Origin of the sequence: Akkermansia sp. N21116 (assembly GCF_029854705.2) — a bacterium.
GTDB lineage: Bacteria > Verrucomicrobiota > Verrucomicrobiia > Verrucomicrobiales > Akkermansiaceae > Akkermansia.
The window spans coordinates 1,095,756-1,153,426 of the sequence record NZ_CP139035.1 but is presented as its reverse complement, the minus strand read 5'-3'; the positions used below and the strand labels follow the sequence as shown (position 1 = coordinate 1,153,426).

Annotated in this window: 55 protein-coding genes and 1 tRNA gene (2 of these 56 cut by a window edge); 30 read left to right on the top strand and 26 right to left on the bottom strand. The window is 52.1% G+C overall.

Translation table 11 applies throughout. From position 1 onward, the window contains the following. The 8 genes from QET93_RS04275 to QET93_RS04240 all read right to left on the bottom strand — a co-directional run. On the bottom strand, nucleotides 1–318 hold the 5' portion of the coding sequence (locus QET93_RS04275; RefSeq protein WP_280131986.1) for a virulence RhuM family protein. 747 nt of this gene lie to the left of the window's left edge; the window shows 318 of its 1,065 coding nt (coding positions 1–318); the start codon lies at nucleotides 316–318; its stop codon lies off the left edge, out of view. 429 nt (nucleotides 319–747) lie between these two features. Beyond that, nucleotides 748–1,542 (bottom strand): VWA domain-containing protein, encoded by a 795-nt coding sequence (locus QET93_RS04270; protein ID WP_280131987.1) that lies wholly within the window; start codon nucleotides 1,540–1,542, stop codon nucleotides 748–750. 11 nt (nucleotides 1,543–1,553) lie between these two features. Further along, nucleotides 1,554–2,780, bottom strand: coding sequence for a hypothetical protein (locus QET93_RS04265; protein ID WP_280131988.1), 1,227 nt, complete (start codon nucleotides 2,778–2,780; stop codon nucleotides 1,554–1,556). A gap of 81 nt (nucleotides 2,781–2,861) precedes the next feature. After that, a complete protein-coding gene (locus tag QET93_RS04260; protein ID WP_280131989.1) occupies nucleotides 2,862–3,986 on the bottom strand; it encodes a hypothetical protein in 1,125 nt (374 codons plus the stop codon). Between the two features lie 164 nt (nucleotides 3,987–4,150). Beyond that, a tRNA-Met gene (locus tag QET93_RS04255) sits at nucleotides 4,151–4,227 on the bottom strand. Nucleotides 4,228–4,319: 92 nt separating this feature from the next. Then, nucleotides 4,320–5,513 carry an SUMF1/EgtB/PvdO family nonheme iron enzyme gene (locus tag QET93_RS04250; RefSeq protein WP_280131990.1) on the bottom strand — a complete coding sequence of 398 codons (1,194 nt, stop codon included), beginning with the start codon at nucleotides 5,511–5,513 and terminating at the stop codon, nucleotides 4,320–4,322. Nucleotides 5,514–5,612: 99 nt separating this feature from the next. Beyond that, nucleotides 5,613–6,359 (bottom strand): 3-oxoacyl-[acyl-carrier-protein] reductase, encoded by a 747-nt coding sequence (fabG, locus tag QET93_RS04245; protein WP_280131991.1) that lies wholly within the window; start codon nucleotides 6,357–6,359, stop codon nucleotides 5,613–5,615. Between the two features lie 119 nt (nucleotides 6,360–6,478). Next, nucleotides 6,479–8,203 (bottom strand): hypothetical protein, encoded by a 1,725-nt coding sequence (locus QET93_RS04240; RefSeq protein ID WP_280131992.1) that lies wholly within the window; start codon nucleotides 8,201–8,203, stop codon nucleotides 6,479–6,481. Nucleotides 8,204–8,476: 273 nt separating this feature from the next. Here QET93_RS04240 and QET93_RS04235 point away from each other — a divergent pair, with 273 nt between their 5' ends. From QET93_RS04235 to QET93_RS04210, 6 genes are all read left to right on the top strand, one after another. Further along, nucleotides 8,477–9,100 carry a peroxiredoxin gene (locus tag QET93_RS04235; protein ID WP_280127026.1) on the top strand — a complete coding sequence of 208 codons (624 nt, stop codon included), beginning with the start codon at nucleotides 8,477–8,479 and terminating at the stop codon, nucleotides 9,098–9,100. 123 nt (nucleotides 9,101–9,223) lie between these two features. Then, nucleotides 9,224–10,171, top strand: coding sequence for a mechanosensitive ion channel family protein (locus QET93_RS04230; protein WP_280131993.1), 948 nt, complete (start codon nucleotides 9,224–9,226; stop codon nucleotides 10,169–10,171). Between the two features lie 106 nt (nucleotides 10,172–10,277). After that, nucleotides 10,278–11,006 carry a UMP kinase gene (gene pyrH / locus QET93_RS04225; protein ID WP_280127024.1) on the top strand — a complete coding sequence of 243 codons (729 nt, stop codon included), beginning with the start codon at nucleotides 10,278–10,280 and terminating at the stop codon, nucleotides 11,004–11,006. A 27-nt stretch (nucleotides 11,007–11,033) separates the two neighbouring features. Beyond that, entirely contained in the window at nucleotides 11,034–11,600 is a 567-nt protein-coding gene (gene frr, locus QET93_RS04220) for a ribosome recycling factor (RefSeq protein ID WP_280127023.1), read from the top strand. Between the two features lie 44 nt (nucleotides 11,601–11,644). Beyond that, nucleotides 11,645–11,965, top strand: a complete 321-nt coding sequence (locus QET93_RS04215) for a polymer-forming cytoskeletal protein (protein ID WP_280127022.1) — start codon at nucleotides 11,645–11,647, stop codon at nucleotides 11,963–11,965. A 123-nt stretch (nucleotides 11,966–12,088) separates the two neighbouring features. Next, the gene (locus QET93_RS04210; RefSeq protein ID WP_280131994.1) at nucleotides 12,089–12,376 is read left to right on the top strand and encodes a hypothetical protein; all 288 of its coding nucleotides are present in this window, start codon (nucleotides 12,089–12,091) and stop codon (nucleotides 12,374–12,376) included. 85 nt (nucleotides 12,377–12,461) lie between these two features. Here the strand turns inward: QET93_RS04210 and QET93_RS04205 are convergent, their stop codons facing one another. Together QET93_RS04205 and QET93_RS04200 are read right to left on the bottom strand one after the other, a co-directional pair. After that, nucleotides 12,462–13,052 carry a MarC family protein gene (locus tag QET93_RS04205; protein WP_280127020.1) on the bottom strand — a complete coding sequence of 197 codons (591 nt, stop codon included), beginning with the start codon at nucleotides 13,050–13,052 and terminating at the stop codon, nucleotides 12,462–12,464. Nucleotides 13,053–13,153: 101 nt separating this feature from the next. Beyond that, the gene (locus QET93_RS04200; RefSeq protein ID WP_322190117.1) at nucleotides 13,154–13,906 is read right to left on the bottom strand and encodes an SDR family NAD(P)-dependent oxidoreductase; all 753 of its coding nucleotides are present in this window, start codon (nucleotides 13,904–13,906) and stop codon (nucleotides 13,154–13,156) included. Nucleotides 13,907–14,148: 242 nt separating this feature from the next. Between QET93_RS04200 and QET93_RS04195 the strand changes: the two genes are divergently transcribed. From QET93_RS04195 to QET93_RS04175, 5 genes are all read left to right on the top strand, one after another. Further along, nucleotides 14,149–15,273 (top strand): efflux RND transporter periplasmic adaptor subunit, encoded by a 1,125-nt coding sequence (locus QET93_RS04195; RefSeq protein ID WP_280131996.1) that lies wholly within the window; start codon nucleotides 14,149–14,151, stop codon nucleotides 15,271–15,273. Nucleotides 15,274–15,283: 10 nt separating this feature from the next. Continuing rightward, nucleotides 15,284–18,457, top strand: coding sequence for an efflux RND transporter permease subunit (locus QET93_RS04190; RefSeq protein WP_280131997.1), 3,174 nt, complete (start codon nucleotides 15,284–15,286; stop codon nucleotides 18,455–18,457). Nucleotides 18,458–18,607: 150 nt separating this feature from the next. Beyond that, complete coding sequence (gene gyrB, locus QET93_RS04185) at nucleotides 18,608–21,166, top strand: DNA topoisomerase (ATP-hydrolyzing) subunit B (RefSeq protein WP_280127016.1); 2,559 nt, start codon at nucleotides 18,608–18,610, stop codon at nucleotides 21,164–21,166. Nucleotides 21,167–21,198: 32 nt separating this feature from the next. Beyond that, complete coding sequence (gene gyrA / locus QET93_RS04180; RefSeq protein WP_280131998.1) at nucleotides 21,199–23,829, top strand: DNA gyrase subunit A; 2,631 nt, start codon at nucleotides 21,199–21,201, stop codon at nucleotides 23,827–23,829. An 83-nt stretch (nucleotides 23,830–23,912) separates the two neighbouring features. After that, on the top strand, nucleotides 23,913–24,551 hold the full coding sequence (locus QET93_RS04175; RefSeq protein WP_280131999.1) for a lactate utilization protein: 639 nt from the start codon (nucleotides 23,913–23,915) through the stop codon (nucleotides 24,549–24,551). Between the two features lie 90 nt (nucleotides 24,552–24,641). Here the strand turns inward: QET93_RS04175 and QET93_RS04170 are convergent, their stop codons facing one another. Continuing rightward, on the bottom strand, nucleotides 24,642–24,830 hold the full coding sequence (locus QET93_RS04170; RefSeq protein ID WP_280132000.1) for a hypothetical protein: 189 nt from the start codon (nucleotides 24,828–24,830) through the stop codon (nucleotides 24,642–24,644). Between the two features lie 407 nt (nucleotides 24,831–25,237). On the opposite strand from QET93_RS04170, the gene QET93_RS04165 reads away from it, so the two are divergent. After that, nucleotides 25,238–26,503: a peptidase U32 family protein gene (locus tag QET93_RS04165; RefSeq protein WP_322190116.1), complete on the top strand. Its 1,266-nt coding sequence runs from the start codon at nucleotides 25,238–25,240 to the stop codon at nucleotides 26,501–26,503. A gap of 225 nt (nucleotides 26,504–26,728) precedes the next feature. Beyond that, nucleotides 26,729–27,355 (top strand): DUF3313 family protein, encoded by a 627-nt coding sequence (locus QET93_RS04160; protein WP_280127012.1) that lies wholly within the window; start codon nucleotides 26,729–26,731, stop codon nucleotides 27,353–27,355. 22 nt (nucleotides 27,356–27,377) lie between these two features. On the opposite strand, the gene QET93_RS04155 is transcribed toward QET93_RS04160, so the two are convergent. From QET93_RS04155 to obgE, 7 genes are all read right to left on the bottom strand, one after another. Beyond that, a complete protein-coding gene (locus QET93_RS04155; RefSeq protein WP_322190115.1) occupies nucleotides 27,378–28,511 on the bottom strand; it encodes a hypothetical protein in 1,134 nt (377 codons plus the stop codon). A gap of 81 nt (nucleotides 28,512–28,592) precedes the next feature. Beyond that, nucleotides 28,593–29,519, bottom strand: coding sequence for an NAD-dependent epimerase/dehydratase family protein (locus QET93_RS04150; RefSeq protein ID WP_280132004.1), 927 nt, complete (start codon nucleotides 29,517–29,519; stop codon nucleotides 28,593–28,595). A gap of 66 nt (nucleotides 29,520–29,585) precedes the next feature. After that, nucleotides 29,586–30,104, bottom strand: a complete 519-nt coding sequence (locus QET93_RS04145; protein ID WP_280127009.1) for a MarR family transcriptional regulator — start codon at nucleotides 30,102–30,104, stop codon at nucleotides 29,586–29,588. Between the two features lie 93 nt (nucleotides 30,105–30,197). Then, nucleotides 30,198–31,004 carry a hypothetical protein gene (locus tag QET93_RS04140; protein ID WP_280132005.1) on the bottom strand — a complete coding sequence of 269 codons (807 nt, stop codon included), beginning with the start codon at nucleotides 31,002–31,004 and terminating at the stop codon, nucleotides 30,198–30,200. A gap of 109 nt (nucleotides 31,005–31,113) precedes the next feature. Next, nucleotides 31,114–31,818, bottom strand: coding sequence for an ElyC/SanA/YdcF family protein (locus tag QET93_RS04135; RefSeq protein WP_280132006.1), 705 nt, complete (start codon nucleotides 31,816–31,818; stop codon nucleotides 31,114–31,116). A 30-nt stretch (nucleotides 31,819–31,848) separates the two neighbouring features. Beyond that, entirely contained in the window at nucleotides 31,849–33,003 is a 1,155-nt protein-coding gene (locus QET93_RS04130) for an aminoglycoside phosphotransferase family protein (RefSeq protein ID WP_280132007.1), read from the bottom strand. Nucleotides 33,004–33,037: 34 nt separating this feature from the next. Continuing rightward, complete coding sequence (gene obgE / locus QET93_RS04125) at nucleotides 33,038–34,093, bottom strand: GTPase ObgE (RefSeq protein ID WP_280127005.1); 1,056 nt, start codon at nucleotides 34,091–34,093, stop codon at nucleotides 33,038–33,040. 120 nt (nucleotides 34,094–34,213) lie between these two features. On the opposite strand from obgE, the gene QET93_RS04120 reads away from it, so the two are divergent. Continuing rightward, nucleotides 34,214–35,083, top strand: a complete 870-nt coding sequence (locus QET93_RS04120; protein WP_280132008.1) for an FHA domain-containing protein — start codon at nucleotides 34,214–34,216, stop codon at nucleotides 35,081–35,083. 86 nt (nucleotides 35,084–35,169) lie between these two features. On the opposite strand, the gene QET93_RS04115 is transcribed toward QET93_RS04120, so the two are convergent. The 6 genes from QET93_RS04115 to ilvE form a co-directional block, all read right to left on the bottom strand. Beyond that, complete coding sequence (locus QET93_RS04115) at nucleotides 35,170–35,520, bottom strand: NTF2 fold immunity protein (RefSeq protein ID WP_280132009.1); 351 nt, start codon at nucleotides 35,518–35,520, stop codon at nucleotides 35,170–35,172. 478 nt (nucleotides 35,521–35,998) lie between these two features. Beyond that, nucleotides 35,999–36,637: a hypothetical protein gene (locus QET93_RS04110; protein ID WP_280132010.1), complete on the bottom strand. Its 639-nt coding sequence runs from the start codon at nucleotides 36,635–36,637 to the stop codon at nucleotides 35,999–36,001. Nucleotides 36,638–36,642: 5 nt separating this feature from the next. Continuing rightward, the gene (locus tag QET93_RS04105) at nucleotides 36,643–37,164 is read right to left on the bottom strand and encodes a hypothetical protein (RefSeq protein ID WP_280132011.1); all 522 of its coding nucleotides are present in this window, start codon (nucleotides 37,162–37,164) and stop codon (nucleotides 36,643–36,645) included. A gap of 50 nt (nucleotides 37,165–37,214) precedes the next feature. Continuing rightward, on the bottom strand, nucleotides 37,215–37,460 hold the full coding sequence (locus tag QET93_RS04100) for a hypothetical protein (RefSeq protein WP_280132012.1): 246 nt from the start codon (nucleotides 37,458–37,460) through the stop codon (nucleotides 37,215–37,217). Between the two features lie 207 nt (nucleotides 37,461–37,667). Continuing rightward, nucleotides 37,668–39,800, bottom strand: coding sequence for a glycoside hydrolase family 2 TIM barrel-domain containing protein (locus QET93_RS04095; protein WP_280127000.1), 2,133 nt, complete (start codon nucleotides 39,798–39,800; stop codon nucleotides 37,668–37,670). A gap of 125 nt (nucleotides 39,801–39,925) precedes the next feature. Next, a complete protein-coding gene (ilvE, locus tag QET93_RS04090; protein WP_280132013.1) occupies nucleotides 39,926–40,795 on the bottom strand; it encodes a branched-chain-amino-acid transaminase in 870 nt (289 codons plus the stop codon). Nucleotides 40,796–40,983: 188 nt separating this feature from the next. On the opposite strand from ilvE, the gene QET93_RS04085 reads away from it, so the two are divergent. The 12 genes from QET93_RS04085 (at nucleotide 40,984) to QET93_RS04030 (ending at nucleotide 49,657) form a co-directional block, all read left to right on the top strand. Then, nucleotides 40,984–41,856 (top strand): NAD(+)/NADH kinase, encoded by an 873-nt coding sequence (locus tag QET93_RS04085; protein WP_280132014.1) that lies wholly within the window; start codon nucleotides 40,984–40,986, stop codon nucleotides 41,854–41,856. Nucleotides 41,857–42,075: 219 nt separating this feature from the next. Next, nucleotides 42,076–42,303, top strand: a complete 228-nt coding sequence (rplX, locus tag QET93_RS04080; RefSeq protein ID WP_280126997.1) for a 50S ribosomal protein L24 — start codon at nucleotides 42,076–42,078, stop codon at nucleotides 42,301–42,303. A 63-nt stretch (nucleotides 42,304–42,366) separates the two neighbouring features. After that, nucleotides 42,367–42,924, top strand: coding sequence for a 50S ribosomal protein L5 (gene rplE / locus QET93_RS04075; RefSeq protein ID WP_280126996.1), 558 nt, complete (start codon nucleotides 42,367–42,369; stop codon nucleotides 42,922–42,924). A gap of 35 nt (nucleotides 42,925–42,959) precedes the next feature. Beyond that, the gene (gene rpsH / locus QET93_RS04070; RefSeq protein WP_280126995.1) at nucleotides 42,960–43,361 is read left to right on the top strand and encodes a 30S ribosomal protein S8; all 402 of its coding nucleotides are present in this window, start codon (nucleotides 42,960–42,962) and stop codon (nucleotides 43,359–43,361) included. Between the two features lie 22 nt (nucleotides 43,362–43,383). Continuing rightward, complete coding sequence (gene rplF / locus QET93_RS04065; protein WP_280126994.1) at nucleotides 43,384–43,923, top strand: 50S ribosomal protein L6; 540 nt, start codon at nucleotides 43,384–43,386, stop codon at nucleotides 43,921–43,923. A 32-nt stretch (nucleotides 43,924–43,955) separates the two neighbouring features. Further along, nucleotides 43,956–44,318, top strand: a complete 363-nt coding sequence (gene rplR, locus QET93_RS04060) for a 50S ribosomal protein L18 (RefSeq protein ID WP_280126993.1) — start codon at nucleotides 43,956–43,958, stop codon at nucleotides 44,316–44,318. 22 nt (nucleotides 44,319–44,340) lie between these two features. Beyond that, on the top strand, nucleotides 44,341–45,027 hold the full coding sequence (gene rpsE, locus QET93_RS04055; RefSeq protein WP_345786060.1) for a 30S ribosomal protein S5: 687 nt from the start codon (nucleotides 44,341–44,343) through the stop codon (nucleotides 45,025–45,027). Nucleotides 45,028–45,088: 61 nt separating this feature from the next. Next, nucleotides 45,089–45,547, top strand: a complete 459-nt coding sequence (gene rplO / locus QET93_RS04050; RefSeq protein ID WP_280126992.1) for a 50S ribosomal protein L15 — start codon at nucleotides 45,089–45,091, stop codon at nucleotides 45,545–45,547. A 183-nt stretch (nucleotides 45,548–45,730) separates the two neighbouring features. After that, nucleotides 45,731–47,233, top strand: a complete 1,503-nt coding sequence (gene secY / locus QET93_RS04045; protein WP_322190114.1) for a preprotein translocase subunit SecY — start codon at nucleotides 45,731–45,733, stop codon at nucleotides 47,231–47,233. 51 nt (nucleotides 47,234–47,284) lie between these two features. Further along, nucleotides 47,285–47,947: a nucleoside monophosphate kinase gene (locus QET93_RS04040; protein ID WP_280132015.1), complete on the top strand. Its 663-nt coding sequence runs from the start codon at nucleotides 47,285–47,287 to the stop codon at nucleotides 47,945–47,947. A 51-nt stretch (nucleotides 47,948–47,998) separates the two neighbouring features. Then, nucleotides 47,999–48,796 carry a type I methionyl aminopeptidase gene (gene map, locus QET93_RS04035; RefSeq protein WP_280126989.1) on the top strand — a complete coding sequence of 266 codons (798 nt, stop codon included), beginning with the start codon at nucleotides 47,999–48,001 and terminating at the stop codon, nucleotides 48,794–48,796. Nucleotides 48,797–48,814: 18 nt separating this feature from the next. Then, complete coding sequence (locus tag QET93_RS04030; RefSeq protein ID WP_280132016.1) at nucleotides 48,815–49,657, top strand: phosphotransferase; 843 nt, start codon at nucleotides 48,815–48,817, stop codon at nucleotides 49,655–49,657. Nucleotides 49,658–49,661: 4 nt separating this feature from the next. On the opposite strand, the gene QET93_RS04025 is transcribed toward QET93_RS04030, so the two are convergent. Continuing rightward, entirely contained in the window at nucleotides 49,662–50,237 is a 576-nt protein-coding gene (locus QET93_RS04025; protein WP_280132017.1) for a class I SAM-dependent methyltransferase, read from the bottom strand. A gap of 219 nt (nucleotides 50,238–50,456) precedes the next feature. Here QET93_RS04025 and QET93_RS04020 point away from each other — a divergent pair, with 219 nt between their 5' ends. From QET93_RS04020 to QET93_RS04010, 3 genes are all read left to right on the top strand, one after another. After that, nucleotides 50,457–51,380, top strand: coding sequence for a hypothetical protein (locus QET93_RS04020; RefSeq protein ID WP_280126986.1), 924 nt, complete (start codon nucleotides 50,457–50,459; stop codon nucleotides 51,378–51,380). 108 nt (nucleotides 51,381–51,488) lie between these two features. Further along, complete coding sequence (locus QET93_RS04015; protein WP_280132019.1) at nucleotides 51,489–52,502, top strand: hypothetical protein; 1,014 nt, start codon at nucleotides 51,489–51,491, stop codon at nucleotides 52,500–52,502. Between the two features lie 203 nt (nucleotides 52,503–52,705). Continuing rightward, nucleotides 52,706–53,656 carry a hypothetical protein gene (locus tag QET93_RS04010; RefSeq protein ID WP_280132020.1) on the top strand — a complete coding sequence of 317 codons (951 nt, stop codon included), beginning with the start codon at nucleotides 52,706–52,708 and terminating at the stop codon, nucleotides 53,654–53,656. A 10-nt stretch (nucleotides 53,657–53,666) separates the two neighbouring features. On the opposite strand, the gene QET93_RS04005 is transcribed toward QET93_RS04010, so the two are convergent. Next, nucleotides 53,667–55,994, bottom strand: a complete 2,328-nt coding sequence (locus QET93_RS04005; RefSeq protein WP_280126984.1) for a glycoside hydrolase family 95-like protein — start codon at nucleotides 55,992–55,994, stop codon at nucleotides 53,667–53,669. Nucleotides 55,995–56,188: 194 nt separating this feature from the next. Here QET93_RS04005 and QET93_RS04000 point away from each other — a divergent pair, with 194 nt between their 5' ends. Next, nucleotides 56,189–57,671 carry the 5' portion of a sugar-binding domain-containing protein gene (locus QET93_RS04000; protein ID WP_280132021.1) on the top strand. 1,286 nt of this gene lie beyond the right edge of the window, so the window shows 1,483 of its 2,769 coding nt (coding positions 1–1,483); its start codon is at nucleotides 56,189–56,191; its stop codon lies off the right edge, out of view.

The following is a 57,671-nucleotide window of genomic DNA, read 5'->3' as shown; positions in this document are numbered from 1 at the left end:
CCGGTAACCGACGGAAATGATCATATCGAGGTTGTAGAAGATAACAGAACGTTTCACCTGTCGTTCTCCCTCCAATCGAACTGTAAAGAATTTCTTTACAGTTCCCTCCTCTTGAAGCTCACCTTCTTGCAGGATATTCGCAATATGTTGTCCGATGTTCTGTTTACTTGTCTGAAACAGTTCGGCCATCATCTGCTGGGTCATCCACAAGGTCTCATCATGGATGCGAAGATCCAGACGGATGTTGCCATCCGGAGAAGTATACAATAACAACTCTCCGGGAACCGGGGTTTCATCTTCTGTCGGCAGATGGGTCATACCTTGTCTTCTTTTCGATCAATCCATGTTGTAAGCCGAATAATGGCAGTCATTCTGGAACAACAAGCCCAATGGAGCATAGCAAAACCGGCATGTATGCAAAGCCCAAAGCTCGTATCATCTGACGACTCTCATCAAAAGGCATCGCTCCCATGGGAACATTTCTTGAAATAACTCCAACCGTTATTTTAGGAAAACACCTAAACTTAAAATAAGAAGCCTGGCTATTTTAGGTTAATCATAACCATAGAAACAAGAAGCATACGGGAGATGATGAGATCGTAACGAAAAGAAAGGGACAAGATTTACAACTATGCCCAATGTGGAAGTTTTGAACTGTCGCAAATTTTGCGACAATTGATTTTCAGACGATTCTGCCGTAACTAAAAGAAAGCCCCTCATGAGAGAGACTTTCTGATTTTACCTACTCTATACCTGCCACACATCTTCGGGGGGAGGAGTCAACGATACCCCGTCGCCCGGCATGGACATGCTGACCATATGGACGCTACGGCTCAGCCATGCGAACAGTTCCGGGAACTTCTGATCATTGACCTGCATGGGAGGACGCCCCGGGCTGATGCAGGAAAGCTCCGACAGATCAGCGCGGCCGATACCGAAGACGAACACGCTGAGCTTGCGGGCAGCCGTCAGTTCCTTCAATCGTTCCTCCAGCTCCCGGTGCCGGGCGCTGGTCGGTACTCCGTCTGTCATCACGACGAGCCACGGTTGGTAGTATTCCACTCCGTGTTTCCGGTAGGTACGTTTGCGCCTATCGAGTTCAGTCAGAGCCAGCTCGACAGCTTCGCCCAGGAGCGTTTCATTCTCCTGTGACGTGGAGATCTTCAGGCCTGTGTCTGATTCCCGGATCGGACCGAATTCTTTCACCGTCGTCGTTGTCCGGGCGAATGTGATCACCGCTACATCGGCGGCCAGCTTCGCCAGAGGATCGGCGAGGATATCGCTGACGAACCGCTGGAACCCGGTATTGAGTTCGTCCATCCGGGTGACGATATTGTCTCCCGTGACGATATTCCAGTTGATCCCGTCAGAATGCTCCTGGCGGAGGATGTGTTGGTTGTCGCCCCGGACAATGCCGTTCATACTGCTGCTGGCATCCAGCAGGAAGAGAACGGGAAGCCGGGCGTTGGTGTTGTTGCTGAACTCGCGCATGGCGGCGAGCTGTTCCTGTTTGTTTGGTTGTGTCGATGATGATATAGACATGGTTATTCAAATTAATGGTTGATGGTTGTATTCAGGAATGCCTGATTCAACGCACTGCGACGTCTGATGCAGAGCCTGCACAGGGGACGGGCATGAGATTGCCGTAAACGCCGTGCGATGTCGTCAGGAGCTTCCCGGAACAGAATACCGCAGTCCGTGCAGATGTTCGGTGTCATCTGCGCCAACAGACTGTGGGGCGGACAGGGCCGGTCATGCAGAAGATCCCGGTACATGGGATGATCCCTTCTGCCTCCCGGCTCCATATCCCTGAGGTATTGCTGCAAACAACGCGCCAGATACCCCGGCATGGCGCGTGGACGCAAATCGCGACGCTGGACACAGGTGAGGTTATGACCGAGGGCATCGCGGAGCTTGCGGAGGAGATACGACCAGACATAGCGTCCGGGCGTATCGGGCGGGTAAATTCCCGGCGGCGGTTTGTACGAAGCAAACGGATACGGCAGTACTCCCTTCCTGACGGCTTCCTGCATGTCTTCTCCACTACCTTGCCGGGCAAAGGGAGACAGGCCGAAAGTCAATGTCATGGATAGCAGGACGGACAGGGCGTAGGTATCGTGGCTCCGGGTACGGAGGAAGTTTCCGTAATTATCGCGAAGCTCCGGTGCTCGGAACCGTTCTGTGCCAACCGAACAGGGATAATCTTCGATCTGGAAACTGTCGGCATCAACCCAACAGACGGTGCCATCGGGAGAAACCATCACATTACCGGGATGCAGATCGCCCAGAACGATACCGTAACGGTGCAGCGTATGGACTGATTCCGACAAGTTCAGACATAGCCTGGTCAGATCGTAACGGTTCCATGAAGGGAACTGCTTCTTCAGCAGCTCTGCATGAAACGCAAAAGCCCCGAGCGGAACACCGTCCTCCCGGGGCATCAGTACGCCGACAAAACGCCGCAGCTCGTCGTACAAAATCTCACGCGGCCATGCGACGCACGGAGACCGTATCGGGCGGGAACACATCCGCTGAAGCTTCTGCTCGCGCCAACGTGTCCGTTGGTTCGGATGATAGAGTTTGGCAACGAGTGGCGATGCCGATGCTGCATGGGCAGCAAAGACGGAACCTTCGCCGCCTTCCGCAATAGATTCTCCCAGAACGATTCGCTTCCTTCTGTCTGAGAACAGAATGTCCCCGGTCGAATACTTCCTGTCATTGCCGCAGAGTGTTCCATCCAGTCGCCTTACCTGATGGTGGAGTGTGTATCGTGGAGTCATGAGAACATGACGGCAGATAATGAAGCCGTCACATATAGATGACGTTCAAACTAAGTATATTTCATCTCTTTCCTCAAGGCTTCATTTCCTTCTGTCCCTTTTGCTAGCAGGATCAGTTGATCGGCGATTTGCTTCACGCTTGCTCAACGGCTTTTGTTCTACGAACTTATTTGTTTTAGGTCTTCCCCGCTCATTTCCATAGTTGGAAAAAATCCAATAAAACCCTAGCCGTTCTAAATAACGTTTGAATCCTTGGGTTTGTAATTCTTCGAAAAAGTCATTCTCTGCTTCCCGTGCTATTTCCCGGCAATCTTTTAATGAAACAGTTTGTTCCAAATTTGTATAGGATAGACCTTTTCCGTGGCATCTTCTACATAGTTCGACAAGAATTGGATATCCTTTTTTGAACTGATCATCATCTTCCAGCTGAGTTTGTAATTCCGGAGACCAGACATATTCATGATGAAAAAAGTACTTCCCAAGATCGTTCTCCACAATCCAGTTGCCTGCTTTAAAGACTAAAGCCTTCTTCTCTTGAATAGCTCGAAGAAATATCTCTCCGCTTTTTTTCAATGTCTCGTTCAGCATAGCTTCTTCAATAGATATCTCTCGCCGTGATGCTTCTGCCCATTCTCGGGCACAGTTACGATTTTTGAGAAGCGACTTTATAAAGCAGGCTTCTTCTGAATCAATGTCTATATCCTCTAAATATTTATCCTCTTCTTCAGATCTTAGTCGATCTATATCAGCTTGTAGAAGCTCTGGATTATCCCCTTGGCCTATTGACCGCATACAATCCTGAATTTCCTCGGATTCTTCTCGATTAAGTAAGTTATCCACCTCGTCTACAAGCTTATATTCTTTCTTGAGTTGTTCTTTGAGCTGATTACTGTGAGAAGCGGTCAATAAACACCTTCCCTCATGCGCTAAGAAGGAAAGTATCTCATCCTCTTCTTTCTTTTTCTTTTTCTTCTTTTTCTTACTTTCTATAACTGTTTTCATTACAGAATTCAGCCGCATGATCAGTTTTGGAATACAGACAATCCTGTGCTCTCCCGCTGTACATTCAATTCTGAAATATCCATCCTCAGGAGGTAGCCCTGAATCCCTGTCCTTATCGGACATCATATGAATGATCATTCCTCCTTCTCGATCGTATTTACCGTCGGGAGGCAAACAATAGGATATATCAGGATTAGAAGACATGGCTGAAGAGGTTTCCGGTGCAGAAATGACTTACTTTTGACTTACGTTTTCAGGTGCTAAATCGGCCATTTCAGGTACATTTTACACCATTTTCGGCTTGTTTCAAGCAAGCTAGTTTAAACACGAAAAAGCCCTGCAAGCTTTTGACTTGCAGGGCTTTCAAATGGTTACGGGAGCAGGATTTGAACCTGCGACCTTCAGGTTATGAGCCTGACGAGCTACCTGGCTGCTCCATCCCGCGATTTAGTAGCCATCTCCAATTAAGGAGCGCAGGGCTTTTATACGCCGATCTTGCCCTGCGTCAAGAAGAAATAGATATTATTTGAATTTTTCTTACGGTATCCCTTTGGAAGAGTTCCAGTACCGGTGAACGGTGATGGCATCAGGCAAAGTCACAGGGCGAACAATCCTGAATCCGATCATCCCTCCGTCAGTAAGATACCAAAGGCTTTTAGGATTTTGCGGATCCTGCATGTTCCACTCAGGACGGCTTTTAACGCGGGCCGCGCTCCGAAGTTGATCGGGGTCATCATCCCAGGAACCGCCTTTGACGACATGCCCTTGTTGTCCCGGAACCATCACCAAGGGATTGCGAAGGGTCTCTCCGTCACGGGCACGCGGACGATCGGGAAGGTAGGTATCCAGCGTCCACTCCGCCACATTGCCGTGCATGTCATACAAACCCCAGGCATTGGGCTTTTTGGAAGCAACTTTCTGATAACGGTCATCGGCATTGTTCCAATACCAGGCATAGTCATCCAGTTTATCCTCGCCATTACCGTAGCAATAGGCTCCCGAGGAACCGGCACGGCAGGCATATTCCCACTCTGCTTCCGTCGGCAGACGATAATAGTGTCCCGTCTGCGCGCTGAGCCATTCGCAAAACTTGGAAGCAGCATAATGCGACATAGCAATGGCAGGCATTCCCTTTTCATACCCATGCCCCATACCCAGGTTCATTGCGGTGTAGGGAGCAGTCGGCTGGGTGACGGCATCCCAAAGTTCATCATCCGGACGTTCTTCCAACAAAACGCCAGCCTTGGAGCGAGGACGCCCATTCTCCATGAATGCGGTATAAATTTCCCAGGGGATTTCAATGGAGGACATCCAGAATCCATCAAGATGGACACGCCGCAAAGGTCCTTCATCCGCTTTGCGGAGAGGTTCATCATCGGGGCTCCCCATGAGGAAAGAGCCAGCAGGAACGGGCACCATGGAGAGAGAAGAACCATCCGCCGCAGGCACCACTTCCGAATACGGTTGCATCCGGCTCTCCTGACCCTGGCCTCCCGTTTCCAGATGATCTGAGGCATTTTCTTGCAATCGGGCATAGATGGCACGTGTTGTCGGCAACAATTCCGGAGACGGCAGTCCGGCAGGTACGGCAATCTCGGCAGGAGCATTCCTTCGACTTTCCGCCTCCTGGCGAGCCGCTTCCTCCTCTCCCCAGTTCTGGGAGTCCATAATCCTCCGGGCGTCATCCGTCATTTCGGAAACGCCGGAACCGGGCTTGCAGGACAACAACATATGAATTCCTGCAAGCCCTAGAATCAGAGGATATAAAGATCGGACCGGGAGTTGCATGAGGAACAAGGAAGGCTCCGTATCCGTTTCCCGAAAGTGGGATTACATGGTCATCCCGCCATCGCAGGCAATGACCTGTCCCGTAATGTAACGGGCATCGTCAGAAGCCAAAAAGGCAGTAAGAGCCGCAATGTCTTCGACCGATCCCTGTTCCCTGAGGGGGATTTTCTTGAGAATTTCCTCCTTGAGATTCTCCGGAATGGCATTGGACATTTCCGTGGAAATGAATCCAGGAGCAATGACATTGCACGTCACCTTGCGCGGAGCAAATTCCTGAGCGATGGATTTGGTAAATCCGAGCAATCCTGCCTTGGAGGCGGCATAGTTGGCCTGTCCTACGTTACCGACGAGACCAATGACAGAGCTCATATTGATAATGCGGCCGGCAGAAGACTTCATCAAAATGCGCTGGAAGGCTTTGACAAGATTGAAGGCACTTTTCAAGTTGGTATCCATCACCTGGTCCCAGTCCTCTTCTTTCATACGGAGCATCAGTGTATCACGCGTAATTCCCGCATTGTTGACGAGAATGTCGATCTGTGGGAACTCCTTGAGGATAGCGGAGGCTGTTTCCTGGACGGCATTGTAATCGGAAACATCACAAGGGAAGGCCTTGCAGGAGCCGGGAAATTCCTTATTGATTTCGTTGGCGGCTCCTCCGCAACTGGAGGGACTTCTGCTGATCAGGACGACTTTGGCTCCTTCGGAGGCGAGGCGGCGGGCAATGGCGTTGCCGATTCCCCGGCCAGCACCCGTAACAACGGCTATTTTTCCTGCAAGTTTCTGCATAGCCTGATAATAAAGCCATTTTCATCGCCACGGGCAAGCCGAAAGAGACAAGCATGGCGCATCCCCTCACAATTCCTCCCCTGTCCGCCTCTCTTCACGGAAAGCCAGCATGCACAAAGTCACATCTCATCCGGATCCTTCATGGAAACCCACTTCTTATGACGAGAAGAAGCAGCCGTCACGCACAACAGAAATGCCAGATAACACAGCAGGAAAACGACTGGAACAACGGCGCCTTTTTCTCCCTGCAGCAATGCCTCCAGAGCAGGAGCCCTCTTCACCCATATATTTTGTACCAGCCACCCAACAAAGAGAGTAACCAGCATAGTAGGAGTCACATACTTCATGATCCACATATAGAAGCGAGGAATCCGTATCTGGGAGTAGCTATTCAAGTCTGCAAAACCCCGTTTGATATTCATCTTCCAGGCAAACAGGATCATCACCACCATCGCACTGAGAAAGAAACACATCGTCCCGATCCAGAAATCGCATGTATCCAATGCCAGAAGATCACGACTGAACCACGTCACGACACCTGCTCCGCAACAGGTGAAAAAGCCCAACACGACAACAGCCATTTTCCGGCTCAATCCCATGAATTCCTCAAAATAAGCCAACCCCACCTGCATCATGGAAATGGAACTCGTCACCGCCGCCATAAACAACAGCATGAAGAACAATACGCCGAAGACCCCTCCCATATGCATCTTGGCAAATACCTGAGGCAGAGTCATGAAACCCAAGGCAAACGTCCCCTGCCCGGCCGCACCGGCTACTCCGAAAAATGCGACTGCCGCCGGAATGGTCATCATACCGGCAATCGTAACCTCGCAGACCTCATTGGAAGCCACTGCGGTCAGAGAACTCAGAGCAATATCATCTTTCCTCTTCAAGTAGCTGGAATATGTCAATATCAACCCTGTGCCTACCGACAGACTCAAGAACACCTGCCCGGCTGCGGCAATCCACAATTCCACATTCTTCAAGCCCTCCCACACGGTCATTTCCGTCAATCGCAGGCTTCCTTCCGAAGCACTTACTTTTTCATGCAATTGTTTCATGGCCTGTGGATTAGTCACCGGAGCCATGGAAACAACCTTCCAGGACTCGACACCGTCCGTTTCCACACGTTCCTCCAGCAGAGTCTTGTTAGGGTTCCACATATATCCCAGGCCTTCTTCGACATTCCTGTCCGGATAGGCTGGATCGGGAGTCCCGATCGTCAACACTCTCGCAAGCAGAATCAGGGAAATAACGAGCAGTATAGGCACCGACCATCGGCAGAACATTTCCACCCCCTTGGAAATCCCGCGATACACAATGCCGAGATTCAAAACAACACTTACCAGCAAGGCGATGACAAGCAGGCTTCCTCCCGTCAGTGCCGCCCCGTCGCCAGCAATTCCGACGAAATCGCCAAATACCTGTCTCGTCTCGCCGATCGTTGAAAAAGCCTCCGTTCCGTCAAGCAGTTTGCACATATAGCCAAAGCACCATGCCTCAATCGGAATATAGTAGAAAGCTACGGCCGTAGGTCCCAGAATGGTAATGACTCCCAGAAATTTCCACAGACTCGACCCCTGGGTCAGCTTCCACAGAATGCCGGGACCGCAATTACTTCCCATCAGTCCTCCGCGGCGGCCGAGAGACCATTCCGCCCATCCCACCGGCACCCCAAGCAAAATCAGAGAAATCACATACGCGACCATGAACGCTCCTCCTCCGTACTGAGCGGCAAGCCCCGGAAAACGAAGAAAGTTTCCCAACCCGACAGCACTTCCGGCAACGGCAAAAATCACGCCCAGTTTGCTGGACCATTGCTCCTGTTTCCGCTTGGACATGGGCAATACAATGTGATAAAATCGTTAACTTGTTCAAGAGAAAAGGAACAAGACAAAGCATCCGGTACGGGTATTGAAATGCCGACGCACCCTGTAAAAACAGAGAAAACTTCCGAAAGAGTGTACGTCCTCCGGACTTTTTGAACAACCTCATCCGTCGAGAAGTCCAATCCGTCAACAATGTCATGTTTTAGGCAGCCCTAATTAAAAATCTTGACTGAAAGATAAAAATTGGAATTATTCCAATACACATTCAACCAACCCATAAAAAATATGCTCCTCGTAGGAAAACAAGCCCCTGATTTCAGTGCCAACGCAGTCGTCAACGGAACGATCGTCGAAAACTTCTCCCTGTCCCAGTACAAGGGTAAGAAATACGTTGTCCTGTTCTTTTATCCGAAGGATTTCACCTTCGTCTGCCCGACCGAACTCCTCGGTTTCCAGAATGCACTGGCTGAATTTGAAAAACGCGACGTTGCTGTCATCGGTTGTTCGACGGACAGTGAATTCTCCCACTGGGCCTGGGTTAACACCCCGACCAGCCAAGGCGGTATCCAAGGCGTCACATACCCGATCGTCTCCGACATCAACAAAACGATTGCCGGCAACTACGACGTTCTCGCCGGGGAACAGCTCATCGACGAAGAAGGCAACGTAGACGTGGAAGGTGAAATGGTCGCCTACCGCGGCCTTTTCCTGATCGACAAGCAAGGCATCGTCCGCCACCAGTTGATCAACGACATGCCCCTTGGACGTTCCATTGAAGAAACCCTCCGTATGGTCGATGCTCTCAAACACTTCGAGCAATACGGTGAAGTCTGCCCTCTCGGCTGGCATGAAGGTCAACGTGCCATGACACCCTCCCACGAAGGTGTCGCTTCCTATCTCAGCGAATAACATCCTGACTGGAATCCGGTTCCCGCCATGGGAAACGGTTCATGCTTCGAGGCGGAATCCACAAGGATTCCGCCTTTTCATATTGATCGATCCAGGTTATTTTTTACATAAAGTCAATTAACAATGCCAACTCCATCCCCCCTTTCATTCGCCGCAGCCGCCGAAACGCCGGAGCCACCTCCCACTAAACCCGTCGATCCCGTCAAGGACATTGAAAATTTCATGAACATGCCGGATTGGATGAAAGCCAAGGAAGTAGACTCCCTCGTGAGCAACCTGGCTCATGCAGCTATCTGGCTGATTGTCGCCTCAGTAGCATTAATCATCCTCTGCAAGGTTCTTGCCCCACTGTTCCGAAGGCACATGTCACCGCAGGCCTCGGCCTTGCTCCTCAAAATCATCCGTCACGGAGGATTCATCCTCATCATCGTCGAAGCGTTCGCCCTGCTGGGATTTGATATTGTGACTCTGCTCGGTGCCGCAAGCATTATCGGCGTAGCCGTCGGCTTTGCGTCACAAACTTCGCTATCCAACATCATCAGCGGACTTTTCCTCGTCGGCGAGCGACAAATCAACCTCGGCGACATCGTAGAAATCATCGGCATCCGCGGTACAGTGGATGCCATTAACCTCATGTCCGTCCAAATACGCCTGCCGGACAACACCATGGTACGGGTTCCCAATGAAATGATCATTAAAAACCCGGTCAGCAACATCACCCGCTTCGAAACCCGGCGATGCGACATCGATTTCTCCGTCGATTACAGCAGCGACCTGGATAAAGTCCTCGCCCTGCTCAACAAGATCCTTGCCGATCAACCCCTCTGCCTGAATACCCCGCAACCAAGTATCCTGTTTTCCGGATTTCAGGATTCCGGCATCGCCTTCACCGTCGGCGCCTGGTGCGAGCGGGACAACTACGCTCAGCTCCGCATGGATCTGGCCAAACAAATCAAAAAAGAGTTCGACAAGGAAGGCATTTCCATCCCCTTCCCGATCATCAGCATCGACGCCCGCAACAACTCCATTCCCGTTACGCTAGTCTCCTCCGAAGCGGCTTCCCGTGATTAAAAGAGAGTCCTCTGTCCGAAAATCGAACGAAATCGCCACATCAGCGTTCTTTTAGCTTTTCATTTGCTCCGCAAAATTTCAAGCTGGAGCCGTAAGCAGTACACTGATGACAGACGCCCACCATCCTCCCTTCAAAAGGATCCTGCTCAAACTGAGCGGAGAAGCCCTACGCAGCCCAGGCAGCATGGATAATATTTCCCCGGAAATCGTTGCCCGCATCGCCCAGGAAATCGCCGATGCCCACCAGGCTTCCGGCATTGAACTCGGGCTCGTCGTTGGAGGCGGCAATTTCTGGCGAGGGGCCAAAGCCAGCGTCCGCGGCATGGAACGCGCCACGGCAGACTATGTGGGCATGCTTGCTACGGTCATGAACGCCTTGGCTTTGCAAAGTGCCATCCAGCGTTGCGGCGTTCCCTGCATTGTCCAGTCCGCCATCGAAATGAAGAATGTGGCCGAACCGTTCATCCGCCTCAAGGCCAAGGAAGACCTCTCCCAAGGTAAAATCGTGATCTTTGCCGCCGGTACCGGCAATCCGTTTTTCTCTACGGATACGACGGCAGCTCTGCGCGCCAGCGAAATCAACGCTGAAGTCGTTATGAAAGCCACTTCCGTCGACGGTGTCTATGATGCCGACCCGAAAAAGGTGGATAATGCCAAACGTTTTGATACAATCGCCTATCAGGAATGTATTTCCCGCCAATTGAAAGTCATGGACTCCACTGCTTTCACTCTCTGCATGGACAACAAGAAACCGATCATCGTCTTCGATATGCACACGGAAGGCAACATTACCCGGGCTCTCATGGGAGAACCCATTGGCACAGTCATTTCCTAACCCACCAACCCATACCTTACTTTAATCATGGACGCTAACACAGTACTTTCCAATGTCGAAGCCGGCATGCAAAAAGCCATCGAATACCTCCACGGTGAATTCGCAGGCATCCGTACCGGCAAAGCTTCTCCCTCACTGGTAGAAAACCTGGACGTCATGGTCGCCAGCTACGGTTCCAGCATGAAGCTTAAAAGCATGGCCGTCATCAGCACTCCCGATGCCCGCAGCATTCTCATCCAGCCGTTCGACCCGGGCACGCTCAATGACATTCAACGCGCTATCAACGAAAGCCGCCTGAACCTCAATCCCGTCATCGATGCCCGCTCCGTGCGCGTACCCATCCCGGCACTTTCCGAAGAACGCCGCAAAGACCTTGTCAAATACGCCAAAAGCGTAGCGGAAGAAGCCCGGGTTCGCGCCCGTGGCAGTCGGCGCGAAGGCATGGACAGCCTCAAGAAGCTCAAAGCCGATAACACCATTACGGAAGATGATCAGCGCACCTTGGAGGACAAAGTCCAGAAGCTGACGGATAAAACCGTCAAATCCATTGATGAAATCCTTGCCGCCAAGGAAAAGGACATCATGACCGTTTGATCCTCTTCTCTCATCCAATCTCACCGTCAACCAATCATTTTCCCATGACTGATTCCATCACCAATTTCCTTGCAGCCGGCATTGAAATCAACGGTACCATCCGCTTCACCAACGACATGCACATCGATGGCAAAATCGAAGGCGAAATCTCATCCGAGCGCGGAACGGTAACCATTGGCGAATCCGCCGAAATCAAAGGCGATATCACCGCCGGAGACGTCCGCATTTACGGCAATGTCGAAGGCAAGGTCAATGCCCAGCGTTGCGAACTCAAGCGCCAGTCCCGCCTCCGCGGAGATGTCCACACCAAGACTCTCTCCATGGAAGAGGGAGCCCAGCTTTCCGGTCGCACGGAAATCGGTTAATCCATTTTTCCAATCCCCTGATCTTTTCAGCGGAGGGAAATTCCCCTCCGCTTTTTTATGAACATGCAGGCCCATCCCTAAGTCAAACACAACATAAGATTCATCTTAACAATCACCACATCCATGAAAATTGTTACCTACCTGCTCACTGTAGCCATGCTTCTTGCCCCCGGTCTTGCAACAGCTCAAAGCCTTAAAATCGTCGACAAAGACGGCAAGGAAATTCCTACATCCAAGGAAGATCTGAAAAAGAGCCTCAAACAGAAAAAAGAGGAAGCCGCCAAGAAACGAGCCGAACAGAAAAAGGCTCAGGAAGAAAAAGCCGAAAAAGCTCGCCAGGAACGCGAGCAAAAGCGTCTTGACTCTGCCAATAAGCACTTGAACAAAATCGGACTTGAAGTAAAGAAATAAACTTTTCTAATCTTTGAAAGCCAATCAAAAAGACAGCCATTCCGGATAACGGAATGGCTGTTTCGTTGGAACGAAAACCGGGACCTTACACTTGATGCAACCCATTCAAGAACATCTGAATGGAAATCATCGTCAAAATCATTCCCATCAGACGTTCCAGAGCAACCATCCCACGGTCTCCCAAAAACTTAATGAGATATTGGGACAAGTACAGAACAACAGCCGCCGCCAGCCACGCCAGGAACACAGCCCCTCCCAGCAAAGACATCTCCACGGCATCCTGGGCAGCCGAAGATTGCAGCAGGATAATAGCTATTGCAGACGGACCGGCCATCAGAGGCACGGCAATCGGAACAATGAACGGTTCGATCACTTCATCATTTCCAGAAGAAGATGTTACGGACTTATTGGGAAATACCATGCCAATGGATACCATGAAAAGGAGGATCCCTCCCGTAATGTTCAGGGCGGATTGCTCCAACTCCAAAAATTGCATCAAAGCATTGCCGGCAAACAAGAATAGAAGAAGAATCGCCAATGCAAACAGAGATTCACGAACCAGGATTCGCTTCCTTCTCTTGGGCGAATACCCGGCAATCATGCTGTGCACGACAGGCACTAATCCCAGTGGATCCAGCACGATAAAGAGGAGTACAGCCGTTTTGATCAAATCCATGTCGCCCAACATAGCGTCAAATCCATTGCTGGCAAGCCTCATCAGCCTGCATTGAACATGCAAATCCCGTCTTCAACCCAATTCTCATGGATTCTCTCTCTTTATTGAACAGCCAAGTAATCGACATCTGCTTCCGCAGATTGCACATTGACCAAGCCGCGACCATAGTATTCGAATGCATACGGCAAGGAAGCATCCACCACGATCGTCTCGCGTACCTCTGAGGAGCGATGAGGCGACAGGCAGAGAGCCATTATCGTCTGAGCCGTCTTTTCATCCAATACACCTCCACAGTCCGGCCTACCGACTGGGATCACATGGCTGATCCTCACAGATAGAGAGAGGCCAGATTTTTGGGAAAACACATAGGGATTTTCGCGGTAGTTTCCTTTGTGAGGCGTCTCCCAACAAGAAACAGCCGATCGTACCTCACCCAGATTGATAATGGAAGCACCGTTGGTAAACTGTTCTTTCAACATGCGGGCCAAAAAACTCCGGGCAGCTTCTTGAGGTACCTTCAGAACATCATCTCCCCCCTCATCCACCTCTACCAGTTCGCGCCCAGAAGCCGCACTATTGACCATATAGTCTACCCGGCCGTATTGAAGTTGGATAAAGTGAGCAAAGGATGCTAGATCGTTCCTGGATTTCATTTCTCCCATGAAAAGGAGGTGTCCGCAACCCTGGAGGAAACTAATCAGCTCTTCACCTGCAGCTCCATCCTTGTCAAAAATTGCCAAACTGATTCCCTTTGATGCCATCAAGATACCTACCTGACGGAGCATACCGCGAGAGGTTCCCATCATGACGGCAACTTTTCTATTGAACTTGTAAGCATTCATTGCCTGAATCATTCAGGGGACAGAGGACAGATTCAATGATTATCAACTCCTTCCGCGCTAATTGAAAAGTATCCTCCGTTAAGAAAACATTGAATTCCCCCTCAACCAGCCTCCTCCTGCCCTCGACATCCAAAACCAGACAAAGGCAGAACTCGTGTCAGTATTCCCAAAAAATGCTCAACTCATGAAACTATTTGCATTTGACAATAGTTTAATAAATCAACTATCTAACATCACGACCAACAACCAGCCCCATGAAATTTTTTCCTTTTCTTCTGTCCCCCGGCGTTACCAGCCTCCTTGCCATCTTCCTTTTCATGGGAACGCCAAGCCCGGCGGCAGACACTCCCGCCCCAACCCATTCGCCTGCCAGTACCGTATTAACAGAAAAGGCTTCGCTCATGAGAAATGCCATCAATAAGCCCTACACCGGCCAGATTGAAGCCATTGATACGGTTGCCATCCAACCCCGAGTATCGGGTAACATCCTTTCCCAGCACTTCACGGAAGGTGACATTGTCAAGGAGGGTCAGCTTCTCTTCGAAATTGAAGACACCCAGTATAAGGCCAACGTCATGAACGCCGAAGCGCAAATCGCCCAAACTCAGGCTAAACTCAGCTACGCCAAGGCCAATTTGGAACGCTACGAAAAACTGGTTAAAAACGCCTCCGTCTCCAAGGATACCGTTGAAAATGCCCGCAGCTCCATGGCAGCCCTGGAAGCCCAGAAGAAAGCCGAGGAAGCTCAACTCATTATCGCTTACGACAATCTCAACTACACCAAAATAACCACGCCCATCTCCGGAAAAATCGGGCGAACCACCTTTTCACGAGGTAATTATATCACTCCGCAATCCGGTACGCTGGCTACCGTCACCAACATGGATCAAGTGTACGTCCGCTTCCCCATGAGCGAACGAGACCTTCTTTCTCTCTTCGGCAATACGGACGAAATGAAGAAAAACGCCGTCATCCACCTGAAACTTGCCGATGGCAAACCTTTCCCGACATCCGGCTCTATCGCCATGATCGACAACAAGATCAAACCCACGACGGATACCATCACTATCTGGGCCAAATTCAACAACCCGGAAGGCAACCTTACCCCTGGCGGCATCGTCACTGTCGATCTCTCCAAGAAGGAAGTGGAATCCCTCCCCTCCGTCAATATCTCCGCCATCATGTATGACGATACCAAATGCTATGTGTACATTGTCAACAGCGACAATATCGTCGAACAGAGAGATGTCCTTCTCGGCAATATGATGAACAACCGCCAGTGTATTCGTTCCGGCATCAAGGAAGGCGACATCGTCATCGTAGACGGTCAGCACAAGACCCGCCCCGGCGCCACGGTCATTCCCGTAGAATCCAACTGAGCTATTAGCCATGATTTCGGAACTTTTCATCCACCGGCCTAAATTCGCTATCGTCATCGCCATTCTCATGGTGTTGGCCGGCGTCATCTGCGTATCGCGCATCCCCATTGCAGAATACCCGGAAATCGCCCCTCCGACCATCAACGTCCGCACCACATACGAAGGAGCCAGCGCCCAAACGGTTATGGAAACCGTGGGCATCCCGCTGGAACAGGAACTCAACGGGCTGGAAAACCTGCTCTACTTTTCGTCCACTTCAGACAACAGCGGCGGCTATTCCGTCAATATCACCTTCAAAAGCGGATCGGACTCGGACATCAACATGGTCAATGTCCAAAACGCTCTAAAACGCGTCGAACACAGCTTGCCAACAGAAGTCGTCAACCAGGGTATTACCATCAAAAAGCGTACCTCTGACATTCTCGGATTCTTCTCCTTCCGGGCAGATCCGAAAAAAATGAGCAACCTCCAGCTCAACAACTATGTCAAAACGCGCGTCAAAGACGTCATTGCCCGCATCGACGGCATCGCCAGTTCAGACATCATGGGAGCCAAGGATTACAGCATGCGCATCTGGCTGGACTCCGTCCGCATGTCCGCACTGAATATCACCCCTGGCGATGTTGCCGCCGCCATCCGCGAACAGAACATCCAAGCTGCAGCCGGTTCCATAGGAGACCAGTCCAACGACTCCTTCGTCCAATACAAAGTCAACGTCACAGGACGTCTAAAAACCGTCGAAGAATTCAGCAACATCATCGTACGTACCAGCGATGACGGCGATATCGTTAAGATCAGGGACATCGCCCGCATCGAACTGGGCGCGGAAAGCTACACCGGCAGCTCCCGGGCCAACGGCAAGACATCCGTCAACATGGCCGTTTACCGCAATGACGACTCCAATGCCCTGGAGACGATGAAAACCGTCAAAAAAACGCTGGAAGAGCTTAAGGTATCCTTTCCCGACGGCGTCTCTTACGAGGTCAGTTACGACCCGACGGAATACATCATAGCGACCATGTACGAGATCATCGAAACACTCGTCATCGCTTTGCTTCTCGTCGTCGGCATCACCTACCTCTTCCTGCAAGACTGGCGAGCTACACTTATTCCCGCACTGGCTATTCCGGTCTCCCTTCTGGGCACCTTCGTAATCCTCCTGCCGCTGGGTTTCAGCATCAACGTACTGACCATGTTCGGGCTAATCCTCGTCATCGGTTCTCTCGTGGATGACGGCATCATCGTCGTGGAAAACACGATCCGTCTCATGGATACGGAAGGGCTCTCCCCGTTGGAAGCTACTAAAAAGAGTATGCATCAAATCACGGGAGCAATCATTGCCACAACCCTGGTTACTGTCGCTATTTACATCCCGATCGCGTTCATCGGCGGCATGGTCGGCAATATCTACCTGCAGTTTTCCGTGACTATGTGCGTGGCGCTCTGCCTGTCTGCCGTCAATGCACTGACACTCAGTCCGGCTCTTTGCGTCATGCTCTTGAAGAAGAGGAAAAAGCAAAGAAGATTCAATATCTTCCGCCCCTTCAATGCTACTCTGGAGTTCTCCCGCCGTTCCTATCTGAAAATCTCCGGCGTATTCGTCCGTCGCGCCTGGTTGACTCTGTTGGCCCTGGCTGCCGTCCTTTTTGCCGACTGGAAGTTATTCGAAATCCTTCCCTCGTCCTTTTTGCCTCAGGAAGACAAAGGCACGCTCTTCGTCGACATCCAGCTTCCTCCGGGGGCCGCTCTGTCCCGTACGGAAGAGGCCCGCACCCAGGCGGAAGTCATGCTGATGGCAATGCCGGGTGTCCGCCAAGTCTCTTCCGTTACCGGGTTCAGCTTCACTGGAGGCAGCGGTGAAAACGTCGGAATGTGCATTGTCCAACTCCAGCCTTGGAACAAACGCACAACCCCGGATCTTCAAATTGACGCCCTTCTCGGCAAGGCCCAAGGCATGCTGGCCACAATTCCCTCGGCAAACATCAAAGTCTTCAGCCCGCCCGCCATCATGGGTCTCGGTGTCACAGGCGGCATTTCCTTCATGCTGCAGGCAGCCGGCGATGAAACACCCAAGCAGCTGGAACAGCACATGAACGACATGCTGGATCAAATCCGGAAGATTCCCGGCGTCGTCACGGCTTTCTCGTCCTATGAAGCCAATACACCGCAACTCTTCATGCACCTGGACCGCCAGAAAGCCCAAACCATGCACGTGCCGGTCAATCGCATCTTTTCCACCCTTCAGGGCAAACTGGCCTCCCTGTACGTCAATGACTTCAACATGGACGGCTATGCCTTTAAGGTAAAGATCCAGTCCGACACCAAGGAACGCGTCGGCATCAGGGATATCATGAGTACCTACATTCAGAACAATGAAGGCGAAATGGTACCCCTCAGCTCCGTAGCCACACTTTCCTATATCACCGGACCTCGACAAATCACCCGTTACAACCAGCTCATGTGCGCCAACATCCAGTGCATCATCAAAGCCGGTTCCAGCAGCGGCGAAATCATGAAGCAGATCGAAAGCCTGAAGCTTCCGGCCAATTACTCCATTGCCTGGACAGACATGAGCTACCAGGAACGCGAAAATGACGGACAGATTCTCTTCCTGATGATGCTTGCCTTCATCTTCGGCTACCTGTTCCTTGTGGCGCAGTATGAAAGTTGGACAACGCCCATGTCGGTGATCGTCTCCGTTTCCGTCGCCATCATGGGAGCGCTGGCCGGCCTGCTCATCTGCGGTTCATCACTGAGTATCTACGCCCAGTTGGGCTTGGTCATGCTCGTGGGGCTGGCAAGTAAAAACGCCATTCTGATGGTCGAATTCTCCAAAGAAGACCATGAACGAGGAGCCACGATCCAGCAGGCTGCTCTGAACGGGGCAAGCCAGCGTTTCCGCGCCGTCTTAATGACAGCCATTTCGTTTATCATCGGTGTATTCCCGATGGTTATCGCCACAGGAGCCGGTGCCGCAAGCCGCCAGGCCATCGGCATCACAACCTTCTATGGCATGATCTGCGCCACTTGCGTCGGCATCCTCCTCATTCCGGGCCTCTATTCCATGTTCCAGCGCATGCGGGAATTTACGCGCAACAAGGTTAAAAGGTCCGGTAGAATACACCCTCAAAAAAATCAGGAAAAACTTCCGGACGAAACTGCGACCGACCCGTCTGTCCAGTAAAAATCCACCCTTTTATCCCCCCCCCTGTAACCGGTCCCCTCGCACAAACGCGGACGAGGGGGCCGGCTGTAGTTTTTTTGTCCTTTTCCCTTCGTACTGACTGCCTTCTTGCTTGCATTGAACCCGCTCTTCCCCTAGCCTTTCTCTGATATGTCAGACGAGTCCAACGAGCCTATTCATACGTCCGTAAACACAACAGCACAACAGGAATACGGAGCAGCGCAGATTGACAAGCTGGAAGGGCTTGAAGCCGTTCGAAAACGTCCCGGGATGTACATCGGCGACCCCGATCTCAGGGGGCTTCACCACTGTGTCTTTGAAGTTCTGGACAACTCCATCGACGAACACCTTGCCGGTTACTGTTCAAAAATCGAAATCATCATCCATGTAGACGGTTCTCTGTCCGTAGCCGACAACGGCCGCGGCATCCCCGTCGACATCCATCCCAAATTTGGAATCCCGGCGGTAGAGCTGGTACTGACCAACCTGCACGCGGGCGGTAAATTCGGGCAGGGAGCCTACAAATACTCCGGCGGCCTGCACGGTGTAGGGGCCAAATGCGTCAACGCTCTGGCCGACTGGTTCAAAGCTGAAGTCCGCCGCGACGGCAAACGCTACATGATCAAGTTCGAACGCGGTCGTACAACGGAACCGCTCAAGGTCATCGGCACGGCGCCTGCCGGCGTCACCGGTACGACGATTACATTCTTCCCCGATGCTACGATCTTCACGGACTCCATTGAGTTCAAGTTCGAAATGCTTACAACGCGCCTCCGCGAACTCGCCTTCCTCAACCCCGGACTCATCATCGAACTCCGGGACGAACGCCAGACGCCGGAACGCAAGGAACAATTCTACTACAAAGACGGCATCGTCGAATTCGTACGTCAACTCGGCGAAAACAAAGAACTCATCACTGAACAACCCATCGCCATCTCCGGCGTCCGTGAGGTGGAAGTCGAATACGATGGCAAGAAAATGAACGACGATGTACTCGTCGACGTCGTTTTCCAGTACAACAACACTTACGTCGATCAAATCCTCTGCTTTGCCAACTCCATTTACAATGGAGATGGCGGCACGCACCTGTCCGGCTTCCGAAGCGCCCTGACACGCGTCATCAACACCTATGCCAAAGCCAACGGCCTCCTTAAAGACAAAGACCCCTCGCTCAGCGGCGATGACGTGCGGGAAGGCCTTGTAGCCGTCATATCGGTCAAGATGCCCAACCCGCGCTTCAGTTCGCAAACCAAGGACAAACTCGTCAATACGGAAATCGAAGGAGTCGTCAGTAACGTCGTGTACGAAGAAATCAAAACATTCTTCGAAGAAAACCCCGCCATCGCACGCAAGATCATCGATAAAAGCATCAATGCCGCCCGTGCCCGCGAAGCCGCACGCAAGGCCCGGGAAACCGTCCGCAAGAGCGCTTTAACAGTCGGTGGACTCCCCGGCAAACTGGCCGACTGCTCCGACCGAGACCCGAAGAAGTGCGAACTCTTCATCGTCGAAGGTGACTCCGCAGGCGGCTCCGCCAAACTGGGACGAGACCGTCGTACACAAGCAATTCTTCCATTGCGAGGCAAAGTGCTCAACGTAGAAAAGGCCCGGCTGGACAAGGCCCTGTCCAACAAGGAAATCCAGAACATGATCACGGCCATCGGCGCCGGTATCGGAGAAGGTGACGACGAAGGTTCCTTCAATCTGGAAAAGGTGCGTTACCACAAGATCATCATCATGACCGATGCCGACGTCGACGGCGCCCACATCCGGACCCTCCTGCTAACCTTCTTCTGCCGCCACATGCCGCAACTCGTCAAGGCTGGGCTCCTCTACATCGCTCAAGCTCCGCTCTACCGCGTTATCCGCAAGAAAAAAGAAGAATACGTCCAGGACGAAATCGCCCTGAACCGCAAGCTCATCGAGTTGGCCGTCAATGACGTCACCCTCAGGATGGCCGACGGTTCCCGCACTTTCACGCCCGATGAGCATTTCTCCATCCTCGAAACTCTCATCAACCTGCAGCGTTACGCGGAATCCGTCCAAATGCAGGGAGGATCCTTCGAAGACCTCATCAAACACCGGGAAATCAATGGAGACTTCCCGGAATACCTCGTCAAAATCCGCTGTGGAAACGACGAATCCATTCAGTACTTCCACAACACGGAAGCGCTCGTTGCTTTCTCCGATGCCAACCGGGACCTATGCATCTTCGGAGAACCAACCGAGGAAGAGCTTCTCGCCAATCCTCTCCCGGAACGAGAAGGCCCCAGCCGCCGGGCCTTGACACACGAACTCCACGAAGCCAAAGCCATCACCCGCACGCTTGCACGCCTGGAAGAACTGGGTATCCCTGCCAACATGCTGATGTCCGAAGACAACCCGATCTTCGAACTCATAGAAGGCGAGGGAGAAAAACAGAAAATCCAGCCGCTCTTCTCCGTCATGGATATCCTCCAGAGCGTCATCAACATCGGCAAGAGAGGCGTTGAAATCACACGATTCAAAGGTCTCGGCGAAATGGACGCCAAAGACCTTTTCAAAACGACGATGGATCCGGAAAAACGCGAACTTCTCCGCGTCATCCTGAACGAAGACAACGCTGTCCAAGCCGACGAAATGTTCACCATTCTCATGGGAGATGTCGTCGAACCCCGTAAGAACTACATCGTGGATCACGCTCTCAACGTGCGCAATCTGGACATCTGATTCCCACCACATCACCTACCCCTTTTTGATCAATGGACACCAATCGCATCAAACCCGTGGATGTAGCCAGCGAGCTTTCCACCTCGTTCCTGGACTACTCCATGTCCGTCATCATTTCCCGCGCTCTGCCGGACGTTCGTGACGGACTGAAACCTTCCCAGCGGCGTATCCTTTACGCTATGAAGGAACTCAACCTTGCACCCGGCGGGAAAACGCGTAAATGCTCCAAAATCGTCGGTGACACCATGGGTAGTTACCATCCCCACGGCGACGCGGCTATTTACGGAACACTCGTCAACATGGCCCAGAACTGGTCCATGCGAGACATCCTCGTCATCGGACAGGGCAACTTCGGAACACCCGATGGAGACCCCGCCGCCGCATCCCGATACACGGAAGCCAAACTCTCCGGCATGGGAATGGCCATGATGACCGACCTCGACAAAGATACTGTCGACTTCATGCCCAACTACGACGGAACGACAACCGAACCGACAGTCTTCCCATCCGCCTTCCCGAACCTTCTCGTCAACGGAGGCACCGGTATCGCCGTCGGCATGGCCACCAATATGGCTCCCCACAACCTGGGAGAAGTCGTCGACGGCATTTGCGCGACGATCGACAATCCCCACATCAGCGTCGAAGAACTCCGACAGCACATCAAAGGGCCTGATTTCCCGACCGGAGGGGATTTGCTCGGCTTCTCCGGCATCGACAGCTACTTCCGCACGGGTCGCGGCTCCGTCCGTATTCGCGGCAAAATCGATATCGAGCAATCCGACACCGGCAAAGACCTTCTGATTATCCGGGAAGTCCCTTACGGAGTCAACCGAGCTGTCCTTCAGGAACGTATCGCCGAACTCTGCAAGGAGAAAATACTTACCGATATCTCCGGACTCCGTGACCTTTCCGATGAGCAGACCTGCATCGAAATCGAACTAAAACGCGATGCCCGTCCCCAAGTCGTCGTCAACCAGCTCTACAAGCTCACCTCCATGGAGACATCCTTCTCCGTGAACATGCTGGCTATTCACGACAACCGGCCAAAGACGCTCACGATGCTTGATGCCATCAACTTCTACATCGAGCACCGGCGCGAAGTCATCGTCCGCCGTACGCGCCACCTCCTCAACGAGGCGGAAAAAGATGCCGAACGCCTGGAAGCATTCCTCCTCGCCCTTGGCCACATGGATGACTTCATCCATATCATCCGCGATTCCAAAAACCGCGATGAAGCCCGCCAGCGCCTGCAGGCCTATACATTCCCCATTGCAACGGCAGAAGGTCTCGGTATCCTGATCCGTTCCCAGCCTTCCGTTCAGAACGGCCTCTATGTCTTCACCGAACGCCAGGTCAACGCCATCCTCGACTTGCGCCTCTACCAACTCACCGCACTGGAATCGGACAAGATCAACAACGACTATTCCGAACTCATGGTCCTCATCAAGGACTACCTCGATATCCTGGCCAACGAATCCCGCGTACTCGGCATCGTCAAAGACGAACTTCAGGCAATCAAGACCAAGTATGCCACTCCGCGCGTGACGCGCATCATTCCTTTCGAAGGAGACATGGCTATCGAGGATTTGATCCCGAACGACTCGATGATCGTCACCATCACCCACAGCGGCTATATCAAGCGGACCAACTCCGCTGAATACCGCGTCCAGGCCCGTGGCGGCAAAGGCATCAAAGCCGCTACGACCAAAGCCGCCAAAAAAGATCAGGAAGCCGACTTCATCGAGCACCTGTTCGCTGCACAGAACCACGACTACATCATGTTCTTCACCAACACCGGCCGCGTTTATGTGGACCGCGTGTATGAAATCGATGAAGCCGCACGTAGCGCCCAGGGACGTAACATCAAGAACCTGCTCGACCTCCAACCGGAAGAAAATATCGCTGCCATCCTCCGCCTTGAACGCCAAGTAGACGAAAACGGCAACGATACCACTTTCGGCGAAGAAAGCGGTTTCGTCGTCTTTGCCACTAAAGACGGTACTGTCAAGAAGACCAGTCTCAATGACTTCCGCAACTATCGCAAAGCCGGCATCATCGCCATCAACCTGGAAGAAGGCAACAGCCTCGTCAATGCCGTCCTCACATCCGGCAACAACGAAATTGTCCTCGTCACGCACGACGGCATGAGCATCCGCTTCAATGAAAGCGACCTGCGCGACCAGGGACGCAATACCATCGGCGTTCGCGGCATCCGTCCCCGTCCCGGCGATTATGTCGTTGCCCTCGCCATCGTGGACGAATCGGCAACCCTCCTCGTCGCCTCGGAAAACGGCTTGGGCAAACGCACCGGTTTCGACGCCTACCGCCTCCAAAGCCGCGGCGGTACCGGAGTCAAGACCATGAACTGCACGGACAAAACCGGCAAGGTTGTTTCCGCCACAGTCGTTTCAGAAACAGACGAACTCATGCTGATGACTACTGCCGGACAATCCGTCCGCATCAAGGTAGAAACCATCCGCGAAACAGGCCGCGTCGCCCAAGGAGTCAAACTCATGACCCTCAAAGACGGCGAAACCATTCAGGACATTTCCATCGTCATTCCCGACGATGATGATGAAACATCCGAAGGAACGGATGAAGAAAACGTCTCGGAAAACAGTGAAACACCCGAATCCGGAGACGCCGCTACTCCGGAAGAATAAAAGAAACATTCTTTCAACACTTATGTGCAACAAACGGACCGGCAAGCCAATTTGCCGGTCCGTTCAGCTTCCCCCTTTTCCCCATGGACAACTTTCCCGAAGAATGGCTCCAACAGAGCAAAAACAAACTCGAACGTCACGGATTCCGCGTCTTTATCGCCGATCATACCATGGAAGCCCGGCAAATTCTGGAACGCCTTGTAACGGAATTCGCACCGACCAGCGCCAGTTACGGAGACTCCATGACCTTGAGAAATACGGATATTCTCGAATATCTGGCTCAACAGTCATCAATCCGCTTCTATGACGGTTTCCAACCGGATATGCCGCGCGAGCAACGCTGGGAAATTCGCCGCCAGGGGATGACCGCCGATCTTTTCCTGACGGGAATCAATGCCGTCTGCGCCGATGGTTCTTTGTACTGGGTCGACATGGTCGGCAACCGGATCGCTCCGATCGCATTCGGACCCAGGCACGTCATCCTCGTCGCAGGAATCAATAAAATAACACCGACGCCGGAAGAAGCCCGGAAACGCCTCCAGCAAATCGCTCCCCTCAATGCCAAACGCCACCCCGGTTTCAAGACTCCATGCATGGTCACGGGCACCTGCCACGATTGTAATTCCCCCGACCGCCTCTGCAATGCCTATCTGACGATGGCTCGCAGTTATCCCAAACACCGGATATCAGTTATTCTTATCCGGGAAGAAGCAGGATTATAATAACGTTTCGGCAGCGACTTTACCGATCATAAACAAGCCTCCCGGAGTGATTATTTTCCGAGAGGCTTATTTTTCGTTAATGACGTTCAATCACTTGTCGTAAAATTCGATCTTATAGTCTTTGAACTTACCCGGCTCTTTAGAGATCACCTTCTCGTATTTTTCCTGAGTAATGTTCATTTCGAATCCTTCAGTGGAAATGCGTACCATCGCTCGTCCGGCAGCAATTACGTCAAGTTCTTCTTCATTCAGTTCCTTCTTTAAATCATCGTTGTTCATAGCTTTTAATAAGTTTGATATGAATAATAATCGGTTAATTCGTTCAACACCTTCATGACGATTTGGAGTCGGAAAAGGTTACAACAAAAACATTTTTTCACGTTACCTTCGTTCGTCGTTCAACACTGGCGTCTCTCTGAACATGCACTCTCGAGTTCCCGTCAATTTCACCATGGAACCTCGCACCATATTGTGGTGTAACTGTAAAATAGTTTTCAACTACTATTTGAACCTACAAGAAACTGCCTCGCGGACGATTGAAAAATCCAAACGAGACCGATCTCTTTTTCGTCACCGTCATCCACGAGTAAGGATTTATCATTGAATGACGGGAATCAGCCGTCGGATTCTTCCGCTATACACTCGCCAAAACGCGAGCCAACCCTTATGCTTCCCGCACGATGACGATGCCCTCCCACGTGGAAATAATGGCCCCTGCCGGGTCGTTCGAATCCCTTGCCGCCGCTTTGAATGCCGGAGCCGACTCGGTTTACTTCGGCATCGGTTCCCTGAACATGCGTTCCCGAGCCACCGTCAACTTCACGGTGGAAGATCTGCCGGCAATCGTGTCCCAATGCCGGGAACATGAAGCCAAAGCCTATCTGACGCTCAATATCATCGTCTATGATGAAGAACTCGAAGAAGTGCGCCAACTCTGTAACGCGGCCCGCGATGCCGGAATCGACGCAGTCATCGCCTCCGACATGGCCGTCATCGAATATGCCCACTCGATTGGCCTACCCGTCCATATCTCCGTCCAGGCCAACGTCTGCAATATGGCTGCCGTCCGCTTCTTCTCCCGATATGCGGAAGTTGTCGTCCTTGCCCGGGAACTCACGCTCTCCCAAATTCGCCATATCATTGATGGCATCTCCCGTGAACAAATCTGCGGGCCGGAAGGAAAGCTCCTTCGTGTGGAAATTTTTGCCCACGGAGCACTCTGCGTCGCCATCTCCGGAAAATGCTACATGAGTCTCGCGGCCTATAACTCATCTGCCCAGCGCGGAGCCTGCTTCCAAAACTGCCGCCGCGCCTACCGGGTCATCGATGAAGAAACCGGGAATGAGATGGTCATCGACAACAAATACGTCATGTCTCCCAAAGACATTTGCACTGTCGGCGTTCTGGATCAGTTACTCGATGCCGGAGTCTCCGTCTTCAAGCTGGAAGGCCGGGGCAGATCGTCGGACTATGTCCGCACCGTCACATCCGTGTACAAGGAAGCCGCCCAAGCCTGCCGGAACGGAACCTACTCTCCCAATCTTATCGAAATCTGGCTGGAACGCCTCCGCCGCGTCTTCAACCGCGGATTTTGGCAGGGAGGCTACTACCTCGGCAAACCCTGGGGAGAATGGAGCGGCACATCCGTCAACCGGGCCTCCGTTCACAAAGTACATATCGGCAAAGTCACCAACTACTTCCGCAAAAGCGGCATTGCAGAAATATTCCTTGAAGCCGCTCCCCTCTCAACAGGACAGGACATCCTCATTACAGGTCCCACTACAGGAGCCATCGAACTTACCCCCGTTTCTCTCAAAGTCGAGCTGAATCCGGGCTGTCTTACAGAAGTCCCGCTGGCGGAAAAAGGGAGAACCATTTACATCCTCTCCCCGGACAAAGTCCGCCGCAACGACAAAGTCTATTATCTCCGACCGCGCACGCTGGAAGACTAGGCAGCAAGAGAACATATTTTTTGTTGCATTTCATGTGCTTATTTGCGAATTTGTGTGAATATCATTCGTTGTGCCGTCATGATCCACTTCCTCAAAATTGTCCCGCTGGTACACCCAGGCGTACTGTTTGCGGCATGCTTCCTTTCATCGTGCACATCTCATGACTTTGATCAAATACCGAGGACAGGATTCATCTCCCACTACGCGCCAAGCGATAAAGCACGCATGAGTTTCGACTCCTACTGGGATATCAGCGACAACAAGGACTGGGACGAACGGATCACGGGGCAACACGGAAAATCACAACCTATTTACGTGATGCCGGTTACCACGCATTTTCTCCTCAATTATCCGACAGATCCGGAAAAAGCGGAAGATGTCGAGGAACTTTGCCTCTACTTCGACCATCAACTCCGTGAAAAGCTAGCCATTCTGGACCGTCAGGACAACACCTTCCACCTCGTCGACCATCCTACCCGGGATGCTTACCGGGTACAGATCGCCCTCCTTTCCATTACTCCTACCAATGTAACGGCCAATGCAGCCGGGCTCATCGCGGGACACTATCTTAAAGGAAGCGGAGCCGTCCTATCCCAGGTTGTCCCGGGCGGTTCCATCTCCATGGGAGCTAAATTCTTTTCACCCGCCAATAAACTCGTTGCTGAAGTAGCCGACTACGAAAAGGACGAATCATCCGTCATTTCCTACGTCCTCGTAGACACCAAAGACTTCCAGTACTATGCCCACCATCGCCGCCACATTCGAATCTGGTGCGACCAATTCTGTGAAATCTTCACAACTCCCCACGAACACAAAATCAGACGTCCTTGGTTCAGTCTCAACCCTCTGTAGTCAATAACGCACCAGAAAGTCTTTATTCTACTTTTAAAATCAGCTCATACTTTTTCTTCCCTGTCCGGAGATAGTCCTCCTGAAGGACAAAGTCCGGAAGCCATGCATAACTTTTTGTATCACCACACACAGCCTCGACCAGAAAGCTAAACCAATAGGAATAAGGGAACAAATCCACCGGCTGTTTAGGAGGAGTTCCGGGAGCTCCGGGAGCCGGATGATAGAGTTCGTACAAATTCATGATCTCTACCATTCCATTCGGGGCCGTCTGGAATGTTCGGAAGGCGTCCGGGTATACATCCCTCCTGTTGTGTGCACCTCCCGCCCGCGTGCCGTAAAACCTAACGCTGGCCCCAGGCACAAGCTGTCCGTGTTTCATCACTTTGATCACGAGTTTTTCCGGAAAAATCTTCTTCGGCAGTTCCCGGTCCAATTGTTTTTGCCTGGCAGTATAGTTGAACAGGGCGGAACAATAGTCACTCCATACCCGGAAACCAGTCCCCATATTGCAGGGAGGCGGATTCAAGTCTTTATGGCTGACAGGGTTGTCTTCCGCCAGTATTTTATATTGATAGAGATCGGTCGCTCCGCGCATATGTCCATACTCATGTCCCAAATCACTGTATGTACCCTGCAGAGGTGGTTCCTTCGAGAAAATATCCCCATTTTTTGCCTGTTCCTCCAATGTCCGGTAACACATCACGACACACTGCCCGCTTTCACCGCCACCTCCGCAAGATGTTCCGCTGGCAACTGCATCCAAGGCGAAAAAAACGACATAATCATACATTCCCGTATCTAGCTTGCCAAAAGCTTGTTTCTTGAAAAAATCAATTCTGTTCCGATCCCCCTGAGTATCATACATACGCAGACCGGCCGGTACAAAACGAAAATAATAATGGAACCGGTTCGGGCTCTCATTAAAAAATTCCGTCGTTTGCGCAAACATTCGATTCAGTTTCTTCCGGAAAATTGTTTCCCCTCCGTATCGTTCCACACTCCCTTTGTCAGCCCAGACCAAGGCCCTGTACTCGATCACTTCCTGTTCTTTGCCCAAAGAAAGAGGAAACGAGTCACTGCCTTTGGAACTCAAAGGCCAAAAGACCATCATCGCAAGAACGAGAGACCACAATAATTTTGCGGGAAACGTAGTCATCACTATTGTTACGCTCTCTATGGTTCATTTCTATCCGAAAACAAGTCGTCAGCGGACTACACTTCCGGCAAGAATCCTAACCTAGCGCCGGGCCAATTCACTGGAATAGGCAAGTCCCAGAGAAGCGCCATGTTCCCTTATCCACGCACGCAGACTGGTTGTCCCTAAGGCAGGAGCCGAGGAAGCCAGACGGTTCTCCGTCAATCCGCGTATTTCATCTCGCGTCAGCATCACGTCACCGTGCAAAAAACCAAGCAGGGTTGTCGCCGCATGTACCAGGGGAACCGCCCAGTACGGAGTCCCTATAACCGGGCGGGAAGCTCCTATGGCATGTCCCAATTCCTCAAACAAACCGCGGAAGGTCAAGGAATCCGGACCGACAGCATCAATCACCAAGTTCTCCGTATCGTTTCGCCCGGCTTCGCGGACAGCCAATTGAGCCAAATCCCGGACATGGATCGGGCGTACCTCATAGTCACCCTTCCCAAACACAAGTACAAGAGGAAAATGTCGCAAGACCCACGCCATATTATTCAGCAGAATATCCTCTCCCTCCTGCTCTCCAAACAGAACAGCCGGACGTAAAATACTGAACGGGACCCCCAGGGAAGCCAACTCTTCTTCCAGCTGCGCCTTGCCGCGGAAATAGGACAGACCACTCTGAGGGTCGGGGTTCGTAATACTCACATGCACAATTCTTTTCACATCCGCCTCCCGTGCCGCATGAAAGAGGATCTTCGTATGCGCCACGGCTTGCTCATGGGAAAACTTTCTATGATTGAAACGTACCCAGTAGGTATTGAGCAAGACATCGCACCCTTGTAACGACGCAGCCAGCCTCGCCGGGTCATCCCACGACAAAGGAGCCAACCGGATGTTTCCGGGATTGGAACGGTATCTGGAATTCGTCAACCCCAGCACGCGATATCCTTGTTCCCGGGCTTCTCCGGCCATATAACGGCCGCTATACCCCAGAACACCTGTAATTGCTAATGCTTTCGCTTTCATTTCTCTTATTTCTGTAATTTCAGAATTTTGTTGCTACATGATTACCCGTTTAATCCATCGCTCCGTTTAATGCCCGACCGACCGAAACAATTTGGCAACGGTTTTCATGGCCATACGCCATACGGCAGGCTTGCACCGGAGGGCAAGATCCGCCAGGTCACATCCCTTTCGGAGGATTTCCTCCATCGCTTCCAATCGTTTCTCGGCAAAAGAATCCTTAGCCTCACGAGCCATGGACAAACATTCGGCAACCGATTTCAAAACGCCGTCCGCTTCACGTTTCTTGCGCTCCTCCACAATCAGACGGGCCATTTCCCAAACATCCGATACACAGGAATAATACGCCTTACGATCCCCGATCCGGCTTTCTTTGAGAACGAGTCCCCATCCTTCCAACTCCTTTAATGCTTGCGACACATTGGAACGCGCCATACTCAGAGCCAGCGAAATATCCTCGGCAGTCATCTCCTCCGGAGATAGATATAGCAACGCATGTACAGCCGCCGCAGAACGGTTGATTCCCCAGCGGGATCCCATATCTCCCCACTTTTCAATAAAACGGATTTGGACCTGGCTCAATTCCATGGATGTAATTTCTGAAATTTCTGAAATTTAAGCAACAAAAAAATGATTTTTCTTGATGAACCAATTTGGAAGAGCCGAATACAGGGAATCGAGTTATTCGCCGGTCTGGGCATCCATCATTTGCCGCCGGTTACGCAATTCGTTTCCCCGTTCCAGTTCCCTGGCATATTTGCTTGTCCCGGGAGCCAGGGAAGCAGCTTGGCGGAAGTAATTGTCAGCCTTGCTCTCATTTCCGGATTTGCGGGCAATCACACCGAGCAGAAAATATCCTTCGGGATCATTCGTCTGGCTGACATACTGGAGAGCGATGGACTCGCCTTGAGACCAATTGCCGGCCTTGCACGCATTGGCGGCCTGTTCCAACAGAGGTTTCTCACTGGACGTATCGATATTGACGCTATAGGAGCCCATGTGGGGGATCAAATCGTTCGTAATCTCCCGAGCCAGGGAAGATGCCGGGAAATTCTCCTCGCCATAGAAGTAGTCCGAATAGGTTTTCACCCCCAGGACACTGCCATCCCGCCATACGGCACGGCAGGTCAGGTGGACATTGTAACGATCCGAAGAAGAGCTGTGATGTTTTTTGTCCTTCTTATTGTCGCGGTGGTCATCGGAATCGTAAGTTCTGTCCCGGTACACATCCAGATCGAGATGCAACACGGAGTCGGCCCATGCCGGAGAATTGGCAACCGTATAGAACCCGCTGTTGATCAAACGCTTCTCCACTTGGCTCACTAATTCCGGGGAATACCGTGAAAAGGACGACGTCACACATACCTTGGATCCATGCCCCATGTTGATCTTGGCCGGAACAGGCTGATCCAAATACAAATCAGTCCCACAAGAAACGAGCAGAAAAACAGACAAAACAACAGACAAAATCGAAGAGAAACATTTCATAAGGATAGTCTCGAATACCGTGTGATTACTATACAATACACAGGAAGGCAATAACAATCAAATCTCCTCCTCCCCCATCCGCTCCATGCTGTTGCCCTCCATCTCTTCATCATTGGCCGAAATGCGGAGAGGTTCCCAGCACCCACAAATCCAAAAACATCAGGATCCGGGCGGCGCGTTCGCGCAGCCACATGCGCAATTGCGTTTTGCGCGTGCTCGTGTCCGGCGCATTGCAAGCCCAGGCATTGATGCCATGGTGAGCGGCAATCGCCAGAGCCCGGGCGTTGTGGTAGGGCTGGGAGACGATCACGATACGCTCCGCGTGGAACACGTCGCGAGCACGCACGATCGAATCGAGCGTACGCAGTCCGGCATAGTCGCACACAATTTTATCCTCCGGGACACCCTGTTCAACGAGCGCCTTCTTCATCTCCCGCGGCTCATTGTAGTACCGGAAACGGTTATCTCCGGAAACAATCAAGGAAGACACCTTGCCGGATTTCCACAGCTCGGCTGCCATTTTAATTCTGTTGACAAAGGAGGTGTTCACATGCTTGCCGACCATCGGCGAGCAACCGAGCACCAAGCCCACGGAATTGCTCGGAAGTCCCGATGGAGAATCCACCATGCGGTCATGCGACTGGACAAATACATAGCTCTCGGACACAAGCATCAGGAGCAACACCAAAGCCACGGGAACACCGCCCCCCCATCTCAGCCAGCGGCTTCGCCACAGAACAGAAAGCACACGTTTCCAGAAGGGAGGGGAAACACTCTTCTCCCGTGGCTGGGTCTGTTCCGTACATCCCTGCATGATTCCGGTTCGGGAAAAAGCCGGGCGGCTTTACTTGATTGCCTTCGCCCGTTTCTGGACAAACTTCTCCATCTCCTCCATCTGGGCTTCCAGGCAGGATACCAGTTTCAACTGGGTGCGGCAGCGGATCAGATTGTGATCCGGCTTGGATGTCTTGAAATATACGTCGCCTTCCAAATAGTCAGTTAGGAAGCGGATTCCGATTTCCAACGTAATCAGCTTCCCGGAAAACGCCAGAAAGTCGATCTCCTCCTGAGTCAGGAAACCGCTGGCCGCATCCAGATAACCTTCAATGATCGACTGGAACATGGAAATGCGGAAACGGACTTTGGAGAGATCCTCCTCGTCCTCGGCAGCCGGAGTCGTTACCGTCCGAACCATATCCCCGACATCGTAAAGCACCAGTCCCGGCATCACCGTATCCAAATCGATCACGCAGACGGCTTGGTCGGTTTCCTCATCCAGCATGACGTTGTTAATCTTGGTATCATTATGCGTAATGCGGACAGGCAGGCGGCCTGCCTTCTGCAGGTCGAGCAAAACATCGACATCCTTCTCCCTCTTCCGGATAAAATCCAATTCCTCCCGGCACGACTCCAGACGGGCGACGGGATCCAGTCTCGCCACTTCCATCAGGCGGTCAAAACGCTTGCGCGTATCATGGAATCCGGGAATCGTCTCGACCAGGTCGGAAGGATTCATGTCGCTGATCAAATCCTGAAAAGACCCGAAAGCATAGCCGGCCTGATAGGCCTGGCGCGTATTCTCCACAATGTCGTACGTGTGGGTTCCTTCGATGTAGTTATAGCAGCGCCAGATCCCGTCGCCGGGCAATTCGATATAGTTGCGGCCCCCGCGGGCAGGATACAAATTCAGCGTCTGTCCGGCGGAATCCGTACGGCGGCGCAGCACCTTCCAGTTGATATGGCGCGTCACCTTCTCCACATTGCGCATGACGGCACGGGGATCCTTGAAGACATTGCTATTGATCTTCTGGAGGATGTACCTGTCCTCCGTCCCGTCGCTTTTACGATACGTCGCACAATACGTCGTATTAATGTGCCCGCTCTGGATCTCCTTGCCATCCACAAATTCGCCCTCGATGGCAAACATATCTCCAATCTCGGCAATCCGGGCCAGAACCCGGTCGGCTACCTTCGTTTGATTCGTCGGAACAGATTCCATCTTGACCTCTAAAGTTTATAGTTCGAAACACCCCTTAACGGGCAAATTGATAGGCAACCAGGTCGTTCAACTTACTCTTGAGCAAGTCGAGCCCCGTCTGCTCCATCGCGGAAATAGGAACAATATCAAGTTTCGGGAAACGCATGCGGAAACGTTCCAGGTTTTCCTCCGCACCTTCCAAGTCCATTTTGTTGGCCACAATCATCCAAGGCTGTTTGGCGAGTTCCTCGTCGTACAGCTTGATCTCGGTCCGGAGCTGCTCCAGGTCGACGATCGGGTCGCGGCCTTCGCTGCCCGCCATATCAATCACAAACAGGAGCACCTTGCAGCGCGTAATATGGCGCAGGAACTCGTGACCAAGACCGCGGTTCTGGTGCGCCCCCTCGATCAAGCCCGGAATGTCGGCCACAATGCAACGGCGGTGGTTGTCGAACTCCACCACGCCGACGATAGGCTGGAGCGTCGTGAAAGGATAATTGGCCACCTTCGGTTTCGCGGACGAAATATCGCCCAGCAGCGTACTCTTGCCAGCATTGGGGAATCCCACAAGTCCGGCATCGGCAATTCGCCTCAGTTCAAAATAAAACACCCCTTCCTCGCCAGGAGTTCCGGCTTCGGCCTCCTTGGGCGCCTGATTGGTAGGAGAACGGAAATGCCAATTTCCCCGTCCTCCCTTGCCGCCCTGGCACAAGACAAACTTATCCCCGACTTCCGTCAGGTCGGCAACCAGTTCCATCTCCAAAGCGTCTTCATCGGAACGGTCCAGATAAGTAGCCTCCGCCATAGAGGAAGCATTCGTCCTGTACACGCGCGTACCGGGAGGCACCTTGCCAATCACGGATTTCCCATTCTTGCCGTGTTTTTTAAAATCCTTGCCGCCAACGCCTTCCGTGGCAATCAACTTGGGATCGTAGAAAAATTTCCGCAGGTCATTCGTATGCGGATCCACCTCCAGGATCACACTGCCTCCGTCTCCGCCATCTCCTCCGTCCGGCCCGCCCTTGGGGTTGAATTTACCCCGGTAGAAGCTGGCGGAACCGTTTCCTCCCTTGCCCGCTTTGGCAAAGATGCGAATGTGATCAACAAACATGAACATATTTTACCGGATTTACGGCAAATAGCAAGTTCCACCCCGGAAGCTTTGTGTCCTAACCAATTCTTTAAGATTGATTTTACCGGCAATTAAGCCATTATTCATACCACTTACGCCATGCCGACATTAGAAATCACCGCCCCCGGCTTGTCCCTACCGCCCGTACACCTGTCCATGGACAAGGATTATTCCGCCACCATCGGACGGTCGGAAGCGGCCGACATCTGCCTGCCCATCGGCTCCGTTTCTTCCATGCACTGCACGATTGTCCGCGTACCGGGAGGCTACGAAGTCAGAGACATGGGGTCTACGAATGGCGTCATCTACCGGGGACAGCTCCTCACCCAGGCCCCCCTTCCCCCCGGAGGAGAAGTCCTGCTCGGCGAAGCCTCCGTCCAACTACTTGCCTCCGATGAGGAAAAAGCCATCCTCGAGGCGGAAAAAGCCGCTTCCGGCCGGCAAACTCCCGCACAACAACCCGCAGCACCCGCAGCACCCGCAGCAGACGACGACTTTGTCGACTTATCCGATCTGAATCTGGAAGACGACCAGCCCTCCGACACCGTCGTTCCCGAACGCGAAACCCTGATCTCGTCCGCCCCCCAGCCGGAAACCGTCCACGGCATTGCCCTGCCTTCCACAGACCCCGCCCATCCCGAATACGGACAGCTTCACTACGGAGCCACTCCGGACGAAGACGAACAGGCACCCCCGTCGCCCCGCCGCTACGCGCCGCCCGCACCGAAAAGCAACTACCCGGCCATGATCCTCTACGCCCTCATCATGTTCGTCCTGGGAATCGGTACCGGCGTCACTTACAAATACTATTCCAACACCGGGGAACTCCTTCCCATGGTTATGATGGACATCCACTCCCCCAAGGAGACTCTTTCCCAGCACAAACAGCAGGCCCAGGCTGAACTCGATCGCGTCAAAGCCATCCGCGATACCGATGCCCAGGCATCATCCCCGGAAGCTGACGAATAAATCTACCTGTACCGCATTCGATCTGGTTAAGACAGAAACGGTCCCTTTCCTCTTCGGCTCTTCCAAACTATCTTCGGCCGGGCGTTTCATTTACCGTGTGTATATGAAATGACTTTTCCATCGGCTTTATTGATGACGATCTCGGCCACACCGCCGACGCCATCCCCATGAAACGTTCCTACAATACGGAAACTCTCCCCGAGATCCGTGACATTCCACGGACGTTGGTTCAAAACATTTTCGCCGTAAACAGATTCCAGAATTACTTCTGCAAGTTTCACAGCCGTTTTCTCCCGCAGGTTTAAATTCCTCACAACAGGCTTTCGTTCCGTGGTCGCAGCACGATTCCCATGTTCTTCCGCACCCTCGCTGCGAGAAACCACTCCCCCCAAACACACAGCAGCCAAACAACACGAAAATATTTTCCATTGATCCATGATAGAACGCCTTATCTTTGATGTTCTGTCCAAGGAAGTTGAGGTTATTTCTCATAAACAACCGTCCTTCTACCTGAATAGAATAATATTATATCAAAACCATTTCCGAAGAAAGTCAAATTTCCGGTTACAGATCATACTCCACCACTGGAACATGATTGTTTTCCGCCTTCCTCCGCAGCGACATATCATCGACAAATCGACGAATATAAAGACAGGAAAGGGCTAACGGCATCATCTTGTACCCACCTCCGAATATTACTAAACACAAGATGTTTTCATACTCCCGGCATCATAACCATTCGATTCTCGGCATTAGAATTTGACGGTCTTGTTATGGGGAGAGTATTTATTTCGACTGTTACTGCCTGTATGGTATTTTCTTACACTTCACTATTCAGCATAAAATCAATACAACAATTTTCATGGAGCAAAATATACCCATGTTTATAAATGTTAAGATTGCTTAAATAAAATTTCAAATAGATATTCGGTTGCGAATTTTTATTTCCACCCGTCTATTAAAAATAGATCTTCTCCCCATTTCTTCACCTTTATGAAACAAAATATCCAAATCATAGAGAACAAAAACTTTAGCCTCCCAAAATAAAACACCATCAACATATCGGACAATACATTTTCTATAATCTTGTGGATCAATTCTAATATTATCTATGGAAATCGATGATATATTTCCTATTTTTTCATCCTCGCTTAGAATTCTATTATTTTCCAAATTCGATTCGACATGATCAGATATACGTATTTTTATAAAAAATGGATTAGATAAATAATTTTCAGGCCCTACATAATTCACACATTTACCTGATTCTCCATTTATTGATAATTGATACGACAGAAAAGAGTCGAAATTTATATATCCTTTAGACATGTCGGACAAATTACAATCATCACAAGAATAATATATGTTGAAATTTGTAATATTTATTTTTCCGTCGCACGTTTCAAATTTATTTGCAATCAAGTTTTTGAGAAATCTCTTATCTTCTTCCGACGGCAAAGAGCATATTTCAGCATTGGGGTATATTTTATTATCTCCAAGAACAAAACAAAGCACGATGGCATATATAAAATACAAAACAATAAATATTTTCATATCGGTTAATTTGTTTTCCTTTTATATTTCAATATTATTTTCTTCATTCCCGGCATATGGTAGTCAGATATATATAAATTGTCTTTTCCATAATCAACGTATTTTGCAACAACATCATAAACCAAACGATACTCTTTAGTATAATAAATACCGCCAAGATCGTCACATACTGTTTTTAGATGTCCATCTACAGGAAATATTTTAGGATCAAAAACACTTGATTTGAAAATAAATTTATCTTTGATATATCCTTTTGATGTCGGCAAAGTAGAATTGACCGAAAAGAAATATTCCGACGGTCCATGAACAAAAAATACAGGAGGAGAAAACTCTTTCTTTGATTCATTAAAGTACGAATAAATTGCAACATTAAACTCTCCGGCAAAAACATCTCCATCATAATAAGATACAATTTTGCAACTATCTGATATAGCCGGATAAATATCTGTTTTATGATTACTACTTGGCAACAAAACAAATAAAACTAAAATTATCAGAAACAACAAGGATACAATTACTTTTTTCATCTCCATCTATTTTTATAGTTACTTCAAAAATAATATCATCATACTCCGGATCATTGCTTGGCGATATTTATAATATTTACCAACAGAAAATGAACAGTATTTTCACTAGGATTACCTCCCCGACAGGAAGATCCGATCTCATAGAAGCCATTCTCAATCAAAGAGGCTTTTCCCGCCATGAAAGGTTTCAACATAAAACAACTCACAGCCATAGCGAATTGAACGATCCCCAGTATTATGGCGCCCACAAAACACCACATCATGACCAAGCGGTAATTCATAGCATCTGTCATCATATCCAAAAATAAAAAAATGCAACATTTTTTATGATTATTCCAATTTTGGACATTAGGATGAAACGTTCATTCTTTCTCCCGGATCGAATCACCCAGAATTGATTGATCGCGTGTCTACCGGCACAAAAAATTCTCCAGCTCGCGTCGCTAAACGAACACGAGCTGGAGAATGAAAAAAAAGCGAAAAATGGTCAGAGGATTGGGGCCTTAGAGGCCGCCGTGTTCTTTCTCGCGGACTTGCTTGGCTTTCTTGCCTCCGCGGATTTTACCTTCGTTTTTCTTGTCGTAGGTCCAGACAAACTGGTCTTCGTAGGACTTGCCGTCCTTGGAAACGCGGGCCATGATTTCGTTGTCGCCTTCGCGGAGTATAATGTCGTCGAAGATGAAATGAACATCCGTCGTTCCCTGACGCGGAGAGGCCATTTTCTTGCCGTTGACGAAGAGTTCCGGCTCCCCGACATTGGAATAGACGGTAACGGGCGTCTTCTGGTGCGTGCGTTCCACCGCACGCCGCTGGGTGATGTAAAGGACGGGTTCCTTGCTCCAATTGGCTTTGTACCAGTAGAAGGGATCCTTCTTGATCGTACGGTCGAAGGTCACTAGTCCCTTCATGTTGCGCGCAGGGACACCACCCTGCATCTGCACGGGCGTGGCAAAGTCGAAGGTGTTCCAGATATAGGAAGCCAGGAGACAAGGGTGTTTGGCAATCACTCCCCACTGAATCTCATGGAACTTGGTCGCAAATTCCTCCGGGTAGAACTGTCCGAAGAATTCGCCGAAATCTCCCGTGTCTTCATCATGCTGGTCCACATTGGCTTCCGCACCGTATTCCGCAAGCATGGCCTTGTAGCCGGGGAATTTTTTGGCAAGACCGTCCGCCCAGGCTTCAATGCCGTTGATACGGCCTTCGTACCAGCCGAAATAACGGTTCATGCCCTGGATGTCGGCATTGAGATTGACCGCGTGATCCATCTTGCCGAAACCATTCACCGAAACGGTGTAGCGGTCCGGATCCTCCGTCTTGGCAAGGTCGTTGAGCTCCATCGTCGTGGAACGTACATAATTGGCCGGGTTGTACACTTCGTTATGAAGCCCCCAGACATAGATGGACGGGTGGTTGTAGTTCTGGCGGATCAGCTCCGTGAGCTGCTGCCTGGCATTGTCGCGTTCCTGAGTAGTCGTCGTATTGACGAACGGGATCTCCGCCCAGATGATGAAACCCATCTTGTCGCACTGGGAGTAGATGCGTTCCGCCTGCTGGTAGTGGGCGAAACGGATTGTCGTAGCTCCGATCTCCTTGATGACTTCGAGATCGGCATCATGGTTTTCGTCCTTCAGGGCACTGCCGAGGCCAAACCAGTCCTGGTGACGGCACACGCCGTACATCGGCACTTTTTTACCGTTGAGGTACATGCCGTCGCCGGCTTTTAATTCGAAGTGGCGGAGTCCGAGAGGCTGGGTCTGTTCATCGACCACTTTGTCGCCATCGACGAGCTGAGTAACCACCTCGTAAATATAGGGATCGTCCTGTCCCTGCCAGAGATGCGGTTTTTCGATTTTGAACTCTTGTTCGAAGATCTGGCGGCCCTGGGGCAACACTTCAACCGGACTTTCCTTGCTAGCCTTCACCGTCTTGCCGTCCGCTTCGTAAATCGTCGTACGGAGCGTGATTTTTTTGGCTTCCGGGTACTTGTTTTCAAGCTTCACCTTAGCGGTAACGTCGGCGGATTCCGGGGTAACGTTGCGCTGGCGCAGGTAAACTCCGGGAGAGGCGTAATCGAGCACGGAAATGTTGAGCTTGTCCGTCACGATCAATTCCACAGGACGATACATGCCTCCATACACACCAAAGAGAGTGTGGTTGACAGGAATAACGTCGGGGCGGGCCTTGTTGTCGGCCTTAACGAGAATCTCGTTGTCCTGCCCCGGCTTGATCAGGTCGGTAATTTCGACGGCAAAGGCGGAATAGGCTCCTTTGTGATTACCGGCAAATTGCTTGTTGACAAAAACGTCCGCCACGGAACCGATGCCCTGGAAGCGGAGAAAGACGCGCTTGCCGTCCAGGTCGGTACCGGGGTTGAAGTTTTTCTTATAATAGGCGTTGCCTTGGTAGAACTTGTTTTTTACGGTCTGCATGTCCTGGGCATTCCAGGTATGCGGGATCTCGACGGCCTCCCAGCCATCGGCCAATTCCTTGGCATCCGGCTTGAGAGATTCCGGAAACGGGCCTTTTTTGAAGGCCCATCCGTCGTTGAAAGAAGACACCTCGCGCGCCAGGGCGCAGGCGGAAAGCAGGACTACTGCCGAGAGCAGTTTATAGAACGTGGTTCTGATGTGCATGGTCGTATGGGGGGATAGCGAGAGGCAGGATCGGCGGGCAAATACCGACTGCCACTCGCAATAAGGCCACGGGCACGTCAGGGAGACACGCTCCCGGGACCGGTTCAGGGAGAGAAGAAGCCTTTTTATGCAACGGGAGTACCCGTCGTAGCAGTCAGTTCCTTGAAGCGGGCCAGCAACCGGGCCGTCACAGGACCGATTTTGCCGGAGCCGATCACATAACCGTCCATCTTCGTCACCGGCACGCATTCGGCGGCAGTACCCGTCAGGAAGCATTCGTCCGCGCAGGTAACGGTGTAACGGTTCATCGTACGTTCCTCGGCGGGAATGCCGAGTTCGTTGCAGATTTCAAGAACGACGCGGCGGGTAATACCGTCCAGCGCACCGTCGGTCACGGGCGGAGTAAAGACAGTGCCGTTTTTCACGATGAAAATGTTGTCGCCCGTGCATTCGGCGACATTGCCGGCTTCATTGAGCATGAGGGCCTCGGCAACACCCATCCGCACGGCTTCCATCTTGGCCAGGATGTTATTGAGGTAGTTGAGCGACTTCACTTGCGGACAGACCATGTCCGGACGGTTGCGGCGCACGGAACTGGTGATGAGAGCCAATCCGTTTTCATACACGGAGGGATCGTACAAGGCGATCTTGTCGGCAATAATGTACACCGACGCATTCTTGCAGTTGAAAGGACTCAACCCGAGATTGCCGACGCCGCGTGTCACCACCAGGCGGATATAGCCGTCCGACAGACCGGAAGCCGCTACGGTTTCGCAGGTAGCGTGGATGATTTCGTCAAAGGCATAGGGTATATCCAGAAGAAGATACCGGGCCGAATCAAACAAGCGGACGATATGATCCTCCAGACGGAAGACCCGGCCATTGTAAAAACGGATGCCTTCGAAAATGCCGTCGCCGTAAAGAGTGCCATGATCGAACACGGAGAGCTTCGCTTCCGTTTCGTCAACCAGTTTGCCGTCTAGCCAAATTTTCATAATGCAGGAAATAACAAAATTAATGCCGGAGTATTTTAATCGACACTTCGAGAAATAAAAGGAATAAGTTCGATTCCTTATTATTTCCTGACATTTCAGCGGTTCCGGAGGAGAAAAAATGACCATTCACCGGATATTCCGCCGAATGCGGGGTTGAGTTTTCCCTCTGGTTGTGTATATAGCGAGACATGTTCGTTCCCCAATGTGTCGGCTTGATCGCACCCGCCGACAAACCGGGTGTCCCGGAAGCCATCAAAGCCGCCCGCAAGGCTTTCCAAAGCCGCAGTATCCGCGTCATTTCCATCCGTAGTCGCAAATCCTTCGAAGAAGATGCCGCCGGAACGGACCTGATCATTACATTCGGGGGAGACGGCACCATGCTGTCCGCCGCCTCCAAGGCGGCCATGCTCGACATCCCGATGGCCGGAGTCAATCTGGGGCGCCTCGGATTCCTGACGACAATTTCCGTTCACGAAATCGATGCACTGGTCCAATCCCTGGCCGACGGGACGTGTTCCGTGGAAGCACGCACCATGCTGGAAACCTACCCCGTCGGAGAAAATGGAGAGCCCCGCAGCCAGCGCAAACTGGCTCTCAACGAAATCACTCTCACCAGAAATCAGACCGGGAAAATGGTCGATCTGGACGCCGAAGTCGACGGCCGCCTTCTGAACCGCTATCACGCCGACGGCATCCTCGTAGCCACGCCGACAGGCTCTTCCGCCTACTCGCTTTCCGCAGGAGGTCCGCTCATCTGGCCGGAATCCTCCGTTTTCTGCGTGACTCCGATCTGTCCGCACAGCCTGACCAACCGTTCTGTCGTCCTTCCCGACCAGGCAACCATCCGCCTTCGGCCCAGGGCACGCCGGGGAAGAGCGGATTCCATGCAATATTCTGCCGACGGGCGCGACACCCAAAGCATTGATGTCGGAGAACACCTCGTCATTCGCAAAGCGGAGGAAAAACTCCTCCTCGTCCACATGCCGGGTTACAACTTCGGCCAGCTTCTCCGCGCCAAACTACGCTGGCAGGGAGCAGAACTCCCCTGGGACCAGGCATGACGCTCCGGAGAAATTCAGGCAATATTCCCAATCGAAAACGAAGGGATACTCGATCCCTCCGCAATCTAAAATTTTATGCCTCAAGGGGTCCCGGAAACGGAAAAATTTGAAAAAAACGAATGCGGGCTTGACGAAAACCCCTGAGCCGTAGTAGGGTTTGCGCCCCGCCATATTGTTTGGCGGCATCAAAAACCACGCAACTGCGTAATACACAGAACCATGAAGACCCACGTGAAAAAAGGCGACGAAGTAGAAATCATCGCCGGACGCGACCACAAGGGCAAGCGCGGCACCGTTCTCTCGGTGAACGCAGCCAAGGGAACTGTCATCGTAGAAGGCGCCCGCAAAGCCAAAAAAGCTGTGCGCCCGACCGAACAGAACCCCGAAGGCGGCATTCAAGAGATCGACGCCCCAATTCATATCTCCAATGTGAAGAAGGTTGGCTAGGCAATGCCTACCCTGCGCTTAAGCCGTTAACAAAACGATCATTAGAGCTGACCCGCTAAAACAATGAGTACACCAACGTTACAGACATACTACCGCGAAAAAGTTGCTCCGGCACTTCAAGCGAAGCACGCCTACGCAAACGTCCACCAGATCCCCAAGTTGGAAAAGATCGTGGTGACTTCCTGCATGGGCAAACAACCCGACCGCAAGCAAGCAGTCGAGGATGCCGTCAATGAAATTGCCAAAATCACCGGTCAAAAGCCGGCCATGACCTACGCCCGCAAGAGCGTCGCCAACTTCAAAGTGCGCGAAGGGGAAGTCCTCGGCGCCCGCGTCACACTGCGCGGAACCCGCATGTGGGAATTCCTGGACCGCTTCATCAATATCACCTCGCCGAACATTCGCGACTTCCGCGGCCTTTCCGCCAAGTCCTTCGACGGTCGCGGCAACTATGCCGTCGGTATCTCCGACCAGTCCATTTTCCCTGAAATCGAACTGGATCAGATCAAGCGCCAGATCGGCTTCGACATCATTTTTGTGACGTCCGCCAATACGGACGAAGAAGGTCGTGATCTCCTCCGCGAACTGGGCGTGCCCTTCCGCGAACAGAAGAAGGCCTGAGAAACATAACGCGAACGCTTAACTTTTTTCATCAAATGGCCGTTATTACTGACCCCATCTCGGATTTCCTCACCCGCCTCAAGAATGCGAGCAACGCCCGCAAAGAGGAATTCTCCGCTCCCTTCTCGAAGATCAAGGCTGAAATCGCCCGCATCCTCAAGGAAGAAGGCTACATCTGGAACTACGAAATCGTAGGTGAAGGCATCCAGAAAGAAATCAAGGTGAAGACGAAGTTCACGGAACAGGGCAAACCTGTTCTTACGGACGTCAAGCGCTGCTCCAAGCCCGGACGCCGCCAATACATCGCCTCTTCTGAAGTTCCCCGCGTCCTCAGCGGACTCGGTATCGCCATCGTCTCCACCTCTCACGGAATGATGACCGGTGCGCAGGCTCGCAAGCAGAACTACGGCGGTGAACTCATCGCCCTCGTTTGGTAAACCCTGAAACTTTACACGAACAATGTCTCGAGTTGGTAAAAAATCCATCATTGTGCCGGACAAGGTAACGGTGAAGATCGACGGTTCCACCATCAACGTCGATGGTCCCAAGGGAAAGCTTTCCTGGGAACTTCCCGAAGGTATCACCGCTACGCTTGAAGGAACGGAACTGACCGTTTCCCGTGCGAGCGAAAGCCGCAAGCACCGCGCCCTCCACGGCACCAGCCGTTCCCTGATCAGCAACATGGTCACGGGCGTCAGCCAGGGCTTCGTCAAGGACCTTGAAATCATCGGCGTCGGTTTCCGTGCCGCTGTCAAGGGTAACATCCTCGACCTCAACCTCGGTAAATCCCACCCCATCAACCACCCCATTCCCCAAGGATTGACGGTCACCGTGACCGACAACACCAAGGTCAAGGTGGAAGGTGTCGACAAGCAGGTAGTCGGACAGTTCGCCGCCGAAGTGCGCGCCTACTATCCGCCGGAACCCTACAAGGGTAAAGGTGTCCGTTATGCCGGTGAAATCATCCGCCGCAAGGAAGGTAAGAGCGTCGGCAAGTAATTCGCTAACAATTTGCATTAAACTCACAGAATATGAGTACTATCAATCGCAAGGCCATCCGCGAAAGGATCCATCGCCGCATCCGCAGAAAGGTTACCGGTACCGCTTCCCGTCCCCGTTTGGCTGTTCACTTCTCCAACCGTCACGTCTATGCTCAAATCATCGACGACGTGAAGGGCGTCACCCTCTGCTCCGCCTCAACGGCTGATGCTTCCATCGCCTCTCCCGCTAAACTCGCCAACAGCGATACCGCCACGAAAGTCGGTACCCTCGTTGCCGAACGCGCCAAGGCTGCCAACATCACTGAAGTCGTTTTCGACCGCGGTGGTTTCTCCTTCCATGGCAAGGTTAAGGCTTTGGCCGACGCCGCCCGTGAAGCTGGTTTGAAATTCTAATTGAGAGAAAGATTCCCCAACAATGAATAACGAAACGGAAAACTCCGTACCGGCAACTCCCGAAGCGTCCGCTCCCGCTGAAACCCAGCAGCCCGCTTCCACCAGAGCTCCCCGTGGCCGTGGTAACGGTAACTTCCCCGGTGGCCCCCGCGGTCCCCGTGGTCCCCGCCGCGAAGGCGGTCCCCGTCGTGACGGACGCCGTGGTCCCCAAGCCGAGGTTCCAGAAGAAGAAGGCCCCCAGCTCATGGAAAAGGTTGTCTTCATCAACCGTTGCGCCAAGGTCGTCAAAGGTGGTCGTCGCTTCTCCTTCTCCGCCCTCGTTGTGAGTGGCGACCAGGAAGGCCGCGTCGGCTACGGATTCGGCAAGGCCAACGAAGTAGCCGACGCCATCCGCAAAGCTACGGAAAGCGCCAAACGTGCCCTGCGCCCTGTTGCTATCGTCGACGGCACCATCCCGCATGAAGTATACACGGAATTCGGCGGCGGCAAAGTTCTGCTGAAGCCTGCCTCCCCCGGTACCGGATTGATCGCCGGCAACACCGTCCGTGCCGTCCTTGAAGCTGCCGGTGTCCGCGATATCATCGCCAAGTCCCTCGGTTCCTCCAATCACGCCAACGTCGTGAAAGCCACCCTGAATGCCCTCGCTTCCCTGCGTACGAGCGACCAGGTTCTTTCCCAGCGCGGTTTGAAGAAGGAAAAGGCCATCTAATCCTTGAAGGGAGGAGCTCCGGTTCCTCCCTATTTCACCATCAACCTATCATTTTAGACAGATGCTTAAACTTCATTCGATTAAGCCCAATCCCGGAGCCAAGCACCGCAAAAAGCGCCTCGGCAACGGTGAAAGCTCCGGCCTCGGCAAAACCTGCGGCAAGGGCAACAAGGGCCAGAAAGCACGTTCCGGCGGTACCATCCGTCCGGGATTCGAAGGCGGTCAGATGCCCCTTCACCGCCGTCTTCCCAAGAAGGGATTCAGCAACAAGCGTTTCCGTGACACTATCGTCGCCGTCAACGTTTCCCAGCTCGACAAGTTCTTCGAAGCCGGTGAAATTGTCGACGAAAACACGCTGCGTTCCGTTGGCCTCGTCCAGGGGAACTGCGACGCCGTCAAACTTCTTGGCAATGGCGAACTGACCAAGAAACTCAACGTCACCGTTGATTTCGTCAGCGCTTCCGCCCGCGAAAAGGTCACCCAGGCCGGTGGTACTCTCACCGTTCTGAGCGAAGCCTGATCCGGGTGATGAAATTCTTCCGCGAACCGGGTGTGACGCAGCTCCGCCCGGTTCGTTGATGCGCGTTCAAGATCCTCTTCTCCCTCCGGGGAGTGTCAACAATTGCCCAGACTGCCTGAGGGCATTGCGGAGGTTCACGCAAGATGCAGCTGCACGTCAATTTTCTCACATACCCTATTATATATGATCTCCGCATTTGCGAATTCAATGAAAGTTCCGGAGCTGCGCAACCGGATCTTGTTCACACTGGCGATGATTATCATCGTCCGTCTCGGTGTCCATCTTCCGCTGCCCGGCGTTAATGTCGAAGTCCTGCAGCAGTGGATCGAGCACCAGTCCTCGGATGAAAGCGGCATAGGAGGTCTTGCCTCCGTGCTGACGATCTTTTCCGGTGGCGGCCTCCAGCAGCTCGGTATTTTCGCATTGGGGATCATGCCGTACATCTCCGCCTCTATTATGACCCAGCTCCTCACGGCCGTCGTGCCGCAATGGAGCAAGATGGTGCGCGAAGAAGGCGGACGCCAGAAAATGACGAAGTGGACGCGCGGCATCGCCATTGGCATCGCCATCGTCCAGGGGTGGTTCCTCGTCGTCTCTCTGGAACACCCGGAACGTTTGAACTTCCTCTCCGGCATTGACAAATTCGGTGACCTGGTCATGTTCCCCGGACCGATGTTCGTCATTTCCACGATTCTGACGATTGTGGCCGGCACCATGTTCCTGATGTGGATCGGTGACCAGATTACGGAAAAGGGCATCGGCAACGGTGTCTCCCTGATCATCTGCGTCAACATCATCCACTCCCTGCCCGGTGCCTTGACCCTGGCTTGGAAAACACTCGTCCATCCAAGTCCCAACCAAATCAACCCCACCGGAGCTCTGGCCCTGGTAGCACTCATTGCCTTCCTGATCGTCGTCATCGCACTAGTCGTCACCGTTACACAAGCGCAGCGCCGCATTGCCGTCCAGTACGCCAAGCGCGTTGCCGGAAACGGAAACAAGATGTTCAATGCCCCGACGCAGTACCTGCCGTTGAAGTTGAACTACTCCGGCGTGATGCCCGTCATTTTCGCCACGGCCATCATGTCCCTGCCCCAGCTTTTGATCATGCAGATCTGGCCTTCCAGCTGGATTGCCATGCTTATCAACAACTGGATGAGTCCGAACGGCTACCCCTACTACATCATTTCAGCCTTCATGATCTTCTTCTTCTCCTACTTCTGGGTAGCTACCATGTTCCAGCCTTCCCAGATTGCAGAAGATCTCAAGCGTAACGGCGGCTACATCCCCGGTATCCGCCCCGGCCCTCCCACGGCCATTTTTCTGGATCAAACAATGCAGAGATTGACGTTTGCCGGCTCCCTGTTTCTGACCCTTATCTTCTTTGTTCCCTCCATGCTTCAGGCATCCGGGGCTCTTAACCCGATCGTTGCCCAGTTCTTCGGCGGTACCAGCCTTCTGATTCTCGTCGGTGTTCTGCTTGACGCCATGCGTCAGGTCGAAACAACTCTGTTGCAGCGCAACTACGACGGGTTCCTTAAAAAAGGTAAGATCCGCGGTAAATACAACCACCTGCAGGGTACGGGCGAAGCTGCCAACAGCACGACCGTAACTATCATCTGGGTCGTCATCGCAATCGTTCTTCTGGGAGGAGCCATTGCCGCCTACGTATTTACAAAATTCTAACATGGGTCAATCCCGTCCCTGGATTTCTCCCCTCACTCCCCCCTTTTCATAATGAAAAAACTCAAGAGATTCATTTTGGTTGGCGGTCCCGCATCGGGAAAAGGCACTCAAGGCAGATACCTGTCCGACACGTTCCGACTGGAGACTTTAAGTACGGGAGCCCTGTTGCGCCGGGAAATCGAAAATTGTACGGCTTTGGGAAGGAGAGCTCAAAGCTATATGGAGCAGGCCAAGCTCGTCCCTGACGAAGTTGTCAACGACATCGTTCGTACCTGGCTCGCCGATGCCGACGATTCCTCTTGGATCCTCGACGGATATCCCCGTACTGTTGCCCAAGCGGAAACGCTCGACAATTTCCTTTCCCAGCGCGGACTGGGAATCGATGTTGTCGTTTGGATGGATGTTTCCCGCAAATTGATCGAGCAGCGCATCCTCCAGCGCCGCGAATGTTCGTCCTGCAACTTTGTCGTTCAGAACAGTACTTTGGAAATCTGCCCCAAGTGCGGAGGAACCATGACAACGCGCAAGGATGACAACATCGACGCTTTCGCCAAACGCTGGAAAGACTTCGAATCCATGACGCTTCCCGTCGCCCGCTACTACGAATCCCGCGGCCTTGTCGTGAAAATCTCGGTCACGGAAGAACGCGAAGCCTGCGACGTTTCCCGTGAACTTTCCGAGAAACTGAATGTCTACGCGGAAAGCAAGGACTGATCCTGCATCCGGAGCTTCCGTCCCATCAATCCCCATCCTCCTCCACCTCTCATGTCCAGCCACAAGATCATTCTCAAATCGCCGGGCGAAGTTGCCAAGCTCAAGAAAGCCGGTGAAGTAGCTGCACGTATCCTGATGGACCTGGGAGCAGAGATCCAGCCGGGACGCACAACGCGTGAGATCGACCAGATCGCTGCCGAACTTTTCCGCCGGGAAGGATGTAAAAATGCCTTTTTCGGTTATCGCGGCTATCCCGGTCAGATCTGCATCTCCGTCAACGAAGAAGTCGTTCATGGAATCGGCGGGGACCGCCGCATTGAAAACGGTGACGTTGTCAGCCTGGATGTCGGCACGATCGTGGACGGCTGGGTTGGCGACAATGCCATGACTGTTCCCGTTGGGATGGTTGATCCCGAAGTACTCAAACTTCTGGCCGCTACGGAAGAATCTCTTTTCCGAGCTATTGACTGCGCTCGTCCGGGCGTTCCGCTCGCTGACGTGTGCGCCGCCGTCGAGGCCTTTGTACGCCCCCGCCACTTCTCCGTCGTCCGGGATTTCGTCGGCCACGGTGTCGGACGCAGCATGCACGAAGAGCCTCAAGTCCCCAATTACCGCCCTACGTGGAAAACTCCGCGCTTGAAACCCGGTATGGTCATCGCCATTGAACCGATGGTCAATCTGGGCCGTCCATCAGTCCGCATTCTGAACGATGGCTGGACAGTCATCACGGCAGACGGCAAGCCTTCCGCCCATTTCGAACATACGATCGCCATCACGGACGGAGCACCGCTCATCCTGACGGAACGCCCGAGGATTGCTCTTCCGGAGCAACTCGGCATCACCCTGTAACGCCCTCCCTGTTCCGGCATGAGCCGTCACGGGTCCACGTCATCCTCCGCACAAATCCAGCCGACTTTTGCCCCCGGCTGTACCACATGGATTGAGAAAGACAGGCACCGCGTCGTCAAACGCGCGGAAACTTCCGAAACCCGACTTATTCTGCGAAGGCTGTGTTCTCTGGCTTCTTCGCTTTCTGTCCAATTGGATGTCGCCATCCCTTGCCTGCAGGAAAGCCCGGACGGACTTTTTTCCTATCCACTTCTTCCCGGAAATCCACCAAACCCGCAGAAAGACAACTCAGCTCTGATTTCCTATGAAACCTCACTGGGCAGTCTGCTCGCCAAGCTTCACAACCTGGATCCGAATTCCCTGCCGCTGCCCCAAGCCACAGATCCCTGCACGTCTCTTGCTTCCATGCTTGAAACCGTACACGCTGCCTTCACACTGCCCGGTCATCTTGCCAATACAGCGCACTGTCTGCTGGAAGGAAACACGTGGGCACCGTACACAACCCTCATCCACGGCGACCTGCATGAAGGCAATATCCTGGTACAAAACGGGGAAATCACCGCGATCCTGGATTGGGCATCCTGCCGAACCGGAAATCCCGGGGAAGATTTTTTCTTCCATCTCATGGGATATGGAACTGCAAGCCTGAAACGGCTCCTTGATGTCTACCGCCATCATGGCGGGCACACCTGGCCACGCATGGATGAACACATCGCCCTCCTGCTCGCCACATATCCTATCCGCTATGCGGCAATCGCTCTCCAATCAGGGAATCCAACCCTGCTCGCAGCAGCACAGAACTTTCTGGAAATGCCGCCCGATTGGCCTTCCGTCCACCACATCAGCCTTTCCGGGCTATAATACCCTACCTCAACCGAAACCCGGCAAGCAGAAAGGGAGCTTTCCCCGGAGCGTTCCAGTGGGACAACTCCGCCACCCGCCATTCATGCGGGTCAAGGGTCTTCATCCATTCCGAAACACAAGATGCCTCTGTATCTCCGCCTTCATGACCGGGATAGCAGACGACGGTTAAAACCCCTCCCGGCTCCAACAAATCCCGAGTCGCCTCCAGCGCCGGAAGCGTATCCTCCATACACGTGACGACGCTCTTGTCTCCACCGGGCAAATAACCCAGATTAAACATCGCCGCACGAATCCCGGGAGCAACGAACTCCCGCATTCGCGCATGCGACTCCGCATGAAAATGTACCCCCCGGTACAGGCACCCTGCCTCTCGCAGGCGTTTCTCCGTAGCAGTCAAAGCCTCCTGCTGGATATCGAATACATCTACGCTTCCCTCTTCTCCCACCAAATGCGCCAAGAACAGTGTATCGTGTCCATTCCCCGCCGTTGCATCCACAACGCGGTCTCCTTTCCGTACAATGCCTGCAATCCACGCCTGAGCGCAATTCAGAGGCCGAGAACAAACTGACGTATCCATGCCCACTTGTAAAACGATCCGCCCATTCCTGCAAGCAGCATCATAACGAGGTGCTTTCCTCTTGAAATTTCATAATCCGTAGAGCACTATTAAACGATGAAATACTTGCATGAAATCGCATTAATTGCGGTTGTAGGTACATTTCCCTGCTTTTCCCAACAAGCTCCGCCGGCTTGTATTCCCGCTAAATTGTGCCAAGCCTACCAGGATGCATGCCATGTGAAAACAAAAGCAGCGCGGACGGTTTATCTCAACACACTCGCTTCATTACAGCAGGAATGTATCGCACGCAATGACTTCGCTCATGCCATCCTTTTGAAAAAAGCACTGGAACAGGCGAAAAACAATCCCATCGTCCCGGAATCGGGATCTTCCTGGACTTCCATGATCGACGTCGAATTGAAAGCGGCATCCAACTGGAAACAAAAAATTACTCCTGAAGGAAAATTCATTCAAATGTCCCCCGGAGAAAAAGAATACCGTACCACATCGGATACCGTAGACACCGGAAAAAGCATGCCCGACGTCATCATTTTCAATAGTAATCTCTGGCGTAAATGGCTACTCATGGAAGACGGCAGCGTTATCCAGCTCTTCCACTGCGACACTCATGTCGAAAACCTGGTTCCCATGTCCAAGGGTAATAGTCCTCAAAATCCCGATATCAACGACAAACTGGTTACAGCTCAAAAACAGTACCAAATCTCATGTGCCAGAGAAATAGCCCCGGTAACGGCAAAATTCATCACTGCCCTTGAGAAAATACAGAAACAAGCGCTCGCCAACGAACAACTGGACGACTGTATCCAAATCAAACAATACATCGACGCCTTGCGGAAAACCTCCTCCGGTACAGTGGCAGCCTCACCAAGCCGCCTCAAAGGAGCCTGGGAGGATCCCTCCGGCACTCTTTACGATATCAACAATTCCGGTACGATGATCGTACGAACACAAAACGGACAAATCGAGCAACAAGGCCAATATGTCCGCGCTTCTTTTGCCGGTAACTATTTCTTCTTTAAAATCATCCAGGGTAAGGCGAAAGGAGAGGAACGCATCCTCTTCCCCTATGACGGAAAAATATTCTTGCTGAAAGGAGATTATTCAAACTGGATCCGGATTCTCAAGCCTCGCTCCAAATAAGCGTTCCCATGGTATGAAATATGCGGAAATCATGATTTCCTCTTGCAATTACACCACTCGTGAAACATTGTCGGAATAATGACACCCCTATTGAAACTCATTTTTATTTTGGCAATATTATCGATTCCATGTTTTTCCCAACAAACTCCTCCTTCCTGCATTCCCGATAGCTTGTACCAATCCTACCAGACCGCATGTAATCAACGGACAAAAGCGGCACGAGTAGTCTATCTCAATACACTGGCTTCATTACAACAGGAATGCGTTATTCGCAATGACTTTGACAATGCCCTCCTCTTGAAAAAAGCTTTGGAACAAGGAACGGGCAATTCTGTCGACATCCCTCCTCCGTCCATGTGGAAGTCCCTGGTCGATATCGAATTGAAAACGGAATCCAAATGGCTTCACAAAATTACTTCTGATGGACAGTTTTACCACAGGCCCCCCAGCGACAAAGAATATCGTTCTGCGACCGACAAGGTGGATATGGAAAAGAGCATGCCCGAAGCCGTCATCTTCGCAGGCAGTCTCGGTCGTAAATGGCTCAAGATGGAAAACGGGGACGTTGTCCAAATCTGCCATCACGATACGTGTGTCGAAAAACTGATCCCTCTAAGCGCATCTCCTCAATCCTCCGATATCGGCAGTAAACTGGCGGATGCAGAACGGTTGTATCAAATGTCATGTGCCAGAGCAACGGCACCATTAACGGCAAAGTTCATCACTGCCCTTGAGAAAATACAGAAACAAGCGCTTATCGACGGAAAACTGGATGACTGTATTAAAATCAAACAATATACCGATACCCTGAAGAATTCTCCTCTCGGATCGTCTTCCGCTTCCCCGAGCTGTCTCAAAGGAGCGTGGATGGATTCATCCAATATCCTGGCTTACGACTTCAACGATTCCGGCACCATGACCGTACGAACCAAAAGCGGACAAGTCGAACAACAAGGCCAATATGTCCGATCCTCGCCTGCAGGCAATTACTTCTTCTTTAAAATTACCCAGGGCAAGGAAAAGGGTGAAGAGCGCATCCTTTTCCCCTATGACGGGAAAATATATTTTCTGAAAGGAAACCTCTCCAACTGGATTCGAGTCCTTAAGCCCCGCGCCCAATAACCGGCATTTCACAGGCTTCATCCAATGAAAGTCTTGTTTTGCAGTCCATCAAATTCAAGAAGAAACCTTTCTTCTTGAAAACCTGATATCCGTGGAGCAACATAATAGCAATGAATCTCTTTTCTAAATTTTTATTTATTCTGCCAATATGTTTGCCCCATGGATTTTCGCAACAAGTCCCGCCATCCTGTATTCCAGCAGGCTTGTACCAATCCTATCAAACGGCCTGCAATCAACGGACACAAGATGCTAAAACCGTTTATCTCAATACACTGGTCTCCTTGCAGCAGGAATGTATTGCCCGCAACGATTTCAGCAATGCCATTATTCTGAAAAAAGCGTTGGAAGAAGCAAAAAACAATCCTTTGGACACCACAGCCGCACCGGCATGGCAATCACTGGCCGACATCGAATTGAAAACCCCAAGCAAATGGGTGGAAAAGATATCATCCGATGGGAAGTTTTATCAAAAATCGCCCACGAGAAATGACTTTCACCTGATCAACGAACACATAGATATCGAAAAAACCACCCCTGAACTTATTATCTTCACAGGCGACCTCAGGCGTAAATGGCTACTCGTCGAAGGAGGGTCCATTGCCCAGATCTGCCATCGGGACACTCGCGTCGAAACACTGACTCCCCTGGCCGGGGTCACACAAGCTTCCGGCATCAACGGCAAACTGGCCGATGCACAAAAGCAATACCGGATGGCATGTTCACGGGTATTGGCTCCATTGACGGCAAAATTTATTACAGCCCTTGAGAAAATCCAAAAACAAGCACTCGCTTCCGGAAAATTGGACGATTGCATCCAGATCAAAAGCTACATTGATACCTTAAAGAACACCTCGCCCGGCAAAGCCACTGCCTCCATTTCCCTCATCAAAGGGACATGGAAAGACGCCTCTAATATCTTAACGTATGATATCAGCAATTCAGGAGAGTTGGTGGCACGAACCAAGAACGGACAAATCGAACAACAAGGACAATACGTCCGTTCCTCGCCAGCAGGCGGCTATTTCATCTTCAAAATTACTCAGGGAAAAGAAAAGGGAGAGGAACGCATCCTTTTCCCTTATGACGGCAAAATATACTTTCTGAAAGCCGATCTTTCCAACTGGATCAGGGTTCTCAGCCCCAACTCCAAGTAGCAATCCTCCCTTACTTCATTCCGAAGTTCTTGGGGACTTCGGGAGTCGCCACCGGAGCAACCATCGGCTTGACTCCGGGAAGGGCAAGCAGAACCTCCGTACCCTTGGCAGGGATTCCCACCCAGTCGCCCTTGGCATTCTTTTTCAAAGAAGCACTGCCGGACCCCGACAACACGGCGGCGGCGTCCATATGCACCCGCAAACGGAGAGGTTCTCCGGCCAGGCTTACGACCCGTACCCACTGAGTCTTGCCATCCTTGCGGACGGCACTGACGAGGAAGGAGCCTTCCGCTCTCAGATGATGCACCGCTACGTCCCCCCAGGCATCGGGAACAGCCGGAAACACGTTAATAAGGCCATTCCAGCTCTGCAACAGCATATCGTGGATGGAGGCCGCTCCGGACATCGGGGTTTCAATCACCGGGAAGGTTTCCTTGTACAGTGTATTGGGCCGGATAAAACGTTTGAGGCCATTGAGCATCTCATAAGCGTCATTCCCCCAGCCGAGAGTTGCATACAAGCTTGCCCCACCGGAGAAGGAATAGCCCTGCAAACCTCCTTTGAGACTGTGCCAGTGACGGACGGATTTATCGACCAGCTTGGCCATCTCCGGATCATCCGTATCGACGATATGCAGAGGATAGGCCATGAACAGGTGGGAATAGTGACGATGGGAATGCTTGAAGGGAACGCCTTTCCCAATCATGTAGCCATTTTCATTCTGCGGGTAGTCTGTCAGATTCGCCAGAATTTCCTTCCACTTCGGCAAAAGGGGATCCTTGATTTTCAGGCGATCCGTCGTCCAGATCAGAGTCTGGCACCCCCAGCGCAACAGGGAAAGATCATAGTTGCAATCCGGGGCAATACCGTACTCCGGCGACAGTGTCGGCGGCAGGTGAAGCTTACCGTCTTCCCCTTGTTCCAGAAAATGGATGTAGTAATTGACTGCCCGCCTCAGCAAAGGATAGACATCATCCTTCAGGAAGGCGTCATCCATGCTCATACGGTACTGAGTGAACAGATTGTGGCACGTCCAGGCAAGAGAGCCCACCTCGGACTTCGAGCCGGGACCACCATTGGGTTTCCCGGTCGGCTGACTGGCATCCGGCCCGGAAGCACGGGGGATCCCCGCCGAATCCGATCGATACTGTTCATCGACATTGTTGATCAAATTCGTGCGGTACTTCTTCAGCGTATTGGATAACGACTTGGCCGCCTCCAATCGATTACCCGTGTAGCACGGCCAATAAGTCAGCTGGACATTGAGATTCCACCACACGCCCGGCCAGGAATTGACCTCCAAAGCCGTCCACGGCCCCTGCAAATCCAGGACCGGACCATTCGCTCGCATCCCCGAGCCGATTTTGTACATCTGAGCCCAGTAGAAAGAATCCCAGTAACTATCCGGAATCGACAGGAAGGCTTCCGGGTAAAACTTGTGCCACCAATCCCTGTGCAATTGTTCGAGGACACCGGCAGGAGCTGCCACGGCCTTCCCCACGCAGGAAGAGGCCTCGGCGGTTGCCGTGTTGCCCGGGAAAGAATGGTCGATACTGATATACAAAGTCTGTTTCCCCTTGGCCCCGGAGACAAACTTCCAAGCCGTACCCACTTCACCACTCGGTCTCAAAGGCTGCCGCCAACCCTTGATGCCTCCAGCCAGGGAGACGGCCTCACCTTTCCGGGCAAGTTCCAAATCGGGAGCTTCCTTCTTCCAGAGATTCTTACTCCAGCTGTTCATACGCGGACTGTCCGCCCCGAAAGGATTCCAGTTCCAGACCGGGACAGGAGCACCTTGTTCCGGCGTCATTTCCATCACCAGGACGGGAGCCGTCGCATGTACATAGGCACGAATAGCATATTTGCCCCCATCGGTGCCCACCGTTCCGGTCAGTTCAGCATCCCAGAGTCTCAGTCTCAAGTCCCAATGCTTGATTTCGTCAGGCATCTCGAAGGAAAAATACCCGATCGGCACGCGATAGCGGTGGTATGTCCAATCTCCCGTTTTTTTACCATCCTTGCCGTCGTCGATCTCCATATGTTCCTGGGCATCCATGCGTCCCAGGCACAGTTTAAGCATTTTTTTATTCTTTGAATCGCGCATCACCTGCATCCCGACAAGTCCGTTCCCCAGAAAAGGAGCATTGTCCCACGCTGTCGGAGCCTTTTTCCAGACCATGTCACGTGCACCCAGATAAGAGGGCCAATCAACCCTGACCGACACGGACTCACCCGCAGAAGAAACATTCGCCGACACATCGCCACCCCATGCCAACGGACAAGCTCCGGCAGACAGGCAAAGGCATGCCGTCAACAAAATCATAGAAGAAATTTGCATAAAAGATAAGAGTTAAGAACTCGTAAGACTTACTGTCAAAATGCCATGAAGTCAACAGAGAATTCCCCAGACGGACTCTTCTTCCATTCTTCCTGTTCCACTTCCGTATACCTCTTTGCACCTCCACCATGTAAAACCCAATCTTCGGTTTCTTTCTGTAAGATATCTACCCGGATTCACGTACAAGAATTATCATGTCTACTCGTCTCTCAGCCCTGATGGGGGCATCTCTCTTTTTTGTTTCCGGAGCCATGGGCGCCAGCTTTCCGGCAACAATGGACTTGTCGGGTACCTGGAAATTCCAGCTCGATATTGCCGATTACGGTCAATACAAGGTTTCCGCCCTGTACAAACGGGAATTGAACGACACGATCCAGCTTCCCGGCACGACGGATCAGGCAGGCAAGGGCATCGACAATCCGGCCCGGCACATCGACCGCCTGACGAGGAAGTTCGAATACGTCGGTCCCGCCTGGTACCAGAAGGAAGTCTTCATTCCCGAAGAATGGAAAGACAAGGACATCACACTGACGTTGGAATGTTGCCACTGGGATACGAAGGTATATGTCGACGGGGAGCCGGCAGGAGCCGATGACCGCCTTAGCACGCCCAACAGGTTCAAGCTCGGTAAACAGCTCACGCCGGGGAATCACACGATCACCATCCGCATGGACAACAGGATGAAGTATCCGATGGATCAGGCATGGAGCCATGCCGTCACGGAAAACACCCAGACCAACTGGAACGGGATTGTCGGGGAAATCTCGCTAACCGCCCGGGAAAAACTCCACATCGACAAGGTTAAAGTCTCCCCCAACGTCACCGACAAATCCATCCGCATCGATACCACGCTCTCCAATGCCGACAAAGAGCAGGCACAGGGCAAACTTATATTCACGGTCAAGGATAAAGACGGGCACAGTATCGCGAACAACGAGCTCGATGTCACGACTGCCAACAGCGACCAGACCACAGTCACCCGAACGGTGGCTCTCGGAGATTCCGTCAAGCTCTGGAACGACATCGACCCCAATCTCTACGACCTCGACGTTACCTGGAATGGCCCGGAAGGCAAAAAGGACTCCCATACCGTCACCTTCGGCATGCGCGAAGTAGCTCAGGGCAAGCATCATGTCCAATTGAACGGGCGCGACATCCATCTGCGCGGTACAGTAGACAACGCTACCTTCCCCATCACGGGTTATGCTTCCGCCGATCCGGCGGAATGGGAGAGGATTTTCCGAACCCTTAAGGACTACGGTCTCAATCATGCCCGCTTCCATTCCTGGTGCCCGCCCCGGGCCGCATTCGAGGCCGCGGACAAGATCGGTATCTATCTCCAAGCGGAACTCCCTCTGTGGGTGAGGGATATCGGCAAGCACCCGGACCGCCGCGCTTTTTTCGAAAAGGAACTATATGCCATCCTGGACGAATACGGCAATCATCCCTCGTTCCTCCTCATGTGCAACGGCAATGAACTGATGGGCGATTACAATGTCTTGGAAGACTTGATTAAAAAGGGACAGGCTCATGACTCGCGCCACCTTTATTCCGTCGCCACGGCACGCAAGCACGTCCCATCCGACCAGTTCTACACCTCCCACGTCACCCCCAAGGGTTCCATCACCGTGTACGAAGGCAAGCCTTCCACTATGTGGGACCGCAACAAAGAATCCG

Excerpts from the sequence above, each read along its gene's own strand:
- map (WP_280126989.1), top strand. The coding sequence starts at position 47,999 with ATGTCCAGCCACAAGATCATTCTCAAATCGCCGGGCGAAGTTGCCAAG.
- secY (WP_322190114.1), top strand. The coding sequence starts at position 45,731 with ATGATCTCCGCATTTGCGAATTCAATGAAAGTTCCGGAGCTGCGCAAC.
- rplF (WP_280126994.1), top strand. The coding sequence starts at position 43,384 with ATGTCTCGAGTTGGTAAAAAATCCATCATTGTGCCGGACAAGGTAACG.
- rpsE (WP_345786060.1), top strand. The coding sequence starts at position 44,341 with ATGAATAACGAAACGGAAAACTCCGTACCGGCAACTCCCGAAGCGTCC.
- QET93_RS04095 (WP_280127000.1), bottom strand. The coding sequence starts at position 39,800 with ATGCACATCAGAACCACGTTCTATAAACTGCTCTCGGCAGTAGTCCTG.
- QET93_RS04140 (WP_280132005.1), bottom strand. The coding sequence starts at position 31,004 with ATGAAATGTTTCTCTTCGATTTTGTCTGTTGTTTTGTCTGTTTTTCTG.
- QET93_RS04215 (WP_280127022.1), top strand. The coding sequence starts at position 11,645 with ATGACTGATTCCATCACCAATTTCCTTGCAGCCGGCATTGAAATCAAC.
- QET93_RS04175 (WP_280131999.1), top strand. The coding sequence starts at position 23,913 with ATGGACAACTTTCCCGAAGAATGGCTCCAACAGAGCAAAAACAAACTC.
- QET93_RS04005 (WP_280126984.1), bottom strand. The coding sequence starts at position 55,994 with ATGCAAATTTCTTCTATGATTTTGTTGACGGCATGCCTTTGCCTGTCT.
- rplO (WP_280126992.1), top strand. The coding sequence starts at position 45,089 with ATGCTTAAACTTCATTCGATTAAGCCCAATCCCGGAGCCAAGCACCGC.
- rpsH (WP_280126995.1), top strand. The coding sequence starts at position 42,960 with ATGGCCGTTATTACTGACCCCATCTCGGATTTCCTCACCCGCCTCAAG.
- QET93_RS04145 (WP_280127009.1), bottom strand. The coding sequence starts at position 30,104 with ATGGAATTGAGCCAGGTCCAAATCCGTTTTATTGAAAAGTGGGGAGAT.
- QET93_RS04115 (WP_280132009.1), bottom strand. The coding sequence starts at position 35,520 with ATGGATCAATGGAAAATATTTTCGTGTTGTTTGGCTGCTGTGTGTTTG.
- QET93_RS04170 (WP_280132000.1), bottom strand. The coding sequence starts at position 24,830 with ATGAACAACGATGATTTAAAGAAGGAACTGAATGAAGAAGAACTTGAC.
- QET93_RS04025 (WP_280132017.1), bottom strand. The coding sequence starts at position 50,237 with ATGGATACGTCAGTTTGTTCTCGGCCTCTGAATTGCGCTCAGGCGTGG.
- obgE (WP_280127005.1), bottom strand. The coding sequence starts at position 34,093 with ATGTTTGTTGATCACATTCGCATCTTTGCCAAAGCGGGCAAGGGAGGA.
- pyrH (WP_280127024.1), top strand. The coding sequence starts at position 10,278 with ATGACAGACGCCCACCATCCTCCCTTCAAAAGGATCCTGCTCAAACTG.
- QET93_RS04235 (WP_280127026.1), top strand. The coding sequence starts at position 8,477 with ATGCTCCTCGTAGGAAAACAAGCCCCTGATTTCAGTGCCAACGCAGTC.
- QET93_RS04165 (WP_322190116.1), top strand. The coding sequence starts at position 25,238 with ATGCCCTCCCACGTGGAAATAATGGCCCCTGCCGGGTCGTTCGAATCC.
- QET93_RS04265 (WP_280131988.1), bottom strand. The coding sequence starts at position 2,780 with ATGACTCCACGATACACACTCCACCATCAGGTAAGGCGACTGGATGGA.
- QET93_RS04100 (WP_280132012.1), bottom strand. The coding sequence starts at position 37,460 with ATGATGACAGATGCTATGAATTACCGCTTGGTCATGATGTGGTGTTTT.
- gyrB (WP_280127016.1), top strand. The coding sequence starts at position 18,608 with ATGTCAGACGAGTCCAACGAGCCTATTCATACGTCCGTAAACACAACA.
- rplX (WP_280126997.1), top strand. The coding sequence starts at position 42,076 with ATGAAGACCCACGTGAAAAAAGGCGACGAAGTAGAAATCATCGCCGGA.
- QET93_RS04240 (WP_280131992.1), bottom strand. The coding sequence starts at position 8,203 with ATGTCCAAGCGGAAACAGGAGCAATGGTCCAGCAAACTGGGCGTGATT.
- QET93_RS04250 (WP_280131990.1), bottom strand. The coding sequence starts at position 5,513 with ATGTTGTTGTCCTGCAAGCCCGGTTCCGGCGTTTCCGAAATGACGGAT.
- QET93_RS04030 (WP_280132016.1), top strand. The coding sequence starts at position 48,815 with ATGAGCCGTCACGGGTCCACGTCATCCTCCGCACAAATCCAGCCGACT.
- rplR (WP_280126993.1), top strand. The coding sequence starts at position 43,956 with ATGAGTACTATCAATCGCAAGGCCATCCGCGAAAGGATCCATCGCCGC.
- frr (WP_280127023.1), top strand. The coding sequence starts at position 11,034 with ATGGACGCTAACACAGTACTTTCCAATGTCGAAGCCGGCATGCAAAAA.
- QET93_RS04040 (WP_280132015.1), top strand. The coding sequence starts at position 47,285 with ATGAAAAAACTCAAGAGATTCATTTTGGTTGGCGGTCCCGCATCGGGA.
- QET93_RS04210 (WP_280131994.1), top strand. The coding sequence starts at position 12,089 with ATGAAAATTGTTACCTACCTGCTCACTGTAGCCATGCTTCTTGCCCCC.
- QET93_RS04085 (WP_280132014.1), top strand. The coding sequence starts at position 40,984 with ATGTTCGTTCCCCAATGTGTCGGCTTGATCGCACCCGCCGACAAACCG.
- QET93_RS04270 (WP_280131987.1), bottom strand. The coding sequence starts at position 1,542 with ATGTCTATATCATCATCGACACAACCAAACAAACAGGAACAGCTCGCC.
- QET93_RS04105 (WP_280132011.1), bottom strand. The coding sequence starts at position 37,164 with ATGAAAAAAGTAATTGTATCCTTGTTGTTTCTGATAATTTTAGTTTTA.
- QET93_RS04120 (WP_280132008.1), top strand. The coding sequence starts at position 34,214 with ATGCCGACATTAGAAATCACCGCCCCCGGCTTGTCCCTACCGCCCGTA.
- fabG (WP_280131991.1), bottom strand. The coding sequence starts at position 6,359 with ATGCAGAAACTTGCAGGAAAAATAGCCGTTGTTACGGGTGCTGGCCGG.
- QET93_RS04130 (WP_280132007.1), bottom strand. The coding sequence starts at position 33,003 with ATGGAATCTGTTCCGACGAATCAAACGAAGGTAGCCGACCGGGTTCTG.
- QET93_RS04230 (WP_280131993.1), top strand. The coding sequence starts at position 9,224 with ATGCCAACTCCATCCCCCCTTTCATTCGCCGCAGCCGCCGAAACGCCG.
- QET93_RS04110 (WP_280132010.1), bottom strand. The coding sequence starts at position 36,637 with ATGAAAATATTTATTGTTTTGTATTTTATATATGCCATCGTGCTTTGT.
- QET93_RS04150 (WP_280132004.1), bottom strand. The coding sequence starts at position 29,519 with ATGAAAGCGAAAGCATTAGCAATTACAGGTGTTCTGGGGTATAGCGGC.
- QET93_RS04260 (WP_280131989.1), bottom strand. The coding sequence starts at position 3,986 with ATGTCTTCTAATCCTGATATATCCTATTGTTTGCCTCCCGACGGTAAA.
- QET93_RS04160 (WP_280127012.1), top strand. The coding sequence starts at position 26,729 with ATGAGTTTCGACTCCTACTGGGATATCAGCGACAACAAGGACTGGGAC.
- QET93_RS04200 (WP_322190117.1), bottom strand. The coding sequence starts at position 13,906 with ATGATTCAGGCAATGAATGCTTACAAGTTCAATAGAAAAGTTGCCGTC.
- rplE (WP_280126996.1), top strand. The coding sequence starts at position 42,367 with ATGAGTACACCAACGTTACAGACATACTACCGCGAAAAAGTTGCTCCG.
- QET93_RS04205 (WP_280127020.1), bottom strand. The coding sequence starts at position 13,052 with ATGGATTTGATCAAAACGGCTGTACTCCTCTTTATCGTGCTGGATCCA.
- gyrA (WP_280131998.1), top strand. The coding sequence starts at position 21,199 with ATGGACACCAATCGCATCAAACCCGTGGATGTAGCCAGCGAGCTTTCC.
- QET93_RS04135 (WP_280132006.1), bottom strand. The coding sequence starts at position 31,818 with ATGCAGGGATGTACGGAACAGACCCAGCCACGGGAGAAGAGTGTTTCC.
- QET93_RS04195 (WP_280131996.1), top strand. The coding sequence starts at position 14,149 with ATGAAATTTTTTCCTTTTCTTCTGTCCCCCGGCGTTACCAGCCTCCTT.
- ilvE (WP_280132013.1), bottom strand. The coding sequence starts at position 40,795 with ATGAAAATTTGGCTAGACGGCAAACTGGTTGACGAAACGGAAGCGAAG.
- QET93_RS04155 (WP_322190115.1), bottom strand. The coding sequence starts at position 28,511 with ATGACTACGTTTCCCGCAAAATTATTGTGGTCTCTCGTTCTTGCGATG.
- QET93_RS04190 (WP_280131997.1), top strand. The coding sequence starts at position 15,284 with ATGATTTCGGAACTTTTCATCCACCGGCCTAAATTCGCTATCGTCATC.